Source organism: Candidatus Margulisiibacteriota bacterium, assembly GCA_018822365.1.
Classification (GTDB): Bacteria; Margulisbacteria; WOR-1; order O2-12-FULL-45-9; family XYB2-FULL-48-7; genus XYB2-FULL-45-9.
The window spans coordinates 1-55,299 of the sequence record JAHJKL010000061.1; the positions used below are offsets into that span (position 1 = coordinate 1).

A 55,299-nucleotide genomic window follows, 5' to 3' on the forward strand; every position below is an offset into this window, starting at 1 on the left:
GCCGGTTTTGATTTTTTTTCCTTTAAGGATTTTGGCGGCGACCTGGAAATCCTCCAGGCGGCCATTGGTACAGGTCCCGATCAGTCCTTGTTTGACCGGGACTTCGCCGAGTTTTGAGATAGGGACGACATTGTCAACCGCGTGCGGCCTGGCGATTTGCGGCTCCATCTTCGTGACATCGATCTCCATGGCTTGCTTGTAGACGGCGTCTTTGTCGGCGACCTGCGGGTTCGGTTTTTTCTTGGAGTGTTGCTTTACCCATTCCATGGCCTTGGCGTCGGCCGCCATTAACCCGGCTTTGGCGCCGCATTCGATCGCCATGTTGGAGATGGTAAAGCGGGCATCAACCGACATTTCGTCGATCGCCTGGCCGCCGATCTCCAGCGCCAGGTAAGTCGCGCCATCGGCGCCAATTTGGCCGATAAAGAACAAGATCAGGTCTTTGGAGAAAATTCCTTTAGGAAGCTGTCCGTTAAAATTAACTTTCATTGTTTCCGGAACTTTGAACCAGAGCTTACCCGAGATCATGCCCGCGGCAAGGTCAGTCGAGCCGATCCCGGTCGAGAAGACGTTGATCGCCCCGTAGGTGCAGGTGTGAGAATCGGCACCGATCACCAGGTCGCCGGGAACGACGTGCCCTTGTTCCGGGGTGATCTGGTGGCAGACCCCGCAGCCGACGTCGTAAAGCTTGACCCCTTGTTCGAGGCAGAATTCGCGGATCTTTTTGTGGATGGCCGAGACCCCTTCGTTAGGGGAGGGGGAGCTATGGTCGATAATAATAGAGATCTTGCTCGGGTCGGCGACATTCTTAGCCTGCATCTTGCGGAATGAGTCAATGGCGACCCCGGAAGTCCCGTCCTGACCGATCATAAAATCGAGGCCGGCAATGACGATGTCTCCGGCCTTAGCGTCCCGACCGGAGTGGTTGGAGAGTATTTTCTCGGCGATTGTCTTGCCCATGATGGAACTATTTTATCATAAAGTGGAAAAAATGACGAGAGATGCTGCGGTTACTTCTTTTTCCTGTCCCCCAGCGCTTTCTGCACCAGGCTTGCTTTCTCGATCAGGTAGGGGTCGAGCCCTTCCATTTCGTGGACCTCTTTTAACAGTTTGGAGGCTTTTGGGTGGCTGACGATGTCGGCCAGGTTGAGCTTGGCCCTGGCGACCAGGTCTTTGTATTCAAATTTTATCTTGATGACCTCGGTCAGCAGTTTTTCCGCCCGCTGCAGGTCGCCGGACTTGACCCGCCGCATCAGGATCTCCGCTTTGACGATCTTCCCTTTGCCAACAAAATAATCATCTGGGCGCGAAGCCAGTTCTTTAAGGGAGAGGTCGACCAGTTTTATCGCGGGGCCCAGATCGTTCGGGTCGCGGTAGAGGATGATTTCCGCCTTGGAAAGGAGGGCGCGGCCGCGGAAATACCAGTGGGCCTCTTTTTCCTTGACTACCTGGTTAAGCAGTTCCAGGGCGCTGGCCCAGTCCCCTTTTTCCCGGCGAGCCAGGCGGAGCTCCGCTTCCACGACCAGGGCTTTGGCGGCAAAGAATTCAGAAAGGTTTTTCCCCAGGATCTCACGGGCTTTTTCGCAGAGGGAAATGGCGTTGCCGAATTCTTCCGGGATGCCGATCAAAAGCTCGGCTTTGCCGATCAGGGCGCGGGCCTTGAGGTATTCCGGCGGGTTTTTCAGCAGGATCTGGTCGTACATTCTCATCGCTTCAAGATGATCGCCGGGACTGTTGCGGCCAACTAAAAGATCGGCGATCCCGAACATGATCTCAGCAGAATCGGAGCGTTCGGCGTGTTGTCTCAAAATGCTTTTATAACGTTTTAGGACCTTGTTGACCTTTTCTTTTTCAGAGGGGATGGGGAAGCCGACTTCCTTGTCGACAATATAACTCATGATCGGCGATAAAATGACCATAATTGCCCATCTCCTTAAGGATTTTTGCGTTTGCAATCATATTCTATATGATGTAAAATAGTATGTCAATGGAACCCTTATCGCCGGAACGTTTAACTGAACTTCGAGAGCTGGAAAAACGCGTCAGCGTCCCCTTTATCAATCAATACCTCCTGAACCAGGCTATGACCCACAGCTCTTATGCCCACGAAAAGAACCTCAAAGATAACGAGCGGCTGGAATTCCTTGGGGATGCGGTCTTAAAACTGGTTGTAACAGAGTATATTTACAACAAGTTTCCCACGCATGATGAAGGTGAGTTAACCAAGATCAGGGCGGCGGTCATTTCTGACGAAACCTTGGCGATTATTGGCCAACGGCTTGAGCTAGGCGAAGCGCTCCTTCTTAGTCAGAACGAAAAAAAAGGGGGGGGGCAAAAGCGCAAATCCAACCTGGCCAACGCTTTTGAAGCGTTGATTGGAGCGGTTTATCTTGACGCCGGCATAGGCCGGTCGCGCGACCTGATCCTGGAAAATCTGCGCGGCGAGATAGAGATCGTTTCCAAAGCCGGCTACATTCGCGACTACAAGTCGACTCTTCAGGAATTTGTCCAAAAAAACAAGTGGACCCTGCCTCAATACCGGGTGATCAAGGAGAGCGGGCCAGAACACAAGCGGGTCTTTTTTGTCGAGGTCAAGGTCAATGGGAAATCGCTTGGTGTTGGCCGGGGCAACAACAAAAAAGAAGCGGAACAACAGGCCGCGACGGTTGCTGTAAAAACCTTAAAAGGGGAAGAGAAAAAACCGGGGATCCTGTCCAGATTTAAAAAGAGGTTAAAAGCAGATGACAAAGTGGCTGATTAAGAACGGGACAATTGTCGACCCAACCGGCAAGCATGGCGGAGGGCGCGACTTGTTGATCGAAGACGGCAAGATCACGAAAATAGCGGCCAGGCTGACGGCGAACGGGGCCAGGGTCATTGATGCCAAAGGGCTGATGATTATGCCGGGTTTGATCGACATGCATACCCACTTGCGAGACCCTGGACAACCGGAAAAAGAGACGATCGCCAGCGGCTCGCGCGCGGCCGCCCTGGGTGGCTTTACGACGATCTGCTGCATGGCGAACACCACCCCGCCGCTTGACGACCCGGCATTAATTGCTTATATCGTCGGAAAGGCGGAAAAAGAAGCGGTTGTCAATGTTTTGCCGGTCGCCGCGGCGACTAAAGGTTTAAAAGGGGAGGAAATTGCCGAAATGGGGCGCTGCGTGGCCGCCGGTGCGGTTGCCTTCTCCGATGACGGCCAAACGATCGGCCGGAGTGACGTGATGCGCCGGGCGATCGAATATGCCAAACAATTTAACAAACCGATCATTGCCCATTGTGAGGATACCAATCTTTCAAGAGGTGGAGCGATGAACGAAAGCCAGCTTTCAACCGAGATCGGTTTACCGGGAATTCCCGCGCTGGCTGAAGAAGTGGTGGTTGCCAGGGATCTGCTCCTCGCGAAAAAATACGGGCGGGTCCATATTGCCCATGTTTCGTCGGCCGGCTCGGTTAGGTTGGTCCGCCAGGCAAAAAAGGATGGGGCTCCGGTGACCTGTGAAACCGCCCCCCATTATTTCTCTTTGACCGAAGAATCGGTCCGCAACTACGATGCTAATGCCAAGGTCAGTCCCCCGCTAAGATCAGAAAAGGACAGGAAGGAGATCATCCGCGGTCTAAAGGACGGAACGATAGATGCGATCGCGACCGACCATGCTCCCCACACTTTAGAAGAAAAAAAGATTGAGTTTAGCCAGGCCGCGAATGGCTTGATCGGCCTGGAAACTGCTTTGGCGCTGGCACTGACCAAATTGTTGCCGGAAGGCTTAACCGTTAAAGATGTCGTTAAATTAATGGCGACCAACCCTGCCGGGATCCTTGGCTTGACCGGCAAGGGGAAACTGGAGGCCGGCGCCGATGCCGACATTATTATTGTCGATCCAAAGGCGGAATGGACCGTTGATCCGGAAAAATTCGTTTCCATTAGCCGGAACACCCCTTTTGCCGGCGCGCGCCTTAAAGGAAAAGTCCTGTACACCATCGTCAGCGGCAAATTAGTCGTAAAAGATGGCAAACTTGTTTAGGTGTCTTTGTAAAATAGTTGTTTCCTCATTAGTCATTAGTCATTTAGCCTTTGTCATTTTTCTTTCCGGTTGCGGCGACCTGGAAGGGGCGGTCACTTCAATTACGGTTTCCCCGTCTACGGTTACGGTTGGCGTCAACCAAGCCCAATACTTTTCCGCGATCGCCAAAGATGCAAATGGCTTGATCGTTTCGGTCACCCCGACCTGGTCGGTAACCGGCGGGATCGGCTCAATTACTTCTGGGGGGATATTTACCGCGACCTCTGCTGCGGCTACGGGGGCGGTGGTAGCGACGACCAATTCTATTTCAGGACGATCAACGGTAACGATCACCACTTTGGGTTGGGTTGAAGGACGGGTCTCTGACAACAAAGGGAACAGGGTGAATGGGATCAGGGTTTATTTAAAGAATACTTCTCCTCTCCTGGTTGATTTTGCCGACTCAAACGGTGATTATAGTATAGAGAATGTTCCTGCCGGGCATTATGAGGTCTGGACCGACGAAACTTCAACGATTTATATTCCGGCTTCAGTTGAAGCGACGGTATCAAGCGGCGAAAAATCGCAATTCCATAATTTTACTTTATACTATTATACTGATCCCCCCGACACAACCACGCCGGAATTAACCCCATAAAGCAAAAAATCCGTTGGCAATAAAATTGCTTCGGTTTCCGTATGAAACGTGCGTTGATTGCGGAAAAGAAAAAATATGCAAATAAAGGAGACCACCGTCTCGACTGCCTAATTATTATCTTCTTCGCTTGTTTTTTAACCTCCTGCGCCGTAAGTGAGCCGCCAGAACAGGGGAGCCTCACTGTCCGATCGGTTCCGGACGAAGAACCGACCAGGGAAGCGGTCTATGTTTATAACGAGAAGCCAGCTGTCAATGACAGCTTAGAACTGCGGAGCGAGCCCCTCCTCCTTTCGTCCGGTTACGCCCGGTTGGTTGGGGTGGTCAGAGGGGATAGACAGGTGGCGTTGATCGAACTTGGAGGAAGAGGGCTCACCGCAGTCGTAGGAGATGCTGTTGATGGCTACGCGATCGAAAAAATTGGCAGAGCAGCGGTCTACCTAAGAAAGGAGCCGGGAAAATGAGGGGGAGGCTTGCGGGTCTGCTGCTGATATTGCTCTTAAATATTGCCGGGGCGGAAACGATCATCCCGAGGATCGATTTTGATAACGCGTCGATTGTCGACATCGTTGCGGCTTTGGGGAAGAGCAGCGGATGCAGTTTGATCTTTTCAGGTGATCCAACGGCGCTGCAGGGAAAACGGGCGACGATCCACTTGAAGGAGGTGCCATTGGAGGAAGCGCTCGGAACGATCCTGTCGACTAATGGCTTATGCTTTGAAAAACAGGGGGAAGCGTATCTGATCTCTTCCCTTCCCCAGGACCTTAATAACAGCGGATATACCCAAAAAACTGAACGACTAACGTTAAAATATTTACCGGCAGTCAGAGCGGTTGAGCTTTTAAGCAAAGTTTTTCCGACGGCGATATTTCAGGAGGGGGAGCGGTCGGCCGCTTTGCTTTGTAGAGGGAAAAAAACGGAGCTGGAAGAGGCAAGGCGCCTGCTTGCTAAAATTGACCTGCCTCAGCCGCAGATCCTGATCGAAAGCAGGATCGTTGAGTTGTCGCAGAGCGATTCAACCCGCCTGGGGATCTCTTACGGCAACGGAACGATCAGATTCATGACCGCAGACGAGTCCAAAAAGACCGGGTTAAGTGAGAACCTTTCTTCAGCACTCAACGCTTTGATCGCGGAAGGAAGGGCCAATGTTATTGCTTCTCCGCGCATTGCCACTCTTGATAACAAGGAAGCGGTCATAAATATCGGAAGCCGCGTTCCGTATGCTGTCCCGGTTGGCGGCGCTACCGTCGCGGCCCAATGGACGGTAGAATATCTTGATGCCGGCATTAAGCTTAAGGTCCTGCCGCAGATAGGAGAAAAGAAGGAGATCACCACCTGGCTGCAGCCGGAAGTTTCATCGATTGCTGAATGGCGAACGACAGCTGCGGGGGATTTTCCGGTGATCGCCGCCCGAAGCGCGGCCGCGACGGTCCGGGTCAAAAATGGGGAGACGATAGTGATCGGCGGACTGACTTCGGAGATCGAGCGGAAGAACGTTGTCCGCGTGCCGTTTTTAGGTTTTCTGCCAATTGTTGGCGCTCTTTTTCAAAATACCATAGTTGAAAAGGAAAAAACAGAGATCGTCTTTATGGTGACCCCCCGCATTATTTAAGCGGAGATCAACTTGATCTTTCCCATCATTCCCATCTGGTCATCTTTTATTATCAGGACCCCGTCTAGTCCCCGGGTTTTTCTGGCAATAGCCAACCCAGAATCAATGTCGGCCGCGTCTTTAATAACATTGTTGATCGCAGTTGAGGCGGCATCGGCCAGCGGGGCATCGCGGGAAACGACCATCACCAGGTCCCCCTTGCCAAATCCGACCGAGCGTCCGGAATGGCCAGAGGTCATGGAGATGGCAAAAGGCTCTTTTTGCGGATCAAGCTCGACCAGGATCTTTTCTGAAAAGGGGGAATCCCCGGCATAAACGGTTAGTTTGCGGGGCTTAACCAGCCGCAAATAGATGTCGCCGCCGTTCTCGATGATCAGCTCATCGGTAAATTGCAGCAGATCACGGCCAACCAGCTCGGCGATCGCACCGGCGACCGCGGCCATCGGGCCGACCTTCATTTTCTTGGCGGCGGCTGCCATTAGTTTAATGATCGGCGGGGCGTTAAAAGAGACGCGGACCGGGGAAAGCGAGCGGAGGAATTTGGGGTTTGATTCAATGAATTGTTCCAGGGTTCCCCGATGTTTGATAACGCTTCCCATCGCTTTATCATAGAGGTTGCTATTGGCCTGGATCAGCAGGTCTGTTTCTTTTTCAACCAGTTCAAAACGGACCAGCTCTTCGGCCTTAATGTAGTTGCGGTAAGCTCTTTCCTGGTAGACCATTGCTTAAATTATAGCAGAAATCCCAGGGATTAAAGGACCCCTTTGGTTGACGGAACTCCGCTTTTTCGCGGGTTGATGGCGCAGGCCCTTTGCAGGGCGACCCCAAAGGCTTTAAAGATCGCTTCGACCTTGTGGTGAGTGTTCTTTCCCCTGGCCAGGTCGATATGCAGGGAGATTCCCGCCTTGTAAACGAACGCTTCAAAAAACTCGCGGAGCATTTCTGCGTCCAGTGAAAGCTTGACCCGTTCAGTCCCGATTTCCGCGTAGACCAACTCCTTGGGGAACTTGGCCTTAAAGGTAAAATGGGGACGACCAGAAATATCGATCGCTGCTTTAACGTCGGCCAGTGACTCGTCCATTGGAAGGATAGCATGGCCGTATCGTTCGATCTTGAGCTTTTTCCCCAGAGCTTTGGCAAAGGCTTCTCCTAAAGCTAAACCAGTATCTTCGACTAAATGATGGAGATCGATCTCCAGATCACCTTTGGCGCTGATTTTGAGGTCAAAAAGCCCGTGTTTGGCAAAAAGGGTGAACATGTGGGCCAGAAAGGGGATCGGGTAGTTGATCTCGCTCTTTCCCTTCCCTTCAATGATCAGCTCGATCTTGATGTTGGTCTCTTTGGTTTTACGGTGCAGCTTAGCTTTTCTCATTTAACCCTCCTTGAATAATCCGGCCTGATCGGTTGATTTGCTTTTGATCGAGATGCCTAGGTGCTTGTAAGCGTTGGGGGTGGCGGCCCGGCCGCGCTGGGTCCGTTCGATAAAACCAAGCTGCAGCAGGTATGGCTCGTAAACATCCTCAATTGTTTCCACGGCTTCCGAGATCCCGGCGGCAATCGTTTCAACTCCGACAGGCCCCCCTTTAAACTTATCGATTATCGTCGATAAATATTTACGGTCGATCTTGTCCAGACCAAATTCGTCTACCCCCATGGAGACCAGGCAGTCACGGGCCAGTTGGGGGGTGAGGACGGTTGTTCCTTTGACCTGGGCGAAATCACGGACCCGGCGCAAAAAGCGGATGGCAATGCGAGGCGTCCCTCGGGCGCGTTTGGCAACTTCGGCCGCTCCGCCGTCATCAATGGAAATATCCATTTTTTTGGCGGCGCGGCCAATGATCTCTTTTAGCTCGTCAATGGAATAATATTCAAGCCGGTTGATAATGCCAAAACGGTCGCGCAGCGGAGACGAGAGAAGCCCGATCCTGGTCGTGGCCCCGACCAGGGTAAATTTGGGAAGGTCAAGGCGGATGGAGCGGGCGCTTGGTCCTTTACCGATGATAATGTCGAGGGCAAAGTCTTCCATTGCGGGGTAGAGGACCTCTTCGACCGTTTTATTGAGTCGATGGATCTCGTCAATAAAAAGGATATCGTGTTCCTTTAGGTTGGTCAGGATCGCCGCCAGGTCTCCCGGGCGTTCGATTGCCGGGCCGGAAGTTATTTTGATGCTGGCGCCGATCTCGTTGGCAATAATATTGGCCAGAGTGGTTTTTCCCAGTCCGGGCGGGCCGTAAAAGAGAAGGTGTTCCAGCGCCTCCCCTCTGGAGCGGACCGCGTCGATATGGATCTGCAGGTTTTTCTTGATCTGCCCCTGGCCGATAAAATTAGCGAAGCGCCGAGGGCGCAATCCTTCTTCAGCTTCCGGTTCCGCCATAAAGCCTCTTATATTCAAAATAGCTGTTCATCACTTTTTGCACGTAGAGCCGGGTTTCTTTGATCGGGATGCTTTCGACAAACTCGTCTATGTCGATCGCGCCAATATCTCCTCCGTACCAGTTTTTCACATACCGCCAAACCCGGTTTGGGCCGCCATTGTATCCGGCAAGCGAAAGATAGACGTTGTTGTTGAAGCTTTTGATCAGATTAGCCAGATAATATGAGCCCATTTTAATGTTGATGTCGGTGTCATAAAGCTTGGAAGTGCGATAGCGGGAGAGTTTTAATTCTTTGGCCAGCCCAAGGCCGGTTCCCGGCATGATCTGCATCAGTCCCCTGGCGGAGGCGTGAGAGCGGGCGTTGTTTAAAAAACGGCTCTCTTCCCTGATGACCGCCAGGACGAGGTAGGGATCGACCCCATAGTTGTTTGACTCCGCGCGAACAGTTTTCCAATAACCACGAGGGTAAGCAAGCTGCCAAACCTTTTCCGGGAGTGCGTCGACCTTGTCTGAGTATAGGGCGGAATCGATCTTTTGCTGGGCAAAGCGAATGGCGGAAATATAGCGGCCGGCCCGGACCAGGACTTCGCCAAGCTTAAGCTGGGCCGATTCTTTGTCGGTGTCGGCTGAGCCGTTTACCAGGAATTTTGCTTCCTCGGCGGCAAAGGAGGTCAGCCCCAGGTCCATTAGCTCCTGATATTTGCTCAAATGAAGAGCCAGGTCGGCCGGATCAAGGGTCGTTTTTTCCGATTTGCTTTGGAGCCAGATATCCATAAGAGTGGATAGCTCCTCATTATCTTTTTCATTGATCGTCTTGAGAACTTCCCCGATATTGTCGAATTTCAAGGCGACCTGGTCGCTAATGGCGTTTCCGGTCAGGCGAAGCCTTTCCTGGGCGCGATAGGCGTAATAGGTATGATCGAACCGCTTGGCGAGTTTTTTGTAAACCTCCAGCGCGGCCCCGGTGTTCCCCTGCCGTTCCAGGGATTTGGCCTCAAAAAAGTAACAGCGGGGGGTCTCGCTTCCCATCGGATAAAGCTGGGCGAGGTGAAAATAATTGACGGCGTTTTGCCAGTCGCTGGCCCAATAATACACTTTTCCCATTCGCCAGATAGCGGAGGAGGCGGTGCTGCTGTTCGGATAATTTTTAACCAATGAATAATAGTCTTCCAGCGCGTGATTGGTGTCCCCCAGCAGCTCCCTGAAGTATCCGCGCCAGTAAAGGGCTTCCGGGGCCAGGTCGGAGGCCGGGGCTTTGCCGATCACCCGACCCAGAGCGGTGACCGCCCAGTCGTATTTGCCGCGCCGGCCGTAAGCCCGTCCCAGGTAGTAATTGGCTTTGCCGGCAAGATTAGGGGCGTTGCGTGCCGCTTTTTCCAGATTGGCGATCCCCTGGTCGTAATCATCGTCCAGGGTTTCCGCCCGGCCAAGCATGATCCACGCTTCATTGAGATAACTGCTTTTTGGATAGGTCCGGGCCAGACGATTAAATATATTGGCCGCCATTTTGTACTCTTCCTGGTTAAAGTAGGCCATCCCCTGGTTAAAAAGCGCTTTTTCCGAAGCTTGATATTGGGGGAGCTTTTTTTTGTATTTTTTCTTTAATTTGGAGATCGCCAGCCTGGATAAATGGCCATACCTGCTTAACGGATGGTAAAGATCGGTCTCTTCGTAGGCAAAATACGCACCCTTCCAGTCGCCGTTCTTTTCGTGGCTTAAAGCAATAAGATAGCGGGCCTCATCTGCTTCTTCCAGTTCCGGGTATTTTTCCAGTAGAGCGCTAAATGTTTTTACCGCTGTTTGATAATTCTTGTTATGGTAAAAGCTTTTCCCAAGCTGCAGCGCTCCCTTTGACAGGAGCAGGCTCTTTGGGTAGTTGGCCGTTAAAGTCTGGTATTGTTCGATCGCGTTAGGAAAAAGCTTATCTTTATAATATAGATTTGCCGCCGCAAAGCAGGCGTAGTCGCGCAACGAAAAAGCCGGATCCTCAGCCGCTTTTAGATAAAACTCGATCGCGGCGGAAGTTTCTCCCTTCCGCTCCGCCTGCAGGCCGGAGTGGAAGTTCTCGACCGCCATGTTGGTTCGTCCCCCTTCAATAGTTTGGGCCTCAAGGGGGATAAAAAGGGACAGCAAGAGTATTGTCGCGATGAAAATACGCATATTTGGCAAGGATTAATTGTAACACCGAGTGTGTTATAATACAACCGCTATGCCAGAGTTGCGGCAAAATCCTGCCACCAAGGAATGGGTGATCATCGCGACCGAGCGGGCCAAACGGCCTGAAGACTTGGGGTCCGGCACCTGCCAGGCCACAGAAGCCCAAAAACAAGCCTGCCCATTTTGCCCGGGTAAAGAAAATTTATCCCCGGGAGAGATCCTGGCATACCGGGACTTTGGAACAGGCCCGGATTCCCCGGGCTGGTGGATCAGGATAATCCATAATAAATACGCGGCCCTGATGCCGGACGGAAAGAACAGGGAGCGGACCAAGCTGCTTGATTATTTTACCATGATGAACGGGCTGGGGGAGCATGAAGTGATCATTGAGTCTCCGCACCACGACCAGACCATCGCGACAATGGACGAAAAACAGGTTGAAGAGCTTTTTCTCGCTTATCGTGAACGTTATGTTACTTTATCAAAAGACCCGCAATTTGAAATGATCATCATTTTTAAGAACCATGGGATCGGGGCGGGGACTTCACTGCATCATCCTCATTCCCAGCTCATCGCTACTCCGATCACGCCGTCCCACATCCGGCACCGCTTGGAAGAATCGATGCGTTATTTTGATGATAACGGCCGCTGTGTTTACTGCGAAATGATCGCAAAGGAAAAGTCGATAAAGGAAAGGGTTATAATGGAGACCGACAATTTTATCGCCATTTCACCTTTTGCTTCCCGCTCTCCTTTTGAAACTAAGATCTTGCCTAAAAAACACGCCTCCTCTTTTGACAGCATTACAACCGCCGATGCGAAGGAGTTGGCCTTCGTGATGAGAACGATACTTAAAAAACTTTTTATTTCTCTTAATAACCCCGATTACAATTTTGTGATCAATTCTTCCCCCTGTCACGAAAAGGAAACGGAATATTATCACTGGTACATTAATGTTATTCCCAGGGTCAGTGCCGTTGCCGGTTTTGAGCTTGGCTCGGGTATTTATATAAATACCGTCATACCGGAAGAAGCGGCCAAATATTTGCGCACCATCAAAACGGAATGAGCCGAAAAAAAGAGGACCATCCTTACGTCAGTCGAGGCGGAATTAAACTGGCCGGCGCCTTGGACCAGTTTGCCATTTCCGTAATAGGTCGGACCGCGCTGGATATTGGGGCTTCGACCGGCGGGTTTACCGATTGCCTTCTCCAGCGCGGGGCGGCCAGGGTCTGGGCGATAGATGTCGCCTATGGCCAGTTCGCCTGGAAGCTTCGGCAGGATCCCAGAGTGGTGACGGTCGAGCGGACCAACGTCCGATATTTGACCAGGGAAAAACTCTATCAATCATCCCAGGGCCAAAACGAACCGGCCAACTTTGCCGTCATTGATCTCTCTTTTATCTCTCTAGGCAAAGTCATGCCGGCGGTCTATAATTTGCTCGCGGATCATGCCGAAGTTGTTGCTTTGATCAAGCCGCAGTTTGAAGCCAGGCGTGAACAAGTGGAAAGGGGCGGGATCGTAAGGGACGAGAAGGTCAGAGAAGAGGTCGTTAACCGGGTCAAGGGAGAAGCGGAGGCAGCAGGCTTTAAGGTTAAAAGGGTGATCAAGTCCCCGATCGAAGGAGCGGACGGCAATGTTGAGTTTCTCATCCACCTCGTCAAATGAGGAACATGAATCTTTCCTGGCCAAGTCGGGCTTTAAGGTCCTGTCGAGAAAGCCGCGGGCGATGGTCATTGCCAATGTTGACGGCAAAGACCATTTGGGAAAATTAGAGGCCGACTACATGCTTTCCCGCGACAACCGGCATTATATTGCCATTGTTCAACAGGGGGAAGGGGCGCTTGACCCCAGCGACCCAATTATCCGCCGCCGGCTGGTCGAATTTGACCGAGCCTTCAACTGCCATGGCGTGGTTTTACTAAATCCCCACGAAGGTGTGCTTCATGTTATAAGGTATCGTTTTGTTGTCGAAAAAGGACTGCTTGACCGGGTTTTTCAATTTTTAATGATCACTTTTTTCGTCGCGGTAGTGATCGGCGCGATCTGGCTCATGGTTTATCTGAAACTTTTTTAGAGGAGGAGCAAATGAAGACTATCGGGATAATCAGTAAGATCGAAGATCGCCTGATCGCCGCCACGGCCGATAAGGTTGCCAAAGAAATTAAAGCAATGGGGATTAAAGTTGACCTGGCCAAGGCGGATCTGGTAGTGACGCTGGGGGGGGATGGGACGATCCTTCGGGCGGCCCGGCTATTGGCCAAAAAAGGAATACCTATCTTAGGCGTTCATTTGGGGGGAGTTGGTTTTTTGTCTGAGCTTGAATTAAAGGGGCTAAAGGGAGCCATTGAAAAGATCAGGGCCGGGGAGTATCAGTTGGATGAGCGGGCTATGCTGGAGGCCGAAGTCGGCCGCCGAAAACTCCTGGCCCTTAACGACGTGGTGATCGGCAAAAGCGGGATCTCTCGCGTTATTAAATTTGAACTAGAGAGGATCTCGCGCTATACAGCTGATGGGATGATCTTTGCCACTGCGACCGGTTCGACCGCTTACAACCTGGCTGCCGGCGGGCCGCTCCTGGCGCCGCAGGCAACAAGCATTATCATTTCCCCGATCTGCTGTCATAGCCTCAACACCCGCTCCCTGGTACTGGACGGTCCGGCCGTTCTGCGGCTTACCCGGGGGGATGAAGTTATCTTGACTGCCGATGGCCAGCAAAAAGTGCCGGTCAAGGTTGGAGATAGGGTAGTCATCAAGAGGGCAGCGGAAAAAACCAGGTTTATCAGATTGCGGGATTACGATTTTTTTGGTCGGGTAAGGGAAACCTTTGGCCTGGGCGAGAATTAGTTGTTGAACTGGCCGCTGTTGAGCCCCAGCAGTCCGCCCAGGTCTTCGACCAGGACGATCGGGTGAGGGTCGGAAAGATTGGCTGCCGCGGTGAATGGGAAGATCGAAAAGAGGGTGATCTTCCTGGTTTTCGCGTGGACGATCTTTTGGAAATAATTGAATGAACTGGTTTTTTCCAGGACCTCGATAACTTTTTGATTGTTCATAGTATTCATGGCTTTTCCCCTAAAAATAGCACTTGTCACTGATCGTGACAGTTTTGAGCTTGTTGGCTAGAATATCAAGAAAAGGGGCGATAGGGAGCTGGTCTTTGCCGATAATAGTAGCGTCTTGAACGTAAGAGGCCCGTTTGGCTTTGTTAGGCCTGGTGATGAGGACAACATCGTAATTTTCTCTGCGGACATCTTCGTTGTTCATTGCTCTTTACCTCTCTCATATATATATCGGCAGGTTTAAAGGTAAATTTCAGGTTATTTGTCCAAAGAGGTCGTAAGCGGTTGCCTTGGTGATAAGGGCTTTGACCAGGCTGCCCAGGGAGAGGGGCTTAGCAGACCTAAGGTGAAATATACCGTCTATTTCCGGGGCGTCGCGCCGGGTTCGGCCGAGATAGTTCGCCCCCTTTTTACTTTCGACCATGACCTCAACCTTTTGGCCAACCAGAGCGCGGTTGTTCGTCAGGGAGATTTTAGCCTGGGCGGACATGGCCAGCTGGCGGCGTTTTTCTCTGACTGTTAGAGGGACCTGGCCGGGAAGCTTGGCGGCGGCGGTCCCAACCTCGCGGCAGTAGCCAAAAACCCCGAGTTTCTCAAAACGAGCGGTTTTTATAAAATCGAGAAGCTCATTGAAGTCGGCCTGGGTTTCGCCGGGGAAGCCGACGATCAGCGAGGTGCGTAAAACTACTCCCGGAATATTCTTCCTCAGTTTGGCAAGAAGATATTCAAGGTCGTTCCGGTCGTAGCGCCGGTTCATTTTCTTTAGAACGGCAGAACTGGCGTGCTGGACCGGGATGTCCAGGTATTTGACGATCTTTTTTTCGGCCGAAATCGTTTGGATCAGTTCGTCGGTGATATGGCCGGGGTGGGTGTACATGACGCGGAGCCAGCGGATCCCCTTGGTCCTGGCCGATTGTTTCAGGATGGAAGGAAAGTCGGGGTGGGCGGTCGTATCCTGGGCGACAAAAATAATTTCTTTTGTCCCCCTTTTGGCCAGACCGGCGACCTCTTCTAAAATGTCTTTTTCCGGGCGGAGGCGGAGCTTCCCCCGAATGGTCGGGATCAGGCAATATGAACAGCGGTTGTCGCACCCTTCGGCAATTTTAACGTAGGCGAACCATTTGGGGGTTGCTTTGAGCCTGGGGGTAGAACAGCTAAAGAGCCCGATGCTCTCAACTTCACCGTCGATCGCCGGGAGCTTTAGATCGCCCACCTTTTTCAGCCATTGGGGGAGACAGCCGGCAATGTAGAGTTTGCGGCAGTTCCCTTTTTTCTTCCAGGCGGCCATTTCCCGCAGGACCTTGAGCGCTTCTTTCCGGGCCGGTTTTAAAAAGGCGCAGGTATTGACGATGATAATGTCTGCTTTGGAAGGGTCGGTGGTCAGGTCGTCCCCCCCGGCGGCTACCGAACCCATCATCACCTCGGTGTCGGCCAGGTTTTTTGGGCAGCCTAAACTGACAAAATGATATTTCATCCATATATTATAACACCCGCCTCACCCAGCCTTCGCATTGGCGGATGGTGAGTGAGGTGCTATAATTTCGATACTTATGGAACAGCTCCTCAAGAGCCGCTACACTATCGGGGAGAAGATCTCCGAGAATAATTTTAGCGTCACCTATCGAGGGACCTATGTCGGGACCGACAAACCGCTGATCGTTAAGATCTACAAACGCGGCACCTTGAACTCCTCGCTGATCAAGGGGATGAAGTTTAGCGTAAAAGATTTTTCCCTTATCTCCCATTCTTCGGTCGCTAAAATGATCGATGGCGATTACGGCTGGCAGGGGTTCTACTACATTCGCGAATATATTAACGGCAAAAGCCTGCGGCAGGTCTTAGCCGACGGTAAAATGGAAACGGAGCAGGCGCTGATGATCGCCCAGCAGGTCCTGGCCGCTCTGGAAGCGACTGAAGCCAAGGGGGTTTTGCATGGCGCGTTAACCCCGGAAAATATTATCATTAACGACAAGGGAGAAGCTAAGATCACCGATTTTGTGATCAAGGGAGAGGTCAAAGAGGCCTTGCCGCAGAAGATCCAGGAGTTGTTGGTCGGCCTCCCCTACGCTTCACCGGAAAGCCTTGAGGGAGCCCCCCTGACGCCGGCCTCCGACCTTTATTCTTTCGGGATGATCTTTTTTGAAATGCTGGCAGGGCGACCGCTGATAAAGAACGGCGGAATCGCGGCCCATTTGCAGAAAATGAAAAGAGCGTCGCTGGTTAACAGGCCGGAACTGGCCTTTTTACCCGGCTATCTTGCCGATATTTTATTCAAACTGCTGCAACGCGACCCGATCCTCCGGTTTCAATCAGCGGCGGTAGTTCGTGAGAGCCTGGCTTCCCAGTCCCTTCCTCTTCCGCCAAAGATCGGCGATGAATATCTAAAATTGTTTGAGGGGGTTGTGACCCAATATGGAGGAGAGGATCCGTCCCAGTCGCAACCGGCAAAACCTTCCGGCGAGACCAAGGAACAAGGAGAGCCGGCTTTGATGATCCCGGATAAAAAAGAAAGCCGGAGCTGGCTTTTTGCCATAATAATATTTATGAGCGTTGCGATCGGCGTGGTTTACGCCTTTTATTTGGGGAAATAAATGATCACAGGGTATTTAACCGCCTATTTGGTCTTTATCATAGTTGTTAGTGTGGTGATCAGCGTTCTTTTTCTTAGGTTAAAACTGCCAGCGCCCAGGATTCTGATCCCATTGATCATATTTTTGATCTTATCTCCGGTTCTTGGCGGTTATTTGTATTTGACCTATTTTGATTCCATGCCGGAGATAGTCGTTCCCGACGTCACCGGTCTGACCAAGCAACAGGCGATCGTCAGGCTTGAAGAGGCCCAGCTCAAAGTTAATATTGCCGGAGAAGTAAAGCAGCCAAATGTTCCCGAAGGAGCGGTCGCTTCCCAGCGGCCGGAGGCGGGGCGTCGGGTTAAAGAGAACCGTGCCATTAGCCTGATGATCAGTTCCGGCAAGCAAAAAGTTCCGGTCCCTGATCTGGTCGGGAAAGAATTTAATCAAGCGACCAAAATGCTCGAGGCGGTTGGAATGGGTGCCGGGGATTTGAGCCATGAGATCCATCTTGAACTGCCGGAAGGGGTTGTCCTGGCCCAGGAACCGCTTCCCGGCGAGATGTCAGCCATTGGAGAGAAGGTTGACCTGCTAATTTCAGTAGTATCGGAGGAAATAAAATGACGGTTAAAATCGCCCCTTCTATTTTGTCAGCCGATTTCCGGACGCTGGAGGCGGAGATCAAGAAAGTTGAAGCAGCCGGCGCCGACCTGATCCACATTGACGTAATGGATGGGCACTTTGTCCCAAATATCACGATCGGCCCGCTGGTGGTCAAAGCTTGCCGGAAGATCACGAAACTGCCGCTTGATGTCCATCTGATGATCGAGAATCCGGACCGTTTTATTCCTGACTTTGCTAAAGCGGGCGCGGATATTATTACGATCCATGTTGAAGCGGCAAAGAGCCTGGATAGCGATATCGAGCTGATCAGGCAGAACAATGCCAAACCAGGGGTGGTGGTTAATCCGGCATCCCCGGTGGAGTCGATCTTTCACGTGCTCGACAAAGTGGTCATGGTTCTTTTAATGTCGGTCAATCCCGGTTTTGAAGGGCAAAAATTTATGCCAGAAGTCTTGCCTAAGATCAAAGCGCTTAAGTCGGAAATTGTTGATCGTCAGTTGTCGGTTGATATTGAAGTCGATGGCGGTATTAATCCAGAGACCGCCAAAGAGGTGGTTAAAGCCGGGGCCAATGTTTTAGTCGCCGGTTCGGCGATCTTTTACGCCGCCGATCCTAAGCAGGCAATATGTGGACTGAAGACGATATAAGGTTCATGCGCGAAGTGATTGACCTGGCCAAGTCGGCCGAAGGGCGAACCACCCCCGACCCAATGGTCGGTGCCGTTTTGGTCAAGGAAGGCCGGATCGTCTCCATGGGATATCACGGCGAAGTTGCCACCCCGCACGCAGAAGCCTGGGCGATCGACAAAGCCGGCCTTGACGCTAAAGGAGCGACCCTCTACGTCAATCTTGAGCCCTGCTCCCATTTTGGCAACAATCCTCCCTGTGCCGACCGGATAATCAACGCAGGAATTAAAAAAGTATATATAGCGACGAAAGATCCCAATCCACTGGTCAATGGCCGCGGGATCAGGAAAATGATCAAGCACGGGATCAAAGTACAGGTTGGCCTGCTCGAAGACGAAGCAATAAAATTGAACGAGGTGTTTATTAAATATATTACCACCGGGCTTCCCTTTGTGGTGATGAAGACCGCTATAACCCTGGACGGAAAGATCGCTACCCGGACCGGCGCGAGCCGCTGGGTCGCAGGCCCTGCCTCTCTTCGCTACGCTCACCATCTCCGCAATCTTTACGACGCGATCCTGGTTGGGGTTGGAACGGTTTTGATCGACAACCCCAAACTTAATGTCCGACGGGTAAAAAAAGTTAAGGACCCGATCCGCATCGTGCTTGATACGATGGCCAGGACACCGCTTAAGGCCGATATCCTTTTCAAAGGCCAGCGGACGATCATTGCGGTTGGGCCAAAAGCCCCAGCTGCCAGGGTTAACGCTCTTCAGAAAAAAGGGGCGGAGATCATCAGCCTGCCGGTCAGCGGCGGGCATATTAGTGTTAAGGCGCTAGTGAAGAAACTTGGCGAAATGAAGATGACCAGTCTCCTGATCGAAGGAGGAGGGGAGGTTTATGCCTCGTTCCTGGAAGCCGGACTGGTTGATAAGGCCTTCTTTTTTATCGTTCCCAAGATCTTTGGCGGCCGCGACGCTAAAACGTCGGTCGAAGGGAAAGGGGTTTCCCTCCCCGCGCAAGCCAAATGGCTGAAGAATGTTCATGTGGAGAGGGTGGAAGAGGATATATTGGTTAGTGGGTATTTTTAGTCGACCGATATTTGGCTTCATGTGTTGCCCATCCCTTACAAGTCAAAAACAATAAATGCCTTGACAGGTAGTTGTAGCAACATGTATAATCGTTTTAAGGTTTACCAGGGGGGAGGAAAAGCAATGACGATAGAGACAACGGTCTCCAAAAGAGGGCAGACGGCTGTTCCGGCGGAAATATGTAAAAAGTATAATATTAAGGCGGGGCAGAAAATCGCCTGGTTGGATTTAGGCAGTATGGTCACAATTTTGCCCTTGCCGGAAAACCCGATCAAGGCTTTTCGCGGAAGTTCAAAAGGGATGTTAAAGACCTTAATGGAAGAAAGAAAGAAGGAACGGGAAAGGGAACGTGGAAAATAACTATGTTTTGGACACCTCGGCTATTTTTTGTTTGAAGGATGACGCCCCTGGTGCGGAAAAAGTTGAAGCCATCCTCTCGACCGCCCATCGCCGACGGCAGAAGGTTATTATTTCTTTTATGACGGCGATGGAATATCTTTATATCAATTTAATGCGACATGGGGAGGAAGCGGGCCATAAAGCTTATCTTGAATTAACGCTGTTGCCGATAGAAATTGTTGAAAGTGACGAGGATTTGCGATTAATCGCGGCCGAGCTAAAAGCGGCGCATAATATCTCTTTAGCGGACTCTTGGATAGCGGCAACGGCCAAAAAGCATAACGCGACTTTGGTCCATCGGGACCCAGAGTTTGAGCCGCTAAAAAAGAGCCTTGATTCTTTGATTTTGCCTTATAAATAGAAGATATTTTAGTTGCAGAGCAATTTAGTCGCCTTTATTGGTTTTCCCCCTGTACGTATTTAACTTTTTTGCACTCTTTTACGCCTTGTCCATTTTCTTTGTCCGGCAACAAAGAAAATGGACGAAAAGAAAATGCCTCGCGCATTTCGATTTTTCTTAAGGTAGGCGAAATGCGCAGAACACGCTGAATTTATACGACGCAATTTGCACGATTAATGAGTAAAGCTTTCAAGCGGGTCTTTCGGTTGGAAGGACAGACATTTTTGTCCCTATTGGTTACGGTGCATTTTAAGGTCAATAAGCCTTCAATGGTTTTCTACTTAGGCATGGCATGTTTGAAAAACAGGAATAAAATCAAATGTGGCATTTTGTGATAGAATTATTTAAGAAGTATTAGCCGTGGCAAGGAGTGAAATATGTATCAAGTAATATTTAAGCTTGACGGCGTAACCATTGATAACATTCAATTAGGCATTAAGAGTAACGATGAAATACCTCGTATTTTTAATGAACTTAGGAAAATTAGCGATGTTGAGGTGATAGACAAAGAAGAAGATATTAAGAAATATGTGGAGGACATGGACAGGAATCATTTTCAAACTAACCTCCCTATTTTTATAGGATTAAAAAACTTAGGTAGTACGATTGAAAAAATAGGAAATGAAATTAAGAATACATTTCAAATTTAATGGCTTTTAGTTGTTGTTCTAATGTTGGCCGACTCTCGACGGCAAAACGATGGTATAATAAACTAAATGTGTTACGCTATCCCCGGGAAGGTCACAGAGATTAATGGAAAAACGGTCACCGTTGACTACTTTGGCGAGAAAAAAACCGCTATCAACGAGCTTTCAAAAATTAAAATTGGCGACTATGTTTTTGCCCAGGGTGGTTTTGTTATTTCCCCTGTTGCGGAAAAAGAAGCGCTTGAAACGCTAGAAGCCTGGCAAGAACTTTTTTTTGCCTTGAAAGAGACCGATATGCGAATGTCTCGCCTGACAAGAGGGGCCATAGGGGTTGATAAAAAGTTTAGCGCCATTCTCGATAAAGCGGCCGAAGGGAGAGAACTGAAACGCGAAGAACTATTGACCCTCCTTAAAACTGAAGATCCGGCCGAACAAGAGCTTCTATATAAGACCGCCAACTTCCTCCGCCAAAAATACTTGTCCAACTCGTGTTGTGTTCACGGGATAATCGAATTCTCCAGTTACTGCCAAAACGATTGCGCCTATTGCGGGATCCGCCGGAGCAATACGATGCTGAAACGCTACCGGATGAGCGACGACGATATTTTAAGGGCGGCAGGCGAAGCGATCGAAAAGTATGGCTTTAAGGCGCTGGTCCTCCAAGCGGGTGAGGACCCTGAATATACGATTGAGCGCCTGGTCGCGCTGATCAAAGAGATAAAGCGGCGCCATGCCGTCCTGATCTTTATCTCGGTTGGCGAGGTCGGCAAAGAAGGGCTAGCCGCATTGTACGAAGCGGGAGCGCGAGGCTTGTTGATGAGATTTGAAACCAGCAACCCCCAGCTTTACGAGAACCTCCACCCAGGAGACAAACTGCAGGACCGGATCGATGCACTAAAACATGCTTATGAAATTGGTTATCTTATCTTGACCGGCGGGTTGATCGGTCTGCCGGCCCAAACCGATGAAGACCTGCTAAACGATATATTGCTTACTAAGGAGCTCCATGCTGAAATGTTCTCCTTTGGACCGGTCCTGCCGGAAGGGCCAAAGACCAGCCTGGTGCTTAAAACCTTGGCGGTGGCGAGGATCGTTGATCCGGTCAACGCCAAGATCCTGGTTACGACCGGCTTTGAAACGCTCGACCAAGAGGCGCGGCGTTTTGGTTTGTTGGCGGGATGTAATTCGGTTATGTTGAACGTTACTCCGATGAAATATCGGAAACTCTACAGCATTTATCCCGATCGGGCGCATGTTGAGGAAGAGATTGGCGCGCAGATCAAAGAAACCTTGGACCTTTTGCAATCACTAGGTCGGGCGCCGACTGATTTGGGGATTTAATCTTTTAGATTAAAAGAAATGACCTCTAATTATAAAAATAATATCCCCCTTGATAAATGGTATAATTTCCCTTGTGAGTAAGAAAAAACTACAGGCATATAATCAAATAGTTGACATCTCAAATTGGCCTATTGATGATGTTTATTCAGGCATGTATCCAAAAGGAGCAAGAGAGAAAATTGCTTGTTTTTGCCCAAAAGAGGGGTACGAATTTTTAATTCTGAATAGAGACAGTAAATATAGACATAGATATTTATACAAACTATCTAGGTCAGCTTATCCTTCACAGTTTTGGGCGGAAATTGTTGCGTATAGATTCGGTTGTCTTATCGGGGTGAAGGTTCCACCTGCTTTTGTTGCTATTAATGATAAGGATCACAATTGTGGTGCATTAATAGAGTTTTTCTTTAAGGATTATCCTTATGGGGACGAACAATACTATGTTGATGGTGGAATGTTCATGAAAAAATTAATTCCTGATTACGATTTAAAAAAAGGAACACAGCATAATTTTGAAACAGTAGAACGACTTCGGGTGTTGTGTGATAATTGGTACGAAGAATGGGCAAAAATATTTACTTTTGATGCATTAATTGGCAATACTGATCGGCATCAAGACAATTGGGGATTAATTGGAAAGCTTAGGGACGCAACTCACGGGAAATTTGTGCTTTCGCCTGCTTTTGATAATGGGACAAGCTTGGGGCATGAAATTAATGAAGAAAATTTGTATAAATTTAACACAAATAAGGTTAGTGATTACATTAATCGTGGCCCAAATCATATGAAATGGAAAATGACCGATGAAAAAAGACCTCTAATGTTTGATTTTATTCGGATGTTTTGCTTAAATAAACCAGAGCAAAGGGAATTAATGTTGAAATGCATCTCGTTTTCTATCGATAATGTTAGGGAACTAATATATGAGTTAACAAAGTTTGATGTAAAATGTAGGTTGTCGGAGAAACGCGCAGAGTTTATGGTACAATTAATTCAAGCAAGACAAGCAAAACTAAGGGAAATATTGGAAAACAAATGAAGTGGATTGAAAATATAATTGAACCCCATCGATTGTTATTAACTTGGCAACCGTCTGACACAAAAAATCGCTTACGAAGGATAATTGGAGAATTAATTAATGACGGAGAAAAAGTGAAAATGAATTATTTGATTGGCACAAAAGATTATGAAGAGGCAAAAAAATTAGGATTTAATGGGTTTGCTTCTTTTTCTCTTGACTCGACAACATACGATAATGTTTTAGATGTATTTATGAAGCGGTTGCCGCCGCGAAATCGTAGCGATTTTAATAAATATATGGAAGCCATTCGTATCCCTATTGACAAGCAAATATCAGATTTTGCTTTATTAGGATATTCTGGGGCAAGATTGCCGGATGACGATTATACAATTGTGCACCCTTTTGAGAATGTGCAAGGGCGATGTGAAGTTTTAACTGAAATATGTGGCTTTCGGCACAATGAAGGGGTTAAAAACGTCGATGAGCTAGAGATTGGACAAGCTGTTTTTTTAGCAAAAGAACCCAACAATCAATTCGATTCACTTGCCGTAAAAATTATGTTTAATAACAAGCGCTTAGGATATATTAATAGGGTGCAGATTCAAGCATTTAATGAATGGATTAATAATAATTCTATTGAAGAAGTGACGATTGAAAAAATAAATGGTTCCAAGGAAAGTCCAAAGGTTTATGTTTTTGTGAAAGTTAACAATAAGACTTGAAGCTAATGGTTTTTGACAAACCGACGCGCCCCGACCGATCTGGGGATCAAGCCGCTTTAATATCGGGGGAAAAGACCTCGGCCTTGTTATTTTCTACTTTGAGCATACCGGAGGTCATTTTAAAGTGGAGACAGGTCTTGTTGGGAAGATGGACCTCGATCTTTCCCGCTTTTAGGGCGGAGATCAGTGGGGCGTGATGGGCCAGAACGCCGGTCGGCCCCATCAGGGTCGAGGCGTTCAGGTAGGTGATCTCCCCCTCGTAAACCACTTTTTCCGGCGTGGTTATCCGGCAGTCAAAGTTACTCATGTTTATTCGCTTTTTCGATCGCCTCTTCGATCGTGCCGACCATATAGAAGGCGGTTTCCGGCAAGTTGTCGTGCTTGCCGTCAATTATTTCCTGAAAACCCCGGATCGTTTCGGTTAGCGGGACGAACTTTCCTGCCATGCCGGTAAAGTCCTGGGCGACGCTGAACGGCTGGGAGAGGAAGTTTTGGATCTTCCTGGCGCGATCGACGATCAACTTATCCTCTTCCGGGAGTTCGGAAACGCCAAGGATAGCGATAATGTCCTGAAGCTCACGATAGCGCTGGAGGATCTCCTGGACCCGCCGGGCGATCTTGTAGTGGTCTTCGCCAACGACAGACGGATCAAGGATCCGTGACGTTGAAGCCAGCGGGTCGACCGCCGGATAAATGCCGATCGCCGAGATCTGCCGCGAGAGGACGGTGGTCGAATCAAGATGCGAAAAGGTGACCGCCGCCGCAGGGTCGGTAATGTCGTCGGCCGGAACATAAACCGCCTGAATGGAAGTGATGAACCCTTTGGAGGTTGAGGCGATCCGTTCCTGGAAGCGCCCCATCTCCGCCTGCAGGGTCGGCTGGTAACCGACGGCAGAGGGCATACGGCCCAGCAGGGTCGAAACTTCGGCCCCCGCCTGGACGAAACGGAAAATGTTGTCGATAAAGAAAAGGACGTCCTGGCCTTCTTCGTCGCGGAAGTATTCGGCATGGGTCAGGCCGGTCATCGCGGTGATCTGCCGGGCGCCGGGGAGCTCTGACATCTGGCCAAAGACGAGCACGGTCTTGTCCAGAACCCCGGATTCCTTCATTTCCAGCCAGAGATCGTTCCCTTCACGGGTCCGTTCGCCAACGCCGGAGAAAACGGAGATCCCCCCGTGCTTGGTCGCCATGTTGTGGATCAACTCCATGATGACGACCGTTTTGCCGACACCGGCCCCGCCAAACAGTCCGGTCTTTCCCCCTTTAACGTACGGGCAGATCAGGTCAATGACTTTGATGCCGGTCTCAAAGATCTCGTTGCGGGAGATAACTTCTTCAAAATTGGGAGGATCGCGCCTGACCGGATAAGATTTTCCGGTCTTCATTTCCCCAAGATTATCAATCGTCTGTCCAAGCACGTTAAACATTCGGCCGAGAGCGTCCCGGCCGACCGGAATAGAGATAGGCTTGCCGGTATCAACGACGTCAATCCCCCGGCGCAGTCCGTCGGTTGGCTCAAGCGAAACCGCCCGGACCACACCCCCTTCCAACTGCATGGCGACTTCAGCGGTGATCTCCAGGTTGATCTTCCCTTCATGGTAGCTGATCAAGAGAGCGTTGCGGATCGCCGGGATCTTGTCCGGCGGGAACTGGACATCGATAATGGGGCCGATGATCTGGATTATTTTACCTTTCATTACTCTTCTCCTCCTTGCATAGCGCCGATCGTGCCGGCGATTTCAGATAATTCAGCGGTGATCGAAGCCTGGCGTGCCTTATTTAGTTTGATGATCAGTTCATCCATCAATTCCTTGGAATTATCGGTCGCCCCTCTCATGGCGATCATCCGCGCCCCCATTTCCCCCAGCAGGTTTTCAACCAGGAACCGGAAAAGCTGGGCCGCCCGATAGTCGGTTTCGGCGGCGGCCAGAAGTTCCGGCGTCGCCGGCTCAAAAATATAGCGGTCGGTTTTTTTATCCGCTATTTTACGCTCAAAAGGAAGGTAGCGGACAAAGACCGGTTCCTGGCTGATCACCGAATTGAACTTGTTGTAAGCGATAAGAACTTCGGCATAACCGGTCAGAAACAGGCTTTCCGTTTCCTGATAAATAGCTTTGACCTTTTCCCAGGTCGGCTGATCAGTCACCTTTGGGAATTCCCGGACGACCGAAAAAGAGCGCCGGCGAAAAAAATCGACCCCTTTGCGGCCCAGGACCAGGAGGTCGGTGGTTTCCGGCCGATAGCGCCTGGTCAAACGGTCAAACAGCAAGGTGTTGAAATTGCCGCAAAACCCTTTCTCTGACGACACAACCACGACTAGGGTCTTGCCCGAAACTGGCTTGGCCGGAGCGGGGAGCAGTCCCAGCTCGGCTATCTTCCCTGAGATGTTGGAGGCGATGTCCCCTAACGCCGTTTCATAATCGCGCGCCATCTTTTCCATCTTGCGGATCTTGCCGATCCGGGCAATGGCGACGATCTGCATCGCGTTGGCGATCTTATTGACCTTGGAGATCGCCTCGAACCTTTTTCTTATTTGAACGACCGCTCTCATTTGACCGTCTTTAAAAAGCTAATGATCAGTTCTTTGAGGGAAGCTTCTGTTTCCGGCGCGATATCCAGGCTGGTTTTTATGCTGGCCAAAATGTCCTTGCCGCGGGTCCGGCAATAATCAAAAAATCGGGCCTTATATTCTTTGACGCTATCCTTTGGCCAGGTGTTGAAATAGTTGTTGGAGAGCCCGTAGAGAAAGGCGATTTGCTCTTCGACAGGCAGGGGCTCATGTTTGCTTTGCTTAAGGGCCTCCACGAGGAGGGCGCCCTTGGCCAGCAGATCCTGGGTCTCTTTTTCCAGTTCGGATGAGAACATTTCAAACGACTGCTTTTCCCGGTAGCGGGCAAGGTCAAGCTTCAGGCTTCCGGAAACTTTGCGCATTGCTTTGATCTGAGCCTTTCCGCCGACCCGGGAAACGGAGATCCCGGCGTCAATGGCCGGCCTGATCCCCTGGTTGTAATAATCGGTCGACAGGAAGATCTGGCCGTCGGTGATCGAAATGACGTTGGTCGGGATGTAAGCGGAGACGTCTCCCAGCTGGGTCTCGATTATCGGCAGGGCAGTAAGCGACCCGCCCCCTTTTTCCTTGCTAAGTTTGGCGGAGCGCTCCAGCAGTCGGGAATGCAGGTAGAATACGTCCCCCGGGTAGGCTTCGCGGCCGGGAGGACGCCGCAAAAGGAGAGAGATCATCCGATAAGCGTTAGCGTGCTTGGAAAGATCGTCGTAAACAATTAACACGTCTTTTCCCTGGTACATGAACTCTTCGCCGATCGCGGTCCCGGCAAAAGGGGCCAGATATTGCAGGGCGGCCGGGTCCGAGGCCGGGGCATCAACCACGACAGTATATTTTAAAGCGTCATGCTTGATCAAGGTGGCTACAGTTTCGACGACTGTTGAAGTTTTTTGCCCGATTGCCACATAGATGCAGATCACATTCTGGTCTTTTTGATTGATAATAGTATCAATGGCAATGGTGCTCTTGCCGGTAGACCGGTCGCCAATGATCAGCTCGCGCTGGCCCCGGCCGATCGGGATCAGGGCGTCAATGATCTTGTAGCCCGTTTGGAGCGGCTGGCTGACCGGGTGCCGGTCAATAACCGCCGGGGCAGGAGCCTCAAGCGGCCTGGTGCGGTCGGAATTGATCGGGCCGCGCCCATCAAGCGGCTGGCCTAAAGCATTGACCACACGGCCAAGCAGCGCATCGCCGACAGGAACTTCCATTAAACGGTTCAAGTTTTTTGCCCAGTCCCCTTCGCGGACCGAAACGTGGCCGGCCAGGATCATAGCGGTGATCTCGTCCCGCTCCAGGTTGCTGACCAGGCCAAAAGTGTTGTTGGGGAATTCGATCATGCCGCCGACCTGGGCGGAAGAGAGCCCGCGGATCCTGGCGATCCCGTCACCCGACTCTAAAATGATCCCAACTTCGTCAACTTTAGCCTGGGCCTCAAACTCTTCGATCCGCTTTTTGATGGCTTCGGAAATATTATGGTAATTTTTTAATTCAGTCATATGATGCGCTCCTTTTATACCGGAATGCTGACCAGAGAGTTGTTTAGCTCGATCAGGGTTTTTTTCAGGCTCATGTCGATCCTGGTGCCGCCGATTATTTTTATGATCAAGCCGCCAAGGATCAATGGATTTACGTCGTTCTTAAGCTTAAAGGTCAGGTTGAACTGACGGTTCAAGGTTGCTTCGGCCCGGGCGATGGTTTTTTCGTCGAGCGGAAAAGCTGAAACGATCTGGCCAAAAGAGATCTTTTCCATTTCCGAGACCAACCTGGTGTAGCGTTCGGAAATCCTGCTTAACTGGTCGCTATGGCCTTCGTTGATCAGCAGGTCGGTTAGTTTAACAAAGATCGGCGATGGGTCTTTGGTGAAAAACTCGCGCAAGACCTCGATCTTGCGCTTTGCCGGCACCGCAAAGTCCTCGAAAAACAACCGCAATTCATAGTTTGAATAGATCAGCTTGCTTAGAAAATAAAGCTCTTCTTCGAGCTGCCAATGCAGGCCGTCTTCTTTAGCCCATTCGTAAATTATTTTATAATCGATCTCAATTTCCAGGGGAGCGCTCCTTTTCCAGTTCTACCAGGCTTTCCATGACCAGGCGTTGTCCGTCTTCCGCGGTTAGCGATTTTTTAATGACTTTTGCGGTCGCCTGGGTGATCAAGAGAGCCGATTGGTTGCGGAGCTCTTCCAGTGCTTTGCGCTGTTCTTTGGATATTTCTTGCAAAGCGCTGTCACGCAGGGACTTGGACTCCAATCGGGCTTCTGTTACCAATTTATCCCTAAGCATCTGGACTTCCAGTCGGGCTTGCTCTTTTAGTTCGGCGGCTTCATGGTTGGCCTCTTTTAGCCGGACCTCGTATTGTTGAAGCATTTCCTCGGTGTCTTTTTTTACCTTTTCCGAATCGGCCAGCCGTTTGGCAAAAAAAGCTTCCCGTTCCTCCATAAATTGGACCAGGACAGGCAAGACAAACCTCCAGAGGAGGAAGAGCAATACTCCAAAACTGATCAGTGTCCAAAAAATAAGTCCGGTTTCTAGATCGAACATATTACTTTAATAGGATGAGCAGAAGCGAAACAACCAAGGCGTACAGGGCGATCGCTTCGACGAACGCGATAAAAAGGATCGCGGTCGTTCTAAGCTGATCGGACATCTCCGGTTGGCGGCTCATTGATTCGATCGCCTTTTGACCGATCAAACCGACCCCGATGCTCGCTCCGATACCGGCCAGACCGATCGCTAACCCCGCACCCAATGTGGCAAAATCAATTGGACTCATAACAATTCCTCCTTCAAAATATTTATTTAGTGGCCGGAGCTTGTCGCTTCCGCCACGTAAACAGCCGAAAGAAACATAAAAATAAAGGCCTGGATAAACGCGAACAGAAGCTCCAGGACCGAAACAATAACATGTCCGGCCAACGGGAGCGGTGCGATTAAAATGCTTTTAAAGATCAGGATCATGGAAATGAATGAGAGCAGGACAATATGTCCGGCAAAAACGTTGGCAAAAAGACGAACGGCCAGGGAGAACGGCCGGGCCAGCTGGCTTAAAACCTCGATCGGGATCAAGAGGGGGAGAACAAGCGGCGGGATGCCGCTGGGAATGATCGATCGAAAATAATTAAAGAAACCGTGTTTGATGATCCCGGCCCCGGTCGCTACGATGATCACCATGATCGCCAAAGAGGCTGTGACGTTGATGTTGGAGGTCGCCGAAAACCAGTCAGGGATAAGTCCCGAGAGGTTGCAACCCAGGATAAAGAGAAAAAGAGTGAAAAGGAAGGGGAACCACTTCTTTGTTTCTTCCCCAAGAACACCGGCAAGCTGGCTTTGGAATATTTCAATGGTGACTTCGGCTAAATTTTGTATTTTTCCAGGGACCATCGATAAGCGGCGGGTTGCCAGCCAGAAAAAAGCAAAGACAAGCAGGACAACGACCCACATGCTGACCACCGCTTTTGTTATTGACAAGTCAAAACCAAGAAGCTGAAGATGGTAATAAACGGGCGCGCGAAAATGTTCTAAAATGTCTATCATAAAATAAAGATTATTTCAGTAGGCGGGCAGCGATCTTATAAGCGTTCCAAAAGCCAGCAATTGCTCCGAGGATGAGGCCAATGATCAGTAACCAGGGAGAAGTATGCCACATTTCGTCAAGCTTATATCCGACCAGGGCCCCAAGAAAAACCCCAACCGCGAGCTCAACACCCACGTTAAGTGCCAAGCCAACATCTTTACCAAGAAATGGACTTTTCACTTAAAATAACTATACTCCCGGAGGGGCAAAAAGTCAAATACGGCGGGCTATTCGACGGTGACGCTCTTAGCCAGGTTGCGGGGTTGGTCGACGTGACAGCCCCGTTTCAGGGCAATGTAATAGGCAAAGATCTGGAGCGGAACGACTGCCAGGAGGGGAGAGAGAGACTCGGTGGTGTTGGGGATGTAAAAGATCTCATCCGCTTGTTGGGCGATCGCCTCATCACCCTCAGTCGCGATGGCGATGACCTGTCCGCCGCGGGCCTTGACCTCTTCAATGTTCCCCAGGACCTTTTCATAGCGGCGTCCGGCAAAGGCAAGGATGACCACCGGCATGTTCTTGTCGATCAGGGCGATCGGCCCATGCTTCATCTCGGCGGCCGGGTACCCTTCGGCATGGATGTAGGAGACCTCTTTTAACTTCAGGGCCCCTTCCAGCGCGATCGGGAATCCTTTGCCGCGGCCAAGATAGAGGGAGTTGGTGGCGTGGCAATATTTTTCGGAGATCTTTTCGATCGCGCCCTCGCTAAGCAGGACTTTTTCCAGTTTATCCGGGATCTCGATCAGGTCCTGGATCAGCTTGGTCGCTTCATTTTCGGTGATCGTTTCGCGGATCTTGCCGAAAAGGAGGGCCAGGAGGTAAATGATGGTTAACTGGGTAGTGAACGCTTTGGTCGAGGCGACCCCGATCTCCGGACCGGCGTTGGTGTAAATTACGCCGTCAGATTCCCGGGCAATTGTTGAGCCGACAACGTTGCAAATGGAGATCGTTTTAGCCCCCTGGGCTCTGGCTTCCCAAACCGCCCCCAGTGTATCAGCGGTCTCGCCCGACTGGGTAATGGCGATCACCAGGGTATTCTTGTCAATGATCGGATGGCGGTAGCGGAATTCGGCGGCGTACTCTACCTCGGTCGGGAGCCGGGCAAATTGTTCAAAGAGATATTCGCCGATCAGACCGGCGTGCCAGCTCGTGCCGCAAGCGGTAAAAACAACCCGGTTGATCGTTTTCATCTCTTCCCTGGTCATGGTCAGTTCGTCAAAGTGGATCTTGTGGCTGTCCGGCTGGATCCGTCCGGCGATCGTTTTGCGAATAGCGTTCGGCTGTTCATGGATCTCCTTGCGCATGAAGTGGGCATAGCCCCCTTTTTCGGCCGATTCCGGGTCCCAGGAGATCAAGGCAACTTCTTTGGCGATCTCGTCACCTTTCAGGTCGAAGAATTTTACCCCATCCATGGTCATTTCGGCCAGTTCCCCGTTTTCAAGGTAGATCACCCGGCTGGTGTATTTGAGCATGGCCGGAATATCGGAGGAGAGGAAGAGCTCTTTCTCTCCCAGTCCGATGATCAGAGGACTGCCGGAGCGGGCTACTACGATCTTTTTTGGGTCGGCCTTGGTGATGACCGCCATGGCGTAGGTCCCGCGAACCAGCCCGATCGTCTTGCGGACGGCGGCCAGAAGGTCACCGTCAAAATTCTCCTCAATTAGGTGAGCCAAAACCTCTGTGTCGGTTGAAGAAAGGAATTTGTGCCCCCGGACGCTAAGTTCTCGCTTGAGGTCCTGGTAATTTTCAATGATCCCGTTATGCACGACCGCCAGTTCAGACTTGCAATCCTGGTGGGGGTGGGAGTTCTCGTCCGAAGGTTGGCCATGGGTGGCCCACCTGGTGTGGCCGATACCGATCTTTCCGGTCAGCGGTTTTTGGGCAAGTTTGTCTTCCAGGAAGGATATCTTGCCAACACATTTGCTGAGTTGGATCTTCCCCCGGTTAATGGTGGCGACGCCGGCGGAATCGTAGCCGCGGTACTCAAGCTTTTTTAATCCTTCGATCAGGAAGGGGAGGGCCTCTTTACGCCCGATATAACCAAAAATTCCGCACATAACCCTTTACCTTTCCAGCGGGATGCTTACTGCTGCTGGTTTAAGATCGACTCAACTTCTTTTTTGGCCAGCTTGAGCTGTTTCTTGATCCTGGCCGGGTCATAGTTGTTGTCGGCAGTCGCCTGGTCCCACATGATCCCCAGGCGTCTGGTCAGGATCGGCTCCAGCAGTCCCCAGGCCGGGATGGCAGGGTAAGTCCTGCCGTAAAAGACCGCTTCTTTGAAAACCTTGAGGTTTGGATCGTTGGAGATAAAAGGATCTTTGAACGCTTCAATCCTGGCCGGAAGGAAGCCGGTGACCTTGGCATATTCCACCTGTGGTTTGAGTGAGGTCAAATATTGAATGACCTTGAGGGCGTCCGCTTTATTCTTCCCTTGCTTGAAGACCGCCAGAGAAGAGCCGCCGACAAAAGTCATCCGCCCCTTGGGGCCCTTTGGATAACCAATAACGGCGAAATTCTTGGCAGCCGGGGAGCCTCCCGCTCCGCCTTCGGAAGCTGGACGGGTCAAGGTTTTAACTTCGTAAGGACCGTCAAAATAGGAGGCGCAGGCGCCGCTGTTAAAGTTGGCGCTGACCTGGGCGGTATTAAGTTCAAGATAAGAGATCGGGACGTAACCCTCTTTGACCAGGTTCAGGTAGTAGACAATTCCGGCGGCCGCGGCGTCGCTGTCAAGAACACAGGTTTTTCGGTCGGCGGAAAGAAAGTCTCCTCCAGCCATCCAGATCCACGGGGCGAGCGAATGAATGACGTTCCAGTCGTTTTTGCCGGAGATTCCGAGCGGGGCCATCGGCTGATCGTCAAAGACCAGATCGGCTTCATACAGTTTCTTCAGCCCTTTCCTAAATCCGTCCCAGGTTTGAAGCTCCGACGGATTAAGGCCGGCTTTTTTAAATGCGTCTGTTCTAATGAACAAGGCTCTGGCGTCGACGAACCAGGGGATCGCGCTGACCTGGCCGGATTTTTCAATGCCGGTGGTTTGCCAGGCAACCGGGACAAATGATTTTGATCCCCCCAAAGAAGAGATCGCTTCTTTAGAAAATGTTTCCAGTGCCCCCATCTTGGCGATGGCGGAAGTCCAGGTTGATCCCAATTGAACCATGTCCGGGACATCGCCCGAGGTTGCGGCGGTCGTGATCTTGCTCCAGGCTGCCCCCCAATCGACAGAGGTGACCTTGACCTTGATCCCGGTCTTTTTTTCGAAGGGGGCCAGCAGGTTTTCAATGTCGGCAACCGGGCTCAACGAGTTTGGCATTACCCAGAACTCGACAACCCTTTCGTTGGAGGTCGTTTTTGAGGGGGCGCAGCCTACTACCAAAAGAAGAGAGCCAAAAAGAACCAGCAGAAACATTGTTCGAAGCTTCATTAAGTTACCCCTTTCTAATATTTCTCGATGGAACAAATACAGATTAACTTATAATTGTACAGGAATTGTGAGATATATTCAATGCGGGCTGGGTACAGGGGGTGAACCTTATATCTCTGAAATTGCCGCCAGATACCCGGGGAGGCTAATGCCGTTCATAGCGCATCTGCCGGTTGAAGTTATCCGCGCCTTCCGTTGTGACAATCCGAAGCGAATTCTATTTGCCGACGGTAAAATACCGGAGCGGATCCGCAGGTTTTAGGCAAGGCGCGATATTAAAAGTGTTCCGGATCTAATTTGAAATAAACTGAAATTATTGGAAAAACCTGCCGATATATACATAGAAGCGATGACATACCTTTTCACTTCTGTCGAGACAACAAAACCGGGAACGCCTGTTTTCCCGGTTTTTTGTTTTTAGATGGTAGAATACAATTATGGAAGATATAAGAAGTAAAAGTTTTGAAGAAATAATCGAGATTGGCAATAAGCTTGGACTTGCCCCATTCAAGGCCAGGGAGCTGTACCGCGCCGTTCATGGCAAAGGGAAAGAAAAAATATCCGAGCTCACGACCCTGCAATTAGCCGAGCGAACCAGGCTTGAGAAAAAATATCAAATAATCGTACCCAAAGCCCTTCAGGTTAAAAAGGGGAACCGGACGATCAAGGCGGCTTTTGAGCTGGTTGACGGGAAAATTGTCGAAGCGGTCATGATGGATTACGAGGAGGAAAGAAAGACCGTTTGCCTCTCTTCGCAGGTCGGTTGTCCGATCGGCTGCTTGTTTTGTGCCACCGGTCGCGGAGGTTTTCGCCGGAATTTAACGCCGGGGGAAATAGTTTCCCAGGTTTACTTTTTTGCCAAAATGCACCAAATAACAAATTTGGTCTTTATGGGGATGGGAGAGCCGTTCCTTAATTACCACAATGTGATGATCGCCGCTAAGAATCTCAACAACGACCTGGGGCTCAACATTGCCGCCCGCAAGATCGTTCTTTCAACGATCGGGATACCGGCCGGGATCAATCAACTGGCCAGGGAGCCGGGGCAATATCGCCTGGCCTGGTCGCTGGTCTCTCCATTTGACCATGACCGGCGCCAATTGGTCCCGTATCGCAGTCTTCCCTCGATCGCCACCGTGGTTGAGGCGATCGGCGACTATCAATCAAGAACGAACCGGCGGGTAACGATTGAATATGTGGTGCTAAGAGGGGTTAACGATCGGATGAAAGATATTAAGGAGATCATTGCCATTAGCCGGCACCTTGATTGTCATATTAATTTGATCCCATACAATGTAACGGTCGCTGGCAAATTTGAGACAGGAAATATTGAAAAGATGTACGCCGAACTAAGGAATGCCCATTTAAAAGTTACGGTGAGACAAAGCCTGGGGGGAGATGTCAATGGGGCCTGTGGTCAATTAGCGGCTAAACTTCGTTAGGTTTTGCGGAATAGTGTTCCAACTTTTTCCCCGTTGACGACCGCGTTCACTGCGTTTTTCCGTCGGCCGCTTACAATTGCCATATCGATCCCAGACTTGAAGCAGATCTCAGCAGCCTGAAGCTTGGTGACCATGCCGCCTGTCCCCACTTTGGTTGTTGGGTTGCCGGCCGCTTTGCGCACCGAGGCGGTTAGCTTGTTGATCTCCGGAACGATAGCAGAATTGCCGTGATCGTCATTCATGTAAAAGCCGTCAACATCAGTTAGCAGGCAAAGCAGGTCGGCGCCGATCATTTGGGCGGTTAAAGCGGCAAGGTTGTCATTGTCGCCGAATTTAATTTCATCAATTGAGACGGAGTCGTTCTCGTTAACTATCGGGACAACCTTTTCGGCCAACAAGGTTTGCAGGCAATGGCGGGAATTTTCGCGCCTTTTACGGTTGGTGACGACATCGCTGGTCAAAAGGATCTGGGCGACAGTGATGCCAAACCCTTCAAAAGCCTTTTCATACTGGCGCATCAGGCGGGATTGGCCAACGGCTGCGGCCGCTTGCTTCTCCGGGATCGATCTCGGTTGTCCCAGGTTCAATTTTTCCAGGCCGGTTATAATTGCTCCAGAAGTAACAATGACCAGTTTCTTTCCTTGTTCAATAAGTGAGGAGGTTTCGGCAACAATTCGCTTTAAGTTGCCATGGTCAAGCTTCCCTTCGGAAGTGGTGAGGGTGCTGGAGCCGATCTTGATGACTATTAAATTATAGTTCGCCATTTAGGCTTGGGGAACAACGCTGACTCTCTTGCCGGTCTCAAAAACGACTTTGCCGGTAACCTTGGCGAAAAGAGTAAAATCAGAACCGATGCCGACATTGGTGCCGGGATAAAATGTGCTGCCGTGCTGGCGGACAATAATGCTGCCGGCCGGAATAACCTGGCTGCCAAAGGATTTGATCCCAAGGCGCTGGCCTTTTGAATCTCTGCCGTTCCTGGACGCTCCCCCTGCTTTTTTATGCGCCATGCTTGATCTCCTCGACTTGAATTCTGGTGTATGGCTGCCGGTGACCAATGGTTCGGTGGTAGTTTGTCTTGCGTTTATACTTAAAAGTGGTGACTTTATTATCTTTGCCAGTTCCAACGACCTTGGCCAGGACCGAAGCCCCTTTGACGTGTGGTGTCCCAACCGAGACTTTATCCCCATCTACGACCAGCAGAACATCTTTAAAGGTGACCTGGCTCTGGTTATCGATCAATTCGATCTCCATGATGTCCCCTTTGGTTACCTTGTATTGTTTGCCACCAGTTTGAATAATAGCGTACATAACCCTGACATTATAGCAGATTTGCCCCTAGTACCGCAAGTCCCTTTGGGAGCTGGCGGTTCAGGCGGGTCATGATTTCATCCGGCGGCATGGGAACGGCCAGCTGGAGCTCAGCTGTTTCACCTTCCGATGAGGCGCCGACCTTAAGGGCCTGGCCCCAGGAGATCTTCATTCTGGGGTTAAAACCCTGCGAATAGGCGATGGGGATCTCCGCCCGGCGGATCGCCCGGCCAAAGGCTCGGATCAAATCGCGGTGGGAGATGTATTTGACCTCTTCCCCTTTGCGATATTTAATTTGGATTCGCGGCATTGGCTAACATCTCCTTGCTGATCCCGGTTTCGATGTAATCCCAGGGGAGGTCTTCGTCTTTGTTTCGCTCGCGCAGGTAAGCGGCTGGGTCGATCCCGCAGTCGGCAAAGGCTTTGAGCCAGCGGTCAAAATCAAAATTCTCCGACCAGGCGTCGAGCCGCGCTCCCAGCTCCCACGCTTTTTCGATGACCGGCAGGAGCCTGGCGTCCCCCCGGGAAAAGACCCCTTCCAGGAACGAGGCTTCCGCCTGGTGCCAGCGGACGTCTATGAACTTTTGGCGAATGCTTTCCTTAATTAAACGCTGTTTTTGCAGGGTTTCATTGATCGTGATCTGCCTCTCCCACTGGAAAGGGGTATGCGGCTTTGGGATAAAAGTCGATAAATTGACCGTGACCCTGACCCGGCGGGTATGACAGCGCCCGACTTCAAAGATCTTGCGGGCGAGCTGGCCGATCCCCAGCAGGTCTTCTTCGGTTTCGGTCGGCAAGCCGATCATAAAGTAGAGCTTGACCGCTTCGATCCCGCTTGCAAAGACCGCCTGGACGCTTTCCATTATATTTTCCTCAGTCATTTTTTTGCCAATATAGTCGCGCAGGCGCTGGCTCCCTGCTTCCGGAGCGATAGTGATACTGCTGGAGCGGACCCGGGCGACCTGGTGGGCCAGTTTAACCGAAAAGGAGTTGGTTCTCATGGAGGGGAGGGCAATATTGACCCGCCGTTTTTCGTTCCGGTTTGCCAGCTCTTTGGCGAGCGCCTCGATCTGGCTGTGGTCACTACTGGAGAGAGAAATAAGGGAGAGCTCTTCGTACCCGGTATTCTTAACAAGCTCTTCTGCTTGTTGGATCAGAGTTTCCAGTTTCTTTTCCCTGACCGGGCGGGTCGTCCAGCCGGCCTGGCAAAATTTGCACCCCCATTTGCACCCCCGCATAATTTCGATTACCGCGCGGTCGTGGACCGGTTCGGTAAAAGGGATGATCGGGGAGAGGGGATAGGGAACAGCGTCCAGATCATTTACGTGCCGTTTTTTTACCGACCGGCTAATGCCGGGAACATAAACCCCTTCAATGGTTGATAAAGCTTTTAATATCTCATTCCTGACTGGTCCCTGTCCCTTGGTCCCTTTGACCTTCTCTATTATTTCCACAATTGCCTCTTCCGCTTCGCCGATGACGATGAAATCAAAGATGTCGATGACCGGTTCCGGGTTAAAAAGGCTAGGGCCGCCGGCAAAGACCAACGGATCTGTTTCTCCCCTTTCCGTTCGGTGGAGCGGGACCCGGCCAAGTTTAAGCATATTAACGACATTGGTATAATTAAGCTCATAGCCTAGGCTAAAACCGATCAAGTTGAATCCGCTCAGTGGTTTCCAGGCTTCCAGCGAGAAGAGCGGCAACCTGTTAGCTGATAAGGCCGCTTCCATGTCACCCCAGGGAGCGAAGACCCGTTCAGCGATGACGTCGGCCCTGGCATTAAGAATATGATAGAGGATCTGGACCGCCAGGTTAGACATCCCTATCTCGTAGAGATCCGGATAGGCGATGGCGACTTTTAATTGGTCTTGCCATTCTTTATGAACGGCGTTGATCTCGTTACCGATGTAACGGGATGGCCGCAAAACTGTGGGGAGGATGGCCTCAATTAATTCGCGCATCTACTTAACCACAAGGTTCAGCATCTTGCCGGGAATGTAGATGACTTTGACAACCTGTTTGCCGCTAGTAAAAGAGGCGACTTTCTCGCTTTTATCGGCGGCCGCCTTGACCTCATCTTCGCTTGCCTCGGCTGGCACGACAATTGTATCGCGGAGTTTGCCATTGACCTGGATCGGGATGGTCATTTCGTTCTCTTTGACCAGTTCTGGGTCATATTTTGGCCAAGGCTGTTTATGGATCGACTCTTTATTCCCCAGCTGATGCCAGAGTTCTTCAGTCAGATGCGGCGCGAATGGGGAGAGGAGGAGTAGCAAAGCTTTTGACCCCTCTTGAGTTGAGCCGAATTCGTACATTGTATTGGTCAATTCCATTAACTTGGCGATCGCCGTATTAAAAGAAAAACAATCGATATCTTTAGTCACCCCTTTGATGGTTTGGTGGGTTTTGCGGGTTACAGCCCTCACCCCGTCCTCGCTTTGCTCGGACACCCCTCTCCCTGAGGGAGAGGGGACGGGGGTGAGGGTTAGTTGAACCAATCTCCAGACTCTATTTAAAAAACGATAACTCCCCTCAACCCCGGCATCTGACCATTCGAGCTCTTTTTCAGGGGGGGAAGCGAAGAGAATAAAAAGCCGGGCGGTATCGGCGCCGTATTTTTCCACGATGTAATCGGGATCGATGACGTTCCCTTTGGACTTGCTCATCTTGGCGCCGTCTTTGACGACCATCCCCTGGGTCAGAAGGTTGGTGAACGGTTCGTTGGTTGGCGCCCAACCGGCGTCAAACAGGACCTTAGTAAAAAACCGGGAATACAGGAGGTGGAGGATTGCATGTTCAATTCCGCCGATATATTGGTTGACCGGCAACCACCGTTTGGCTTTTTCCTTACTGAATGGCTCCTGGCTATTGCGCGGGTCGCTGTAGCGGAGGTAGTACCAGGAGGAGCAATTGAAGGTGTCGAGCGTATCGGTCTCGCGGCGAGATGGGCCGCCACATTTAGGGCAGTTAACCTCCAGGAATGATTTGGATTGGGTGAGTGGCGAGGCCCCTTCGCCAGTGAACTTTACGTCCATCGGAAGCTTGACTGGGAGCTCGGTTTCAGGAACAGGGACCGTCCCGCACTTCTCACAATAGATAATGGGAATCGGAGCTCCCCAGTAGCGCTGCCGCGAGACGAGCCAGTCGCGGAGTTTGTATTTGGTTTGCCAGGCGCCGAACTTGTCGCCGATCTTATCGAGCGCTTCATCGCTCGGAAGGCCGTTAAATTCGCCGGAGTTGACCATGAGCCCTTCTTCGACAAAGGCCGCTTTCATCTCCTCGGTTTTAAGATCCGCGTTTAGAGGTTTAATGACCGGCTTCATTGGTAGCTTGTGGGTTTTGGCAAACTCAAAATCTCGCTGGTCGTGGGTCGGGACTGCCATAACAGCGCCAGTTCCATATTCCATCAGGACATAGTCGGCAAGCCAGATTGGGACCTGCTCGCCGGTTGCGGGGTTGATGGCGTAGCCGCCGGTAAAGACCCCGTCCTTGCCGGTCGAGACCGCCCGTTCATGGGTGCTTTCGTGTTTTACTTTTTCGATGTAGTCGCGGACCGCTTTTTCCTGTGCCGTCCCTTTTGCCAATTCCAGAGCGAGGGGATGTTCGGGCGCCAGGACCATGTAAGTGACGCCAAATAGGGTGTCGGGCCTGGTGGTATAAATTGTTAGAACCTGCGGCTGAACGCCGCGGTTATCTTTGACCTTAAAATTGATTTCCACGCCTTCACTTTTCCCGATCCAATTCCTTTGCATGATCTTGACCGGTTCCGGCCAGCCGGTCAGTTTTTCCAGGTCGGCAAGGAGCCGATCGGCGTAGGCGGTGATTTTAAAGAACCATTGCTCAAGGTTGCGTTGTTCAACGGTTGAATCACAACGCCAGCATTTATCCTCTTTCACAACCTGTTCATTGGCGAGGACGGTGTTGCATTTGGGGCACCAGTTGACGACCGCCTTTTTTCGGTAGGCAAGCCCTTTCTGATACATTAAGAGGAAAATCCACTGGGTCCATTTATAATATTCCTCACTGCTGGTGTTAACTTCCCGCTCCCAATCATAGCTAATACCCAGTTTTTTGAGCTGGACGGTCATTCGCTCAATGCATTTTTCGGTCCAGGGCTTAGGGTGGGTTTGGTGTTTGATGGCGGCGTTTTCGGCCGGCATGCCGAAAGCGTCCCAGCCAATAGGGTGGAGGACCGCAAAACCGTTCATCCGCTTGAAGCGGGCGACAATGTCGCCGATGGCGTAATTGCGGACGTGTCCCATATGGAGGTTCCCCGAAGGGTAGGGGAACATCACCAGATCGTAAAACTTAGGCTTATCGGTCCCTTCCGGGGTTTGGTAAAGCCTGGCTTTAGCCCATTCCTCCTGCCATTTGGATTCAAGCTGCGCGGGGAGATAGTCGCTCATAAATACAATTTTAACATATTTATTGATGAAGATTAGAGTTTTTTAACTATTGAACAGCTTCAATGATGATGTAAGGGGTTCCCATTCCGCTTTCTAATCCTTCATAGCGGAGAAAGTCGTGTGGCTTCTCTTTGGTGAACCAAAAATATGTTTTAGGTACGAAGGCGCCGAAAATGTTCAAAGCCCCAAGGTCCGGGATCATCTGGATCTTGTGGGCGGCTATCTCTTTGCCGTTGATTGTGACCGGCTCTTCACCAATATACTTAATGGTCATCGGATAGATCTTGGGTTCGTTGGTCAGCAGGTGGAAAATGAGGTCCCGTTTTTCTTTGAAGGGATAGTTGGCCAGGGCAAGTCCAAGCAATTCTTTGTCTATTAGGTCGCCTTGCAGATCATAAAGTGTTTCTTTGTTGTTTTCGCGGAAAAGGACCTTTTTTTGCGCCAGGTCAAATGACTTTTCGATCGTTTCCAGAATTTTGCCATCAGGCGACTTGTAAACCAGCTTGCCCTGATAGGGGATCACGCTTGTTTTGTCGTGAATATAATAGGCGCGCGAACTCCAGCTTTTCTCTTTGTGGTCTTGCCCGTATATACCGGAACCATCTTCGGTAATATAAATAAAATCTTTCCCCTTATCGGAAAGCCTAGCAACTTTAATTGTCGCGCGCCAGAGGAGCTTGCCGCTTGCTTTGTCTCTGGCCTGGTTCTTTTTTGTTTCTAGGAGGAGATTTTTATATTCAAAGAGTTCCGCTCCAGCCGCGGCCGACAGCCACAAAAAAAGCATTAACAGCGTGGCTAATATTTTCATTAAGCCTCGCTTTTTTTCGGTCGGCCCCGTTTCGGTTTATACTCGATTTTAAGGGCTGGTTCGAGCCTGGTGTTTTCCGTTTTTGTCGATTCCGGTTTAGGTTTTTCGACCCGCCCTTCCCCTTTTTCAAAAAAGATCTTGTCGTCTTTAACATCCGCTTTGACAATATCCCCTTCCTTGAACCTGCCGGCGATCAACTCATTGGAAAGCGGGTTTTCCAGTAGATGCTGGACTGCCCGCCGGAGCGGTCTGGCCCCATATTTTGGATCAAAACCGTCTTTGATAACGCGCTCTTTGACCGCTTCGGTGATTTCCAGTTTTAGGCCCCGATCGGTGACCTGTTTTTGCATGTCAGAGATCAGGATCCCCGCGATCTGCTTAAGCTCATTTTCGGTCAGCGGGTGGAAGACAATTATCTCGTCGATCCGGTTGAGAAACTCAGGCCTAAACTCCTTTTTCATGTCCCCCAGAACAGTGTCGCGCATTTTTTCGTACGAGGCCTCCCTGTCTTCCCGCGGCAGAAAGCCGATCGCTCCCTGCTGGACGATCTCTTTTTGGCCGATATTGGAGGTCATAATGATGACCGTGTTCTTGAAGTCGACCACGTGACCTTTGGAATCGGTCAATCGGCCGTCATCTAAGATCTGCAGAAGGACGTTGAAGACATCCGGATGGGCTTTTTCTATTTCATCAAAGAGGATAACGGAATACGGCTTGCGGCGGACCGCTTCGGTCAGAGTCCCGCCTTCGTCGTAACCGACATATCCGGGAGGGGCGCCGACCAGACGGGAAACGGTATGCTTTTCCATGTATTCGGACATATCGACCCGGATCAGCGCGTCCTGGGTGCCGAAGAGGAATTCTGCCAGACGCCGGGCGACCTCGGTTTTTCCCACCCCGGTTGGGCCGGCAAAAATAAATGAGCCGACCGGGCGTTGCGGCGGCTTGAGGCCTGCCCGACCCCTGCGAATAGCCTGGGAAATAGCGACGACCGCTTCGTCCTGGCCGATGATCCGCTTGTGAAGTTCCGATTCCATCTGGATCAGCTTTTCGGTTTCGGCGGCGGTCAATTTAATGACCGGGATCCCGGTCCAGTCGGAAACGATGCTGGCGATATCATCCTCGGTCACGGTCGCTTCGGAGCCATGTTCCTGCTTCCATTTGGCGGTCAGCTCTTTGGCCTCTTTTTCCAGGGCGCTGATCTTGTCGCGCGCGGCGGCCGCTTTTTCGTACTGCTGGGAGGTCAGGGCCGCTTCTTTTTCCCGTTTAAGCTCTTCCATTTGTTTCTGGACTTTCTTTAATTCCGGCGAGCTGGTGAAGATCCGGAGACGGACTTTGGCGGCTGCTTCGTCCATGACGTCGATCGCTTTGTCGGGGAGGAATCGGTCGGAAATATAGCGATCGGCCAGGGTGGCGGCGGCGACCAGTGCGGCGTCGGGGATCTTGACCTGATGGTGCTGTTCGTAGCGTTCCCTAAGCCCCTGCAGGATCTGGATCGCCAGGTCAACCGAAGGTTCATTTATCAAGACCGGTTGGAAACGGCGCTCAAGGGCCGGGTCTTTTTCAATGTTTTTGCGGTATTCATCAACGGTGGTCGCGCCGATCATCTGAAGCTCGCCGCGGGCCAGGGCCGGCTTGAGCATGTTGCCGGCATCGATCGCTCCTTCGGCTCCGCCGGCTCCGACCAGTGTGTGTAGTTCGTCAATAAAAAGAATGACCTGCCGTTTCTTGGCCAGGATCTCGTCCAGGACTTTTTTGACGCGGGACTCAAATTCACCCCTGTATTTGGTGCCGGCGACCATTCCGCCAAGGTCAAGTGAGATCACGGTCTTGTCGCGCAGGATATCGGGGACCTCTCCTTTGACGATCCGTTCCGCCAATCCTTCGACGATCGCGGTTTTACCGACACCAGGATCACCAAGAAGAGCGGGATTGTTTTTTGTCCGGCGGGAGAGGATCCTAATGATCCTTTCGATCTCCTTTTCGCGGTCGATGACCGGATCAAGTTCGCCTTTTTTGGCCATCGCGGTCAGGTCGCGGCCAAAGGTCGTAAGCGCTGGCTTTGATGGCCGGGGCGGCCCGCCGATCCCTAGTCCAGGAAAGCCAAACATCCCTTCCGGTCCACCGCCCAGATTTTCGGACAATTCCGGCGGGAGCTCTTCCTCTTCATCTCTTCCCTCCCCTTCAAGTTCTCCCGTTTCTTCGGGGATTTTCCCCTGGGTCCTTTCTGCTTCCGCTATGATCTCTTTGGCGATCTTATCAAAGGTTATTTTTCGTTTATGAAGAGCCTGGGCGGCCAGGCTTTCTCCTTCCCGGATTATCCCAAGCAGAAAATGTTCTTCGCCGACGTAATTGAAGCCAAGCTCCCGGGCCGCCTGGTAGGCGTAATCAAGGGTTTTTTTGGCTCTGGGAGATAGAACCAATTTTTTTGGGGCTCCTTCGCCTCGTCCAATGAGCGACTCCAGGTCGGAGAAAAGGTTGACCATGTCTACGCCTAGTTTTTGCAAGACCTTGGAGGCGAGGCCTTCCGCTTTGATCAGGGCAAGAAGCAGGTGTTCGGTCCGGACATGGTCGTGGCCAAGGCGCTGGGCCTCTTCAGTGGCGAGTTGCAGCGCCCGGTTGGCCGAATCGGCAAAATATTCAAAGAACCGCTCGGTTGGCCGCCGCTTCAGCAGAGAGGCAAAGATATCCGGGAACTCAAAAAATCCGGGTATTTCCGGGAAGCCAAAGTCCCCCAGGTCGCCAAGGTTTCCTCCTCCCATGGTCGGCAGGAGCCCTTCCTGAGCGGCGCATTCGCTGCAGAGGTGGTAGGTGGCTTTTTTGTTGTTGACGATCTTGGTAATGTGAACGGTAGCTGGTCTAACCTTGCATTTTTGGCATAACATATTATTTTTTCCTTTCGATCTGTTTTAATTGATGTCTTTTCGATTATAGTCGATAGGGCCATTTGCCGCAACTCAGTCAAGCAATTCCTGGAACATTTTATCAATTTCAATGTCAAAACATTCGGCGACCGTGAACAATGCTTTTACTCCAGCCAGGGTCAGGTTCATTTCGCCAATTAAATTGGAGATCTTTCTGACCATGGCCAGGTCGCTCTGCGAATAAAGCCGGTAGTTCTTGGGGGTCCGCTTCGGCTGGATCAACCCTTCTTCTTCGTAAATTCGCAAGGTCCGCGGGTGGCAGCCGACCAATTCAGCCGCGATGTGAATTGTGTAGACCGGTTTGTCGCTATCGTGAAGCCAACGGTACAAATATACACCTCCTTGGCGTTAAGACTACCAACGAAGGCAGTATAAACCTTGACACAAACAGTGTCAAGGATAATGCCGAGAGTGGAATAGGTAAACCGCGGAATTAATTCCGCGGTTAAAGCAAAAAAGCTCAAATATTTGATGTATAATAAAGGTTATATGGTGATAATAGGCTCGGTAAATATCGGGAAGACCATTTTGGCCCCCCTGGCAGGTTGTTCTGACCTGCCGTTCCGCTTGATCTGCAGAGAGCATGGGGCGAGACTTGCTTTTTACGAGATGATTGATTGTAACTCCCTCCTTCACCATTCCCGTAAAACCGGGGAACTTCTCCAAACAACCGATACCGATCAGCCAATAGCCGCTCAGTTAATCGGGGGCGACGCTGACGATATGGCCAGGGCGGCCAAGATCCTGATAGGCATGATCAGGCCTCCCTTTCTTGATATTAACGCCGCTTGTCCGGTCAAAAAGATGATGAAGAAGGGGTCGGGGGCCAATCTGTTGCGTGAACCGTTAACCTTGTATAGCATAGTCAGGAAGGTTGCCGCCGCGGTTGATATTCCGGTCACGGTCAAGCTAAGAATCGGTTATGATAAAAAGGATCACAAACGGATCGCGGCGATTGCCAGGAACTGCGAGAAGAACGGGGCGGCGGCGCTCTTTGTCCATGGCCGGACCAAAAGCCAGCTTTATTCGGGCGATGTCGATTACGGCGCGATCAAGGCGGTCAAAGAGGCGGTGACCATTCCGGTGTTTGGCTCAGGAAATGTCTTTACCCCTGAATTAGCGGCAAAGATGCTGGCGACTGGGTGTGATGGAGTAATGGTCGCTCGGGGGGCTTTTGGCAACCCCTGGATTTTCCAACAAATAGAGCAGTATTTGGATGGTCAGGCGGCGGAGCTTCCATCATTAGCGGAGAGACGGGCAGTCTTGAAACAGCACTTGGCCTATACCCTTGAATATCGGGGCAAATACAAAAATAACCTGATCGGGTTGATGCGCAAGGTTGCGATCTGGTACTTGAAATCATTCCCTAATGCGGCGGCGGCCCGCGGCAGAGTCACAGAGGCGAAAAACTATCCGGAATTGCTGGAGACGATCGACCGGTTCTTAACATGAGCGAGAAAGTTTTAACGATCGGCCAATTGAACCAAGTCGTCAAGATGTACCTCAAAGACCTTGTCCCCGAAGGGCTTTGGGTCAAAGGGGAGGTTCTTGATTATAAATTAGCAGATGGAGGACGTTATAGCAGGTTTATTCTTTGTGAAAAAGAAGCCGAATCAAACACGGTCATTGCTGAAATATTGGTGATGTGCTGGAAAAATGAATTGTTATTGGTTAATCAAAAATTAAAAGATATTGGCCAGGATAAAGGGTTAGAAAATGGAATTATTGTTCAATTAAAATGTTCGGCTGACTTTTGGGTTGCAAAAGGAAGAACCCAATTAATTGTGAAAGATATCGAGCCGAGCGTGACGGTCGGGGAACTCCATCTTCTCCGCCTTAAAATCTATCAAGAGCTGGTCGCCCTCGGTGTCCAGGACCAAAACAAACATCTGCCGATCCCGCTTTGCCCGCTCCGGGTCGCCTTGATCACCGCCAAGGGGTGCGCCGGTTATAACGATTTTATCCACGAGCTCTGGAGCGCCCGTTATCCTTTTAAGATCGACCTCTACGATTCGGCGGTCCAGGGGGAGCGGGTCGAGCAAGAAGTATCCGCCGCCCTAAAAACGATCGCCCGCCGGAGCGGCGAATATGACGTAATTGTTATTGTGCGTGGCGGCGGCGCGGTGACTGACTTGAAGTGGTTTGATAATAAAGCTATCGGTCTGGCGATTGCTCACTCTCCCTTACCGGTTTTGACCGGGATAGGTCACGAGATCAACCTGTCGCTGGCTGATATGGTTGCTTACTCAAACTTTAAGACCCCGACCGCTGCAGCGACTTTCCTGATAGAGAAAGTTAGGTGGTTCGAAGTAACGGTTGATGGGCTGGTCGAGGGAATAAACCAGTCGGCAGCGCTGATCTTAAGAGAGGACCGAAATGCATTGCGATCTTTGATCCGGGAGATCAAGGGGGAAGCCGAACAATATCATCTCAGACGGAGAGTTGCGATCGAAAATATTTCTAAAAATATGTTAACGGCCGGACTGGCAGCGATCAAACAGCAAGAAACCAGCCTGAACCATCTGGCGGAGAAGATCGCTCTTTTTGAACCGAAAAACACCATGAAGTTGGGCTATAGCATTACCAGGGGAGGTGATGGGCGGGTTTTGCGGCAAATTGGACAAGTAAAAGTTGGCGAGCAATTAACGACCCAATTGGTCGATGGTAAAATAATCAGCAATGTTGGATCAAAGGAGAAGGAAAATGGGAGCCAAAAAAGCGAAATACCAAAAATCGTTCGAGAGCCTGGAAAAGATCTACGCTGATCTGCGGGAAGGAAAGATCGGGATCGATGATCTGGAAGAAAGCCTGAAAAAAGCCTTGGCTCATATTCAAACGTGCAAAGAGATTTTAAAAAAGCAGGAAAATAAAGCTTCAGACCTGATGAAGGAAATTGAACAGGAAATCCGGTGAAGTGGCCCGGCTTTATCGTTTTTCCTTGAATCTCAACCTCAGGTAACTTATAATAACAATTAAGATGACTGCGCATAAATTCAGCGAATTACCGAACAATTCCGGCCACTTTGGGCGTTTTGGCGGCCGGTTCGCCCCCGAGACCCTGATGGGGCCGCTGGCCGCGGTCGCGGCTGCCTATCTAGCCGCCAAGCGTGATCCAGAATTCCAGCGAGAGGTAAATTATTATCTGGAAAATTATGTTGGAAGGCCAACCCCTCTTTATTTTGCCGAAAGGCTTTCCGATGAACTCGGCGGACCTAAGATCTACCTGAAGCGGGAAGATCTTTGCCACACCGGCGCCCACAAGATCAACAATACTATTGGTCAAGTCCTCCTGGCGCGGCGCATGGGAAAAAACCGGGTTATCGCCGAAACCGGCGCCGGCCAGCATGGGGTGGCGACCGCGACGGCGGCCGCTTTGTTTGGCATGGAGTGCGTTGTTTATATGGGGGAAGAGGATATCAAACGACAAGCGCTCAATGTTTTCCGGATGGAATTGCTCGGCGCCAAAGTTGTCCCGGTCCTAGCCGGGAGCAAGACCTTGAAGGATGCGGTCAACGAAGCGTTTCGCGATTGGATGGCTCATCCGACCGATACTTTCTATTGTCTCGGTTCCTGCGTCGGGCCTCATCCCTATCCCCTGATGGTCCGCGACTTTCAGTCTGTCATTGGCCGGGAAGCCAAGGGACAACATTTCGCGCTGGAGAAAAGGGAGCCGGATTATTTAATTGCTTGTGTAGGTGGCGGATCAAACTCGATCGGACTGTTTTATCCTTTTCTTGAAGAGGAGAAGGTGAAAATTGTTGGCGTGGAAGCGGCTGGCGCTGCCCCGCTGGTTAATGGCAAGGTAGGGGTGCTGCAAGGCGCGCTGACTTATATTCTGCAAACGACAGAAGGACAAATAAAAACCACCCATTCGATTTCGGCCGGGCTCGATTATTCAGGGGTTGGCCCGGAACACAGCTATTTGAAGGACTGTGGCCGGGTTGAATATGTGACCATTAACGATAAAGAAGCGCTGGTCGGCTTTGAATTGTTGTCAAGGACCGAAGGGATTATTCCCGCCCTTGAATCTTCTCACGCGATCGCGTATTTAGCCAAGACAGCCTCCAAACTTGACCGCTCTCAAACGGTTGTTGTCGGCCTCTCCGGCCGGGGGGACAAAGATGTGGAGCAGATAAAAACCCGCTTCAAATAAACAGCCCGCTCCCGCGGAGCGCCAGGAAAAAGTCAGCGGCAAACCTGTCTATTGACGCGTCATTTCGGAAAAAATAATCTGGCGAGAGGGCCAAATTCCCCGCAACCGGGGAAAACCTGTTGTTTGTGAATTGTTGGAAGAATTGCCAAATCCCGTTTCTAAGATCGGTCGGGAAGTATTGGGCCAGACCGGGGCGATCGCTCGGATGGCGGCTGCCAAAATAGTCGGAGTCAAGGTCTATAACGGTAAAATTGGGATCAAGTTTGCCTAATAACTCCGGGAGCTCGCTGAATAGAAGGCAGCCTAAAAAAACCATTGGGTTCGGCTGGTCATTTTTTCTGACAATGATCGTTCCGGAAGCGTTGCAATGAGAGGTCAAATCGTTCGGGTTGAAAATTACTGGAAAAATATTATGGGGCATGCCGCCAAAGGTGTAAAGGTATTCATCCATATTGTCCCTGGTCACTCCTATTGGCAGAACCCAGAAGAAACGATTAATTACCCCATTGGAAAAAAGCGGATAAACAAAATCAGCTTCCGGATACTCGATCGATAGGGCTTCCTCCTGGGTTTTGGGGACCGGTTTTTGTTTGTCAATGCCTGATAGATCATGATGAGCGTCGAAATGAAGCAAAGTTGACCCAAAAGGGATGCGATCCTGCATCGCGGCAAAAGTTGCCATCCCAAAGAACTCGCCGTGATTGGATGAAAGAAAAAAGGGACGATTTGGAAGCTTCTGACTGGCAGTGAGCTTTTCGATCGATAATTTGCCCCCACTGGTTGAAACGAGATATTTACCTGGCAAGGCAGGTTCATTGTCGCCCAGCAAAGGTATTGCAGAGGAAAAATTACGTGGCCGGATAATAGACAGCCGGGTTGGTTTGACTGATAATCGCATACACTGATATCGATCCGTTGATCGATCGATTTCAGGCAGGAATATGGTATACTTTTTCTATGCTTTCAGAATCATTTTTAAAAAGAAAAGCTTTAGTAGCCTACATTACCGCCGGCGATCCCAGCTTGGCAGAGACAGAGAAGTTGGTATATAGCCTGGAAAAAGCGGGGGCCGACATTATTGAATTAGGGATCCCTTTTTCCGACCCCCTGGCTGATGGGCCGGTCATTCAGGCGTCGCACCAGCGGGCGCTAAAGAACAAGGTAGATTTGCCAAAAGTATTTAAGCTGGTTGGAAAACTGCGCCGACGGACCAATGTTCCGATCTGTTTTATGCTGTCATACAATCTGGTTTTGCAGTACGGATTGGAAAAATACTACAATGATTGCCGAAATTACCAAGTTAACGGAACGATCGTTCCCGACCTTCCCCCCGAAGAAGCGGGCTTGTCTGCGGCAGGGGTCGACCAGATATTTTTAGTCGCCCCGACCAGCAGCGATGAGCGGATCCGGCTGGCGGCGGCCAAGAGTTCGGGCTTTATTTACCTGGTTTCGGCGGCCGGGGTGACCGGCGCGCGTAAAGAGTTGTCGCAAGATCTCTCCGGCCTGGTTTCGCGGATAAGAAAGATTTCTCAGTTGCCGGTCGCGATCGGCTTCGGAATTTCTTCCGCCAAACAAGCGGCGGGAGCGGCTGGGTCTGCCGATGGGGTTATTGTCGGCTCGGCGATAGTCGGCTTGATCGGCCAGAAGAAAAACCGGGCTGCCATCAAGCTTATCGCTTCAATGCGCAAGGCGATAGATGCTCTCTAGGCTTATTTACCGGATAAAACAATTTTATTTCGCGATGTTCGCTGTTTATACGCCAAGTGACGAGAAATTCGCATTACTATATCTCAAGCCAAAAGAAAAAAAGCTTTTTGACCAACTGCCTGATTTTGAAAAGAAGCATTCAGTTATTGTCGCGCGTAAAATGCTTGCCCTTTCCCGGCTCCATTCGGAGGTTGAACCGGGAAAACTGGCCAGGATCGGCCTGCTTCACGATATTGGCAAAATACTGGAAAAAAACACGATCATTACTAAATCGTGGCTGGTTATTATACGTTTTTTGTTGCCGGGCCTTTACGACCGGCTGGCAGTTCTAGGTGAAAAGGATGGTCGGTTCAGAAGGTTTTACCTGCATAAGCATCATGGCGCGAAAGGGGCAGAGCTTTTGGCCCCATTACAGGTTGACGACGATCTTTTATCCGCACTGAAAAACCACGACAACGATAAATTAACTGCTTCCAATGAATCGATCGAGATCAAACTGCTAAAGCAGGCCGACAGCTCGATCTAAACAGCGGCAATTAGCCGAAGGCGGTCAGGCAGCGGGCGGATATTCGGCGGTAACAGAAGTTTTAATCCCGCCGCGGACCTTCATTTCCGCGGTTACCTTGGCGGAACGCGGATTAGCGGCGGCCACAATGTCGGCCAGGATCTTGTTCGTCAAATGTTCGTGGAAAATCCCTATATCGCGATAGGCAAAGAAATACTCTTTTAAGGATTTGAGCTCCAGGCACCTTTTATTCGGGGAATATTCAATGATGATCGTGGCAAAGTCGGGAAGGCCGGTCTTAGGGCAGACGCAAGTGAATTCGTCGGTCTCAATATGGATAGCGTATTCCCGGTCGGCGTATTGATTCTCCCAAGTGTCGATCGGTGGCAGTTTTAACTCCTTGACGTTCTTTTGCAGCCCTTCATAATTCTTTTTCCCCATGCCTGTTTCCCTCGTTTCCCTGCCCACCTGATTTACCTGCTATCCCTATGCTTGTTTATCTCGTCACGAAGCTTTTTTGCTTCCGCGCGAGGGTCGTTGGCATATAGAATGCTGCGCGAGGCGTTGATCACCGCGCGCATTCCCTGTTTATTGACCCCAAATTTAACGGCGGCCGCCAGGTCTCCCCCTTGCGCGCCGACCCCAGGGATCAGGATCGGCATGTCGCCGGCAATTTCCCTGATCTCTTTTAGCTCTTCGGCCTTGGTCGCTCCGACCACCAGTCCGCAATTATCATAATGGTTCCATTCTTTAGCGTGGCGGGCAACGGACTTGTAGAGCGGCTCTTTGTTGCCGGAGTTTTGGAAATCGCGAAAACCGGCGTTGGAGGTCAGGCAGAGGATAAAGACCCCTTTTTCCTGGTATTCGATAAATGGCTGGATCGAGTCATATCCCATATAGGGGCTGACCGTGACCGAATCGGCTTTGTAAACTTCAAAGGCGGCTTTAGCATAAGCGCTGGATGAGTGGCCAACATCTCCCCGTTTGGCGTCAAGAATGACCGGCAGGCCGGCGGCATGAATGTAATCGATGGTTTTTAACAGAGCATTGAGCCCGGAAAGCCCATACATTTCGTAAAATGCGGAATTCGGTTTATAAGCGCAAACCAGGTCCCTGGTCGCGTCAATAATGCTTTTGTTGAAAATGAACAAAGGGTCTTCCGATCTGATGATAGAGGGAGGGAGTTTGCTTAGGTCGAGATCAAGGCCGACGCAGAGGAGGCTGGAGTTTTCTTTGGCCGCCTGGTCAAGCTGGTCGACAAACTTCATGTCGGGATTTCTTCTGAGCTTCCTTCCGCCGCTTCTTCCAGTAGTCCGTCCCGCTCGGCCTTGGCCCGCTCTTTTTCGGCGATCATGTCGCCGATCGTGACTTTCTTTTCTTCAACGGCGGAGGTTTGTTGGACTTCCTTGAGCGCCTGGCGTTCCCGTTCGACCTGGACCTGTTTGACCGACAGTCCGATCCGCTGTTCGTCAGGAATGACCCGGAGGATCTTGGCATCGACAACGTCGCCGAGCTTGATCGTGGTGCCGTCAGGGTGCTTGGCTTCTTCCGGAGTGGCTACTGGTTCTTTGGAAAGTTCGGAAATGTGGATCAACCCCTCCAGGCCATGGCCGAGCTCGACGAAAGCGCCAAACTTGGCGAAGCGGAGGATCTTGACCTTGATGATCTGGCCGGACTTGAAGTGTTCGGTGGCACTGGCCCAGGGATCGGGCTGGAGCTGCCTCATGCCGAGAGCGACCTTTTTATTTGCTTTGTCGACCCCCAGGACAAAAACCTCCACCTCGTCGCCGAGTTTAACAACTTCGGATGGATGCTTGACCCGCTTCCAGGAGAGTTCGGAGAGGTGGACCAACCCTTCGATCCCTCCAAGATCGACAAAGGCGCCAAAATTCTTGAGGCTGACCACTTTCCCTTTTCTGATTTGGCCGACCTCTAATTCATTGATCAGCTTATTGTGGTCCTCTTTTTCTTTGTCACCGGCGGCCAGCCGATGAGAAAGAATGATCTTTCCCTGGTGGCGGTTGACTTCGATGATCTTTAAAGGGATATTTTGACCGACAAAGGATTCAAAGGTCTCTTCGGGGCGCTTGTTGACCTGGGAGGCAGGGACAAAACCACGCAAGCCGTCGCAGTCAACGACCAGCCCCCCCTTGAGGGCTTGCAGGACTTTTCCTTCAAGCAGGGTTTTGTTCCGGAACGCGTTCATTGCGATCTTCCAGTGGCGTTCATGGTCGGCCCGAGCCTTAGAGAGAATGACATACCCCTCTTTGCTTTCCAGTTTTTCAATGAAGACCTCAATGATCTCGCCGACTTTAACGACCTCGTCGACCGAAGTATATGGATGAAGCGACAGTTCACCCGGGAGAATTAAGCCGTCTGATTTATACTTGATGTCAACAAGAACGCCGGTTTGGTCGACTTTGACCACTTTCCCTTTGACGATGTCCCCAGCTTTATATTCATTGAAAGTCGCGTCGTAACTATTGGCCGGAACGGCTGGTTTGGCCGGGGTTGGCTGCATGACTGGCGATGTTGGCGCGGCCGGAGCGACCGGTTTTGGTGGAGAGGCGCTATAAGTTGTTGCTTTAAAATCCTCCTTAACCGCGGCCTTTTCTTTGCTTTCAGCCGGAGCGGAGACCTTGCTTTCTTCCAGGGTTTGGCGGATCAGCTCTTCAACTTCAGAAAGGGCCGAGTCCCCCTTGCCGCTACTGATTTGTGTCCCTTTTAGTTCATTATCCATAATATATTTAGAATATCATAAATGGGAGGGGGGGTCAACAGCACTCCCCCGGCTGATATGGATTTCCCCTCATTTTTCTTGACAAATCATGAATTCATTCTAAAATGTTAATGGTTCCCGGGAAAACAGCATAAGAATGGCGGAAAATGATAAGAAATATTATTGAGCCGGCCTTTGGCTTCGGCTCGCATTTAATTGTTGATTGCTACGGCTGTTCCAAAGAAAAATTGGAGGATGTTCTTTTTGTCCACGATATGCTTGATACTTTTCCAGAAAAGATCGGCATGACCAAGATCTCCGAGCCGCATGTTTTCCGGTCGACCGCCGGCGGAGAGGAAATGACCGGGGTTTCCGGGGTTGTTCTGGTCGCCGAGTCGCACATTTCGGTCCACACTTTTCCCGAGACTGGTCATGTTTTTATTGATATTTTCTCCTGCAAAGATTTTAATACCGAGTACGCCTCCCAATATTTGTCAGAGGTCTTTGTCTCCAGCCGCCACGAAGTTTCCCGCACCAGCCACGGGATAGAATTTCAGCCCCCCCGCGAGCGGGCGCTGGCGATCCACTGACCGCGTGAAATTTCTCGAGATCGAGCCGGAATATTACAATTATTCCAAGGCCAAATATGTCGTTGTCCCTTGTCCTCATGAGGCGACCACTTCTTATGGCAAAGGGGCCAGGAATGGCCCGGCAGCTATTCTCAGGGCTTCGCAGCAGCTGGAAACATTTGATGAGGAGCGGCAGTTTGAGCCTTATCAGGTCAGCCCAATATTTACGATCAAGCCGGTCTCGGCCGCAGGTTTAACGAAGAAGGTATCTTCAATATTAACTGACGGTAAAGTCCCGGTGATTTTAGGCGGGGAACATTCCCTGACCCCATTAGCCGTAAAAGCCTTTGTTGACCGCTATAGTGACCTGTCGGTCCTCTCTTTTGACGCCCATGCCGATTTGCGCGACAGTTACCTGGGGAGCAAACAAAGCCACGCTTGCGCTATTCGCCGAACTTTGGAGATGGCTCCGGTCGTTCAGGCCGGGGTCAGGAGTATTTCCAAGGAGGAATGGGACTTTGCCAAAAAGAGCGGCCAGTTGAACAGGATCCATTGGGCAGGGAAGATTAACACGAAAAAGCTGATCTCCCAGTTGAGCGGCAATCTGTATGTGACGATCGATGTCGATGTTTTTGACCCGGCGGTCATTAGATCGACCGGCACCCCGGAGCCGGGAGGGTTGGACTGGAATGAAACGATCGATCTATTGGCCGCTATAAGCCAAAAAGTAAACATTGTTGGATTTGATCTGGTTGAGCTTTCCCCAAAAAGAGACGACCTGGCCTCTGATTTTACCGCAGCCAAACTAGTCTACAAACTGATCAGCCTGCTTTCATAATGCCCTTCCACTACTGAAATTTATTTATTATTCGGTCGAAAGAGGACATAGGAGGCCTTTTATGAACTCAGCGGTTCGTTTTCCATCGGCCAGATCATTGCATAGGCGGTTAAGGCAGCTTGAAACCCGGCAATATCGCAAAATAGCGGAGAATCAAAAACCAAGTTCGCTCTGGAAGATGATCGGGATCAATTCGCCGGAGAATTTATTTAATAATTTACCGGTCGCAGCGCATTTTCTTGGCGTTGATGGAGCTATCCTTGAGGTCAATCAACGCTGGCTGGACAACATGGGCTTTACGCGGGCTGAAGTTATTGGCCGGCCGATCACCGATTTTGTACCGGTCGATCAGCGGGCTGAAGCAAAAGAGCGTTTTCGGGTCAAGGTGAACGGCGGAAAAGTGCAAAATCTCGCGACCAGGACCTACGTTAGAAATGACGGGAGCCAATTTTACGCGATCTCCATAGACACGGTTATACCAACATTAAGAGGGGGCAATAAGGTTGTCCTAACGGCGGTGATCGATCTTAGTGATTACAAAAAGTCGATTTCCCGGCATTTAGAGGAAAGATATTTTCGCGATATTACTTCCGGGGTCGCCCACCGCCTTAACAACAGCTCCCCGATCATAACCCTGGCGCTCAACTTATTGGAAAAGGCAATAAAGGATAAAGAGCAATTGGGCCAGATCAGGGAAATTAAAAAGGTTTTTAATAACTTTGAACGGCTGATCAGAGAGATGCTTCTTTATTTAAAGATGTCTTCTCAGGATAACTGGCGGGCGGAATTTGTGGTCGAAGACGCGATCAGCCAGGCGATCGATAACTGTCAGAGGCGTTACCAGGAAAAAGTAAACGTTGCGATCGCTCGTGAGTACAGTGCTGACCATGTCGTTTTTGGACGATACGATCTGATGGTTTTGGCCATTGAAAATATTATTGAGAATTCTTTTGAAGCGATCATGCAAAGGAGACAAAAATTAGAAGCGGAAGAATCAAACAATATAATAAAAGAAAATTGGTCTGGACGGATCAAGATAGTGGTTGAGACCAGGTCG

The 55,299-nt window shown here is 50.7% G+C and carries 62 protein-coding genes (1 of these 62 only partly in view); 29 read left to right on the top strand and 33 right to left on the bottom strand.

Features of this window, described 5'->3' with window-relative positions:
• The coding region (locus tag KKF06_05240; GenBank protein ID MBU1617158.1) for a 3-isopropylmalate dehydratase large subunit at positions 1 to 960 on the bottom strand (960 nt) is incomplete at its 3' end.
• Positions 961 to 1,010: 50 nt separating this feature from the next.
• A complete protein-coding gene (locus tag KKF06_05245) occupies positions 1,011 to 1,919 on the bottom strand; it encodes a hypothetical protein (protein ID MBU1617159.1) in 909 nt (302 codons plus the stop codon).
• A gap of 68 nt (positions 1,920 to 1,987) precedes the next feature.
• Here KKF06_05245 and rnc point away from each other — a divergent pair, with 68 nt between their 5' ends.
• Genes rnc through KKF06_05270 form a run of 5 tightly spaced genes read left to right on the top strand, consistent with a single transcriptional unit; the run spans position 1,988 to position 6,274 of the window.
• Positions 1,988 to 2,761: a ribonuclease III gene (gene rnc, locus KKF06_05250; protein ID MBU1617160.1), complete on the top strand. Its 774-nt coding sequence runs from the start codon at positions 1,988 to 1,990 to the stop codon at positions 2,759 to 2,761.
• Positions 2,742 to 4,028 (top strand): dihydroorotase, encoded by a 1,287-nt coding sequence (locus KKF06_05255; GenBank protein MBU1617161.1) that lies wholly within the window; start codon positions 2,742 to 2,744, stop codon positions 4,026 to 4,028. Before rnc ends, KKF06_05255 begins: the two co-directional genes overlap by 20 nt.
• Positions 4,012 to 4,665, top strand: a complete 654-nt coding sequence (locus tag KKF06_05260) for a carboxypeptidase-like regulatory domain-containing protein (GenBank protein ID MBU1617162.1) — start codon at positions 4,012 to 4,014, stop codon at positions 4,663 to 4,665. Before KKF06_05255 ends, KKF06_05260 begins: the two co-directional genes overlap by 17 nt.
• Before the next feature lie 41 nt (positions 4,666 to 4,706).
• Positions 4,707 to 5,126, top strand: a complete 420-nt coding sequence (locus KKF06_05265) for a hypothetical protein (protein MBU1617163.1) — start codon at positions 4,707 to 4,709, stop codon at positions 5,124 to 5,126.
• Positions 5,123 to 6,274, top strand: a complete 1,152-nt coding sequence (locus KKF06_05270; protein ID MBU1617164.1) for a hypothetical protein — start codon at positions 5,123 to 5,125, stop codon at positions 6,272 to 6,274. The genes KKF06_05265 and KKF06_05270 overlap by 4 nt, the downstream gene beginning before the upstream one ends.
• Here the strand turns inward: KKF06_05270 and KKF06_05275 are convergent.
• From KKF06_05275 to KKF06_05290, 4 genes are read right to left on the bottom strand one after another with little or no spacing between them, the layout of a single operon-like run.
• Complete coding sequence (locus tag KKF06_05275) at positions 6,271 to 6,996, bottom strand: UPF0280 family protein (protein MBU1617165.1); 726 nt, start codon at positions 6,994 to 6,996, stop codon at positions 6,271 to 6,273. The genes KKF06_05270 and KKF06_05275 overlap by 4 nt on opposite strands.
• A 29-nt stretch (positions 6,997 to 7,025) precedes the next feature.
• Positions 7,026 to 7,646 (bottom strand): imidazoleglycerol-phosphate dehydratase HisB, encoded by a 621-nt coding sequence (hisB, locus tag KKF06_05280; GenBank protein ID MBU1617166.1) that lies wholly within the window; start codon positions 7,644 to 7,646, stop codon positions 7,026 to 7,028.
• The gene (ruvB, locus tag KKF06_05285; protein MBU1617167.1) at positions 7,647 to 8,648 is read right to left on the bottom strand and encodes a Holliday junction branch migration DNA helicase RuvB; all 1,002 of its coding nucleotides are present in this window, start codon (positions 8,646 to 8,648) and stop codon (positions 7,647 to 7,649) included.
• Positions 8,629 to 10,725, bottom strand: a complete 2,097-nt coding sequence (locus KKF06_05290) for a tetratricopeptide repeat protein (GenBank protein MBU1617168.1) — start codon at positions 10,723 to 10,725, stop codon at positions 8,629 to 8,631. The genes ruvB and KKF06_05290 overlap by 20 nt, the downstream gene beginning before the upstream one ends.
• Positions 10,726 to 10,858: 133 nt before the next feature.
• On the opposite strand from KKF06_05290, the gene galT reads away from it, so the two are divergent.
• From galT to KKF06_05310, 4 genes are read left to right on the top strand one after another with little or no spacing between them, the layout of a single operon-like run.
• Entirely contained in the window at positions 10,859 to 11,875 is a 1,017-nt protein-coding gene (gene galT / locus KKF06_05295) for a galactose-1-phosphate uridylyltransferase (GenBank protein ID MBU1617169.1), read from the top strand.
• Entirely contained in the window at positions 11,872 to 12,474 is a 603-nt protein-coding gene (locus tag KKF06_05300) for a TlyA family RNA methyltransferase (protein ID MBU1617170.1), read from the top strand. The genes galT and KKF06_05300 overlap by 4 nt, the downstream gene beginning before the upstream one ends.
• Positions 12,443 to 12,883 (top strand): hypothetical protein, encoded by a 441-nt coding sequence (locus KKF06_05305; GenBank protein MBU1617171.1) that lies wholly within the window; start codon positions 12,443 to 12,445, stop codon positions 12,881 to 12,883. The genes KKF06_05300 and KKF06_05305 overlap by 32 nt, the downstream gene beginning before the upstream one ends.
• A gap of 11 nt (positions 12,884 to 12,894) precedes the next feature.
• Entirely contained in the window at positions 12,895 to 13,653 is a 759-nt protein-coding gene (locus KKF06_05310; protein ID MBU1617172.1) for an NAD(+)/NADH kinase, read from the top strand.
• Here the strand turns inward: KKF06_05310 and KKF06_05315 are convergent.
• The 3 genes from KKF06_05315 to KKF06_05325 are packed head-to-tail and all read right to left on the bottom strand — an operon-like array spanning position 13,650 to position 15,339.
• Entirely contained in the window at positions 13,650 to 13,868 is a 219-nt protein-coding gene (locus KKF06_05315) for a hypothetical protein (protein ID MBU1617173.1), read from the bottom strand. The two genes, KKF06_05310 and KKF06_05315, sit on opposite strands and share 4 nt — an antisense overlap.
• A 10-nt stretch (positions 13,869 to 13,878) precedes the next feature.
• Entirely contained in the window at positions 13,879 to 14,070 is a 192-nt protein-coding gene (locus KKF06_05320; GenBank protein MBU1617174.1) for a hypothetical protein, read from the bottom strand.
• 48 nt (positions 14,071 to 14,118) lie between these two features.
• Positions 14,119 to 15,339 carry a MiaB/RimO family radical SAM methylthiotransferase gene (locus KKF06_05325; protein MBU1617175.1) on the bottom strand — a complete coding sequence of 407 codons (1,221 nt, stop codon included), beginning with the start codon at positions 15,337 to 15,339 and terminating at the stop codon, positions 14,119 to 14,121.
• Positions 15,340 to 15,415: 76 nt separating this feature from the next.
• Here KKF06_05325 and KKF06_05330 point away from each other — a divergent pair, with 76 nt between their 5' ends.
• The 10 genes from KKF06_05330 to KKF06_05375 all read left to right on the top strand — a co-directional run bounded on the left by KKF06_05330 (position 15,416) and on the right by KKF06_05375 (position 23,306).
• The gene (locus KKF06_05330; protein MBU1617176.1) at positions 15,416 to 16,456 is read left to right on the top strand and encodes a serine/threonine protein kinase; all 1,041 of its coding nucleotides are present in this window, start codon (positions 15,416 to 15,418) and stop codon (positions 16,454 to 16,456) included.
• The gene (locus KKF06_05335; protein MBU1617177.1) at positions 16,457 to 17,059 is read left to right on the top strand and encodes a PASTA domain-containing protein; all 603 of its coding nucleotides are present in this window, start codon (positions 16,457 to 16,459) and stop codon (positions 17,057 to 17,059) included.
• Positions 17,056 to 17,706 carry a ribulose-phosphate 3-epimerase gene (locus KKF06_05340; protein MBU1617178.1) on the top strand — a complete coding sequence of 217 codons (651 nt, stop codon included), beginning with the start codon at positions 17,056 to 17,058 and terminating at the stop codon, positions 17,704 to 17,706. Before KKF06_05335 ends, KKF06_05340 begins: the two co-directional genes overlap by 4 nt.
• Positions 17,685 to 18,776, top strand: a complete 1,092-nt coding sequence (gene ribD, locus KKF06_05345) for a bifunctional diaminohydroxyphosphoribosylaminopyrimidine deaminase/5-amino-6-(5-phosphoribosylamino)uracil reductase RibD (protein ID MBU1617179.1) — start codon at positions 17,685 to 17,687, stop codon at positions 18,774 to 18,776. Before KKF06_05340 ends, ribD begins: the two co-directional genes overlap by 22 nt.
• Positions 18,777 to 18,857: 81 nt before the next feature.
• Positions 18,858 to 19,136: an AbrB/MazE/SpoVT family DNA-binding domain-containing protein gene (locus KKF06_05350; GenBank protein ID MBU1617180.1), complete on the top strand. Its 279-nt coding sequence runs from the start codon at positions 18,858 to 18,860 to the stop codon at positions 19,134 to 19,136.
• Complete coding sequence (locus tag KKF06_05355; GenBank protein ID MBU1617181.1) at positions 19,126 to 19,536, top strand: PIN domain-containing protein; 411 nt, start codon at positions 19,126 to 19,128, stop codon at positions 19,534 to 19,536. Before KKF06_05350 ends, KKF06_05355 begins: the two co-directional genes overlap by 11 nt.
• A 416-nt stretch (positions 19,537 to 19,952) precedes the next feature.
• Complete coding sequence (locus KKF06_05360; protein ID MBU1617182.1) at positions 19,953 to 20,225, top strand: hypothetical protein; 273 nt, start codon at positions 19,953 to 19,955, stop codon at positions 20,223 to 20,225.
• A 66-nt stretch (positions 20,226 to 20,291) separates the two neighbouring features.
• On the top strand, positions 20,292 to 21,563 hold the full coding sequence (gene hypC / locus KKF06_05365) for a HypC/HybG/HupF family hydrogenase formation chaperone (protein ID MBU1617183.1): 1,272 nt from the start codon (positions 20,292 to 20,294) through the stop codon (positions 21,561 to 21,563).
• Between the two features lie 73 nt (positions 21,564 to 21,636).
• Positions 21,637 to 22,602: a HipA domain-containing protein gene (locus KKF06_05370; protein MBU1617184.1), complete on the top strand. Its 966-nt coding sequence runs from the start codon at positions 21,637 to 21,639 to the stop codon at positions 22,600 to 22,602.
• Entirely contained in the window at positions 22,599 to 23,306 is a 708-nt protein-coding gene (locus KKF06_05375; GenBank protein ID MBU1617185.1) for an HIRAN domain-containing protein, read from the top strand. Before KKF06_05370 ends, KKF06_05375 begins: the two co-directional genes overlap by 4 nt.
• A gap of 46 nt (positions 23,307 to 23,352) precedes the next feature.
• Here KKF06_05375 and KKF06_05380 read toward each other — a convergent pair whose 3' ends face one another.
• The 11 genes from KKF06_05380 to KKF06_05430 are packed head-to-tail and all read right to left on the bottom strand — an operon-like array spanning position 23,353 to position 32,860.
• Positions 23,353 to 23,613, bottom strand: a complete 261-nt coding sequence (locus KKF06_05380; protein ID MBU1617186.1) for a F0F1 ATP synthase subunit epsilon — start codon at positions 23,611 to 23,613, stop codon at positions 23,353 to 23,355.
• Positions 23,606 to 25,003 (bottom strand): F0F1 ATP synthase subunit beta, encoded by a 1,398-nt coding sequence (atpD, locus tag KKF06_05385; protein MBU1617187.1) that lies wholly within the window; start codon positions 25,001 to 25,003, stop codon positions 23,606 to 23,608. Before atpD ends, KKF06_05380 begins: the two co-directional genes overlap by 8 nt.
• Positions 25,003 to 25,857 (bottom strand): ATP synthase F1 subunit gamma, encoded by an 855-nt coding sequence (gene atpG, locus KKF06_05390; GenBank protein ID MBU1617188.1) that lies wholly within the window; start codon positions 25,855 to 25,857, stop codon positions 25,003 to 25,005. The genes atpD and atpG overlap by 1 nt, the downstream gene beginning before the upstream one ends.
• Positions 25,854 to 27,365, bottom strand: a complete 1,512-nt coding sequence (gene atpA / locus KKF06_05395; protein ID MBU1617189.1) for a F0F1 ATP synthase subunit alpha — start codon at positions 27,363 to 27,365, stop codon at positions 25,854 to 25,856. The genes atpG and atpA overlap by 4 nt, the downstream gene beginning before the upstream one ends.
• Before the next feature lie 14 nt (positions 27,366 to 27,379).
• Positions 27,380 to 27,916, bottom strand: a complete 537-nt coding sequence (atpH, locus tag KKF06_05400; GenBank protein MBU1617190.1) for an ATP synthase F1 subunit delta — start codon at positions 27,914 to 27,916, stop codon at positions 27,380 to 27,382.
• On the bottom strand, positions 27,906 to 28,406 hold the full coding sequence (gene atpF, locus KKF06_05405; GenBank protein MBU1617191.1) for a F0F1 ATP synthase subunit B: 501 nt from the start codon (positions 28,404 to 28,406) through the stop codon (positions 27,906 to 27,908). Before atpF ends, atpH begins: the two co-directional genes overlap by 11 nt.
• A gap of 1 nt (position 28,407) precedes the next feature.
• Positions 28,408 to 28,638 (bottom strand): ATP synthase F0 subunit C, encoded by a 231-nt coding sequence (atpE, locus tag KKF06_05410; GenBank protein MBU1617192.1) that lies wholly within the window; start codon positions 28,636 to 28,638, stop codon positions 28,408 to 28,410.
• A 26-nt stretch (positions 28,639 to 28,664) separates the two neighbouring features.
• Positions 28,665 to 29,399: a F0F1 ATP synthase subunit A gene (gene atpB, locus KKF06_05415; protein ID MBU1617193.1), complete on the bottom strand. Its 735-nt coding sequence runs from the start codon at positions 29,397 to 29,399 to the stop codon at positions 28,665 to 28,667.
• 10 nt (positions 29,400 to 29,409) lie between these two features.
• Positions 29,410 to 29,619 carry an AtpZ/AtpI family protein gene (locus KKF06_05420; GenBank protein MBU1617194.1) on the bottom strand — a complete coding sequence of 70 codons (210 nt, stop codon included), beginning with the start codon at positions 29,617 to 29,619 and terminating at the stop codon, positions 29,410 to 29,412.
• Positions 29,620 to 29,666: 47 nt separating this feature from the next.
• Positions 29,667 to 31,496, bottom strand: a complete 1,830-nt coding sequence (gene glmS, locus KKF06_05425; GenBank protein MBU1617195.1) for a glutamine--fructose-6-phosphate transaminase (isomerizing) — start codon at positions 31,494 to 31,496, stop codon at positions 29,667 to 29,669.
• 26 nt (positions 31,497 to 31,522) lie between these two features.
• Positions 31,523 to 32,860 carry a sugar ABC transporter substrate-binding protein gene (locus KKF06_05430; protein MBU1617196.1) on the bottom strand — a complete coding sequence of 446 codons (1,338 nt, stop codon included), beginning with the start codon at positions 32,858 to 32,860 and terminating at the stop codon, positions 31,523 to 31,525.
• A gap of 437 nt (positions 32,861 to 33,297) precedes the next feature.
• Between KKF06_05430 and KKF06_05435 the strand changes: the two genes are divergently transcribed.
• Positions 33,298 to 34,302 carry a 23S rRNA (adenine(2503)-C(2))-methyltransferase RlmN gene (locus KKF06_05435; protein MBU1617197.1) on the top strand — a complete coding sequence of 335 codons (1,005 nt, stop codon included), beginning with the start codon at positions 33,298 to 33,300 and terminating at the stop codon, positions 34,300 to 34,302.
• Here the strand turns inward: KKF06_05435 and proB are convergent.
• The 9 genes from proB to KKF06_05480 form a co-directional block, all read right to left on the bottom strand.
• Positions 34,299 to 35,066 (bottom strand): glutamate 5-kinase, encoded by a 768-nt coding sequence (gene proB / locus KKF06_05440; GenBank protein ID MBU1617198.1) that lies wholly within the window; start codon positions 35,064 to 35,066, stop codon positions 34,299 to 34,301. The two genes, KKF06_05435 and proB, sit on opposite strands and share 4 nt — an antisense overlap.
• On the bottom strand, positions 35,067 to 35,312 hold the full coding sequence (gene rpmA / locus KKF06_05445; protein MBU1617199.1) for a 50S ribosomal protein L27: 246 nt from the start codon (positions 35,310 to 35,312) through the stop codon (positions 35,067 to 35,069).
• A complete protein-coding gene (gene rplU, locus KKF06_05450) occupies positions 35,302 to 35,613 on the bottom strand; it encodes a 50S ribosomal protein L21 (GenBank protein MBU1617200.1) in 312 nt (103 codons plus the stop codon). Before rplU ends, rpmA begins: the two co-directional genes overlap by 11 nt.
• Before the next feature lie 10 nt (positions 35,614 to 35,623).
• The gene (locus KKF06_05455) at positions 35,624 to 35,923 is read right to left on the bottom strand and encodes a TIGR03936 family radical SAM-associated protein (GenBank protein MBU1617201.1); all 300 of its coding nucleotides are present in this window, start codon (positions 35,921 to 35,923) and stop codon (positions 35,624 to 35,626) included.
• Positions 35,904 to 37,574 (bottom strand): TIGR03960 family B12-binding radical SAM protein, encoded by a 1,671-nt coding sequence (locus KKF06_05460; protein MBU1617202.1) that lies wholly within the window; start codon positions 37,572 to 37,574, stop codon positions 35,904 to 35,906. Before KKF06_05460 ends, KKF06_05455 begins: the two co-directional genes overlap by 20 nt.
• The gene (gene leuS, locus KKF06_05465; GenBank protein ID MBU1617203.1) at positions 37,575 to 40,019 is read right to left on the bottom strand and encodes a leucine--tRNA ligase; all 2,445 of its coding nucleotides are present in this window, start codon (positions 40,017 to 40,019) and stop codon (positions 37,575 to 37,577) included.
• A 46-nt stretch (positions 40,020 to 40,065) separates the two neighbouring features.
• On the bottom strand, positions 40,066 to 40,827 hold the full coding sequence (locus KKF06_05470; GenBank protein MBU1617204.1) for a DUF3108 domain-containing protein: 762 nt from the start codon (positions 40,825 to 40,827) through the stop codon (positions 40,066 to 40,068).
• Positions 40,827 to 43,589 (bottom strand): ATP-dependent Clp protease ATP-binding subunit, encoded by a 2,763-nt coding sequence (locus KKF06_05475; GenBank protein ID MBU1617205.1) that lies wholly within the window; start codon positions 43,587 to 43,589, stop codon positions 40,827 to 40,829. Before KKF06_05475 ends, KKF06_05470 begins: the two co-directional genes overlap by 1 nt.
• A gap of 195 nt (positions 43,590 to 43,784) precedes the next feature.
• Positions 43,785 to 44,081: a MerR family transcriptional regulator gene (locus KKF06_05480; protein ID MBU1617206.1), complete on the bottom strand. Its 297-nt coding sequence runs from the start codon at positions 44,079 to 44,081 to the stop codon at positions 43,785 to 43,787.
• Between the two features lie 159 nt (positions 44,082 to 44,240).
• Between KKF06_05480 and dusB the strand changes: the two genes are divergently transcribed.
• The 4 genes from dusB (at position 44,241) to trpB (ending at position 47,904) form a co-directional block, all read left to right on the top strand.
• Positions 44,241 to 45,203, top strand: coding sequence for a tRNA dihydrouridine synthase DusB (gene dusB, locus KKF06_05485; GenBank protein ID MBU1617207.1), 963 nt, complete (start codon positions 44,241 to 44,243; stop codon positions 45,201 to 45,203).
• Positions 45,200 to 46,516 carry an exodeoxyribonuclease VII large subunit gene (gene xseA / locus KKF06_05490; protein MBU1617208.1) on the top strand — a complete coding sequence of 439 codons (1,317 nt, stop codon included), beginning with the start codon at positions 45,200 to 45,202 and terminating at the stop codon, positions 46,514 to 46,516. Before dusB ends, xseA begins: the two co-directional genes overlap by 4 nt.
• Positions 46,455 to 46,664 (top strand): exodeoxyribonuclease VII small subunit, encoded by a 210-nt coding sequence (locus KKF06_05495; GenBank protein ID MBU1617209.1) that lies wholly within the window; start codon positions 46,455 to 46,457, stop codon positions 46,662 to 46,664. Before xseA ends, KKF06_05495 begins: the two co-directional genes overlap by 62 nt.
• Before the next feature lie 64 nt (positions 46,665 to 46,728).
• Complete coding sequence (gene trpB / locus KKF06_05500; GenBank protein MBU1617210.1) at positions 46,729 to 47,904, top strand: tryptophan synthase subunit beta; 1,176 nt, start codon at positions 46,729 to 46,731, stop codon at positions 47,902 to 47,904.
• Here trpB and KKF06_05505 read toward each other — a convergent pair.
• Entirely contained in the window at positions 47,897 to 48,709 is an 813-nt protein-coding gene (locus KKF06_05505; GenBank protein MBU1617211.1) for a hypothetical protein, read from the bottom strand. The two genes, trpB and KKF06_05505, sit on opposite strands and share 8 nt — an antisense overlap.
• Positions 48,710 to 48,861: 152 nt before the next feature.
• Between KKF06_05505 and trpA the strand changes: the two genes are divergently transcribed.
• Together trpA and KKF06_05515 are read left to right on the top strand one after the other, a co-directional pair.
• Positions 48,862 to 49,611 (top strand): tryptophan synthase subunit alpha, encoded by a 750-nt coding sequence (gene trpA / locus KKF06_05510; GenBank protein ID MBU1617212.1) that lies wholly within the window; start codon positions 48,862 to 48,864, stop codon positions 49,609 to 49,611.
• On the top strand, positions 49,601 to 50,137 hold the full coding sequence (locus KKF06_05515) for an HD domain-containing protein (GenBank protein MBU1617213.1): 537 nt from the start codon (positions 49,601 to 49,603) through the stop codon (positions 50,135 to 50,137). The genes trpA and KKF06_05515 overlap by 11 nt, the downstream gene beginning before the upstream one ends.
• Before the next feature lie 24 nt (positions 50,138 to 50,161).
• On the opposite strand, the gene queF is transcribed toward KKF06_05515, so the two are convergent.
• Genes queF through KKF06_05530 form a run of 3 tightly spaced genes read right to left on the bottom strand, consistent with a single transcriptional unit; the run spans position 50,162 to position 52,856 of the window.
• On the bottom strand, positions 50,162 to 50,557 hold the full coding sequence (gene queF, locus KKF06_05520) for a preQ(1) synthase (protein MBU1617214.1): 396 nt from the start codon (positions 50,555 to 50,557) through the stop codon (positions 50,162 to 50,164).
• Positions 50,558 to 50,589: 32 nt separating this feature from the next.
• Positions 50,590 to 51,384, bottom strand: coding sequence for an orotidine-5'-phosphate decarboxylase (gene pyrF, locus KKF06_05525; protein MBU1617215.1), 795 nt, complete (start codon positions 51,382 to 51,384; stop codon positions 50,590 to 50,592).
• Positions 51,381 to 52,856, bottom strand: coding sequence for a S1 RNA-binding domain-containing protein (locus KKF06_05530; GenBank protein ID MBU1617216.1), 1,476 nt, complete (start codon positions 52,854 to 52,856; stop codon positions 51,381 to 51,383). The genes pyrF and KKF06_05530 overlap by 4 nt, the downstream gene beginning before the upstream one ends.
• 146 nt (positions 52,857 to 53,002) lie before the next feature.
• Here KKF06_05530 and speD point away from each other — a divergent pair, with 146 nt between their 5' ends.
• The 3 genes from speD to KKF06_05545 all read left to right on the top strand — a co-directional run.
• The gene (gene speD, locus KKF06_05535; GenBank protein ID MBU1617217.1) at positions 53,003 to 53,425 is read left to right on the top strand and encodes an adenosylmethionine decarboxylase; all 423 of its coding nucleotides are present in this window, start codon (positions 53,003 to 53,005) and stop codon (positions 53,423 to 53,425) included.
• 4 nt (positions 53,426 to 53,429) lie between these two features.
• Entirely contained in the window at positions 53,430 to 54,242 is an 813-nt protein-coding gene (gene speB, locus KKF06_05540; GenBank protein MBU1617218.1) for an agmatinase, read from the top strand.
• 61 nt (positions 54,243 to 54,303) lie between these two features.
• Positions 54,304 to 55,299 carry the 5' portion of a PAS domain-containing sensor histidine kinase gene (locus KKF06_05545; GenBank protein MBU1617219.1) on the top strand. The gene runs 333 nt beyond the window's last position, so only the first 996 of its 1,329 coding nucleotides appear in the window; its start codon is at positions 54,304 to 54,306; its stop codon lies beyond the right edge, outside the window.

Bases quoted from the DNA above. Each gene is read 5' to 3' on its own strand.
- KKF06_05245 (MBU1617159.1), bottom strand. From the start codon at position 1,919: ATGGTCATTTTATCGCCGATCATGAGTTATATTGTCGACAAGGAAGTC.
- rnc (MBU1617160.1), top strand. From the start codon at position 1,988: ATGGAACCCTTATCGCCGGAACGTTTAACTGAACTTCGAGAGCTGGAA.
- KKF06_05255 (MBU1617161.1), top strand. From the start codon at position 2,742: ATGACAAAGTGGCTGATTAAGAACGGGACAATTGTCGACCCAACCGGC.
- KKF06_05260 (MBU1617162.1), top strand. From the start codon at position 4,012: ATGGCAAACTTGTTTAGGTGTCTTTGTAAAATAGTTGTTTCCTCATTA.
- KKF06_05265 (MBU1617163.1), top strand. From the start codon at position 4,707: ATGAAACGTGCGTTGATTGCGGAAAAGAAAAAATATGCAAATAAAGGA.
- KKF06_05270 (MBU1617164.1), top strand. From the start codon at position 5,123: ATGAGGGGGAGGCTTGCGGGTCTGCTGCTGATATTGCTCTTAAATATT.
- KKF06_05275 (MBU1617165.1), bottom strand. From the start codon at position 6,996: ATGGTCTACCAGGAAAGAGCTTACCGCAACTACATTAAGGCCGAAGAG.
- hisB (MBU1617166.1), bottom strand. From the start codon at position 7,646: ATGAGAAAAGCTAAGCTGCACCGTAAAACCAAAGAGACCAACATCAAG.
- ruvB (MBU1617167.1), bottom strand. From the start codon at position 8,648: ATGGCGGAACCGGAAGCTGAAGAAGGATTGCGCCCTCGGCGCTTCGCT.
- KKF06_05290 (MBU1617168.1), bottom strand. From the start codon at position 10,725: ATGGCGGTCGAGAACTTCCACTCCGGCCTGCAGGCGGAGCGGAAGGGA.
- galT (MBU1617169.1), top strand. From the start codon at position 10,859: ATGCCAGAGTTGCGGCAAAATCCTGCCACCAAGGAATGGGTGATCATC.
- KKF06_05300 (MBU1617170.1), top strand. From the start codon at position 11,872: ATGAGCCGAAAAAAAGAGGACCATCCTTACGTCAGTCGAGGCGGAATT.
- KKF06_05305 (MBU1617171.1), top strand. From the start codon at position 12,443: ATGTTGAGTTTCTCATCCACCTCGTCAAATGAGGAACATGAATCTTTC.
- KKF06_05310 (MBU1617172.1), top strand. From the start codon at position 12,895: ATGAAGACTATCGGGATAATCAGTAAGATCGAAGATCGCCTGATCGCC.
- KKF06_05315 (MBU1617173.1), bottom strand. From the start codon at position 13,868: ATGAATACTATGAACAATCAAAAAGTTATCGAGGTCCTGGAAAAAACC.
- KKF06_05320 (MBU1617174.1), bottom strand. From the start codon at position 14,070: ATGAACAACGAAGATGTCCGCAGAGAAAATTACGATGTTGTCCTCATC.
- KKF06_05325 (MBU1617175.1), bottom strand. From the start codon at position 15,339: ATGAAATATCATTTTGTCAGTTTAGGCTGCCCAAAAAACCTGGCCGAC.
- KKF06_05330 (MBU1617176.1), top strand. From the start codon at position 15,416: ATGGAACAGCTCCTCAAGAGCCGCTACACTATCGGGGAGAAGATCTCC.
- KKF06_05335 (MBU1617177.1), top strand. From the start codon at position 16,457: ATGATCACAGGGTATTTAACCGCCTATTTGGTCTTTATCATAGTTGTT.
- KKF06_05340 (MBU1617178.1), top strand. From the start codon at position 17,056: ATGACGGTTAAAATCGCCCCTTCTATTTTGTCAGCCGATTTCCGGACG.
- ribD (MBU1617179.1), top strand. From the start codon at position 17,685: ATGTGGACTGAAGACGATATAAGGTTCATGCGCGAAGTGATTGACCTG.
- KKF06_05350 (MBU1617180.1), top strand. From the start codon at position 18,858: ATGTATAATCGTTTTAAGGTTTACCAGGGGGGAGGAAAAGCAATGACG.
- KKF06_05360 (MBU1617182.1), top strand. From the start codon at position 19,953: ATGTATCAAGTAATATTTAAGCTTGACGGCGTAACCATTGATAACATT.
- hypC (MBU1617183.1), top strand. From the start codon at position 20,292: ATGTGTTACGCTATCCCCGGGAAGGTCACAGAGATTAATGGAAAAACG.
- KKF06_05375 (MBU1617185.1), top strand. From the start codon at position 22,599: ATGAAGTGGATTGAAAATATAATTGAACCCCATCGATTGTTATTAACT.
- KKF06_05380 (MBU1617186.1), bottom strand. From the start codon at position 23,613: ATGAGTAACTTTGACTGCCGGATAACCACGCCGGAAAAAGTGGTTTAC.
- atpD (MBU1617187.1), bottom strand. From the start codon at position 25,003: ATGAAAGGTAAAATAATCCAGATCATCGGCCCCATTATCGATGTCCAG.
- atpG (MBU1617188.1), bottom strand. From the start codon at position 25,857: ATGAGAGCGGTCGTTCAAATAAGAAAAAGGTTCGAGGCGATCTCCAAG.
- atpA (MBU1617189.1), bottom strand. From the start codon at position 27,365: ATGACTGAATTAAAAAATTACCATAATATTTCCGAAGCCATCAAAAAG.
- atpF (MBU1617191.1), bottom strand. From the start codon at position 28,406: ATGTTCGATCTAGAAACCGGACTTATTTTTTGGACACTGATCAGTTTT.
- atpE (MBU1617192.1), bottom strand. From the start codon at position 28,638: ATGAGTCCAATTGATTTTGCCACATTGGGTGCGGGGTTAGCGATCGGT.
- atpB (MBU1617193.1), bottom strand. From the start codon at position 29,399: ATGATAGACATTTTAGAACATTTTCGCGCGCCCGTTTATTACCATCTT.
- glmS (MBU1617195.1), bottom strand. From the start codon at position 31,496: ATGTGCGGAATTTTTGGTTATATCGGGCGTAAAGAGGCCCTCCCCTTC.
- KKF06_05430 (MBU1617196.1), bottom strand. From the start codon at position 32,860: ATGAAGCTTCGAACAATGTTTCTGCTGGTTCTTTTTGGCTCTCTTCTT.
- KKF06_05435 (MBU1617197.1), top strand. From the start codon at position 33,298: ATGGAAGATATAAGAAGTAAAAGTTTTGAAGAAATAATCGAGATTGGC.
- proB (MBU1617198.1), bottom strand. From the start codon at position 35,066: ATGGCGAACTATAATTTAATAGTCATCAAGATCGGCTCCAGCACCCTC.
- rpmA (MBU1617199.1), bottom strand. From the start codon at position 35,312: ATGGCGCATAAAAAAGCAGGGGGAGCGTCCAGGAACGGCAGAGATTCA.
- rplU (MBU1617200.1), bottom strand. From the start codon at position 35,613: ATGTACGCTATTATTCAAACTGGTGGCAAACAATACAAGGTAACCAAA.
- KKF06_05455 (MBU1617201.1), bottom strand. From the start codon at position 35,923: ATGCCGCGAATCCAAATTAAATATCGCAAAGGGGAAGAGGTCAAATAC.
- KKF06_05460 (MBU1617202.1), bottom strand. From the start codon at position 37,574: ATGCGCGAATTAATTGAGGCCATCCTCCCCACAGTTTTGCGGCCATCC.
- leuS (MBU1617203.1), bottom strand. From the start codon at position 40,019: ATGAGCGACTATCTCCCCGCGCAGCTTGAATCCAAATGGCAGGAGGAA.
- KKF06_05470 (MBU1617204.1), bottom strand. From the start codon at position 40,827: ATGAAAATATTAGCCACGCTGTTAATGCTTTTTTTGTGGCTGTCGGCC.
- KKF06_05475 (MBU1617205.1), bottom strand. From the start codon at position 43,589: ATGGGAGGAGGAAACCTTGGCGACCTGGGGGACTTTGGCTTCCCGGAA.
- dusB (MBU1617207.1), top strand. From the start codon at position 44,241: ATGGTGATAATAGGCTCGGTAAATATCGGGAAGACCATTTTGGCCCCC.
- xseA (MBU1617208.1), top strand. From the start codon at position 45,200: ATGAGCGAGAAAGTTTTAACGATCGGCCAATTGAACCAAGTCGTCAAG.
- KKF06_05495 (MBU1617209.1), top strand. From the start codon at position 46,455: ATGGGAGCCAAAAAAGCGAAATACCAAAAATCGTTCGAGAGCCTGGAA.
- trpB (MBU1617210.1), top strand. From the start codon at position 46,729: ATGACTGCGCATAAATTCAGCGAATTACCGAACAATTCCGGCCACTTT.
- trpA (MBU1617212.1), top strand. From the start codon at position 48,862: ATGCTTTCAGAATCATTTTTAAAAAGAAAAGCTTTAGTAGCCTACATT.
- KKF06_05515 (MBU1617213.1), top strand. From the start codon at position 49,601: ATGCTCTCTAGGCTTATTTACCGGATAAAACAATTTTATTTCGCGATG.
- queF (MBU1617214.1), bottom strand. From the start codon at position 50,557: ATGGGGAAAAAGAATTATGAAGGGCTGCAAAAGAACGTCAAGGAGTTA.
- pyrF (MBU1617215.1), bottom strand. From the start codon at position 51,384: ATGAAGTTTGTCGACCAGCTTGACCAGGCGGCCAAAGAAAACTCCAGC.
- KKF06_05530 (MBU1617216.1), bottom strand. From the start codon at position 52,856: ATGGATAATGAACTAAAAGGGACACAAATCAGTAGCGGCAAGGGGGAC.
- speD (MBU1617217.1), top strand. From the start codon at position 53,003: ATGATAAGAAATATTATTGAGCCGGCCTTTGGCTTCGGCTCGCATTTA.